Origin of the sequence: Neisseria sp. HMSC078C12 (assembly GCF_001838065.1) — a bacterium.
Lineage (GTDB): Bacteria > Pseudomonadota > Gammaproteobacteria > Burkholderiales > Neisseriaceae > Neisseria.
Window position 1 is genome coordinate 147773 of record NZ_KV835608.1, and the last position, 41862, is coordinate 189634.

A 41862-nucleotide genomic window follows, 5' to 3' on the forward strand; every position below is an offset into this window, starting at 1 on the left:
TACCGCCGTGAAAGGGCGATGTCCTAACCGCTAGACGATGGGCGCGGATAAATCTTGTGGCGCACCCGGAGCGATTCGAACGCCCGACCCTCTGGTTCGTAGCCAGATACTCTATCCAACTGAGCTACGGGTGCATCCTCATCACTTCGCTAGTGCGCTGTGAATCAAGAAGACCGAATAATATAGGCTTTACTAAAACCTGTCTACCCTTTTCACGGATATTTTTTATATTTTTATTTAACTATTTGAAATTAAATAATATAAAATTAACGCAAAATCCCTACTCCTGACAAATCCTGCGCCATTTTGGCGGCAGAGTTATCGGTCATGCCGCCGACAAAATCCAAAATCTTCATATAGGCTTGATACAGACTGTCTTCAGGAAGAATAGGATTGTGCTTTTTCAATAATTCCAACGCCAAAGACTGACGCGTTGCCAACTGTTTTTCTGCAATCAGGGCATAAGCGGCAGGGACAAGCAAATCCAAGATAGAGCCTAAGCATGGGAACGTGGCGATTTCGGTCAAGAGTTTGGTGTGATGGCGGAAAATCCGTGTTTGCGCCAATTCTTTCGCTTTTGCCAAAGTATTTTGCACTTGCGGGCTACACAGAGCCAGCAAATCTTTGCCTTTGAATGTTCCGTCCAACAAGTCGGACTGATGCAGCATAAAGGTTTGCGCAACATCATCAATCGCCTTGCCGATCGCAATGCCGCGCAACATGGCGCAACGCTGACGGCTGGAGCTGGCGTGCCACGCGCTTTCGGCAAAGGTCAGCTCGGATAAGATACTTTCTACTTCCGTATCCGTGAGCAAATCCAATTCGACAGCATCTTCCAAGTCCAGCAAGGCATAGCAAATATCGTCGGCGGCCTCCATCAAATAAGACAAAGGATGGCGCGCCCAGCTGTCTGCTCCTGCGGAAACCAGCCCCAATTCGTCGGCAACTTGACGGATAAACGGCAACTCGGTTTGATAAATATTGAATTTTTTTCTGCCGTTCGGATGTTGCGTTGTCCACGGATACTTCAACAATGCGCCGATGGCTGCCGCAGTCAGGCGCATTCCGCCCGCCTCGGGATACATTTCAAGGCTGGCGACGATACGCAGGCTATGCGCATTGCCTTCATAGGTTTGAATGTCGTTGCGTTCCGCTTCGTTTAATGTGTTCAGATAAATTTGATGTTCAGGCCGTCTGAACCAATCACGCAAAGCATCTTCACCGGTATGGCCAAACGGCGGATTGCCCAAATCATGCGCCAAACAGGCAACCTGCACCACGGCACCAATATCGCTGGGCGTATTGCCCTGCGGCAGAAAACCGCCGTTGTGCAACATCACGCCCACGCGGTTACCCAAGCTCCTGCCCACGCTGGCTACTTCAACGCTGTGCGTCAGGCGGTTGTGCGTCAAGTCATGTTGCGCCAGCGGATGCACTTGCGTTTTTCGGCCAAGGCGGCGGAAGGCTCCGGAAAAAACAACCCGGTCGTAGTCGATGTGAAAATCTGTACGCAAGGCATCGGCACCTTCCTGAGTCGAAGGGGTAACGGTCGGCACGATTTCGCCGTTTTTGGGACGGAAGCGTTGGGTGGACAATAAGTTTTGCCAATTCATTCGGGTATTCATAAGCGTTTCCTAAAATGAAGCAAAGGCCGTCTGAAACATATTCAGACGGCCTTATGTTTATTTACCGCGCATCAATTCAAAGAAATCGTCATTGTTTTTGGAGTCTTTGAGTTTGCCCACCAAAAACTCGGTCGCTTCGATTTCATCCATCGGATGCAGGAATTTACGCAAGAGCCACATACGCTGCAACTGATCGTTCGGCACCAGCAATTCTTCACGGCGCGTACCGGATTTATTGATGCTGATGGCCGGGAACAGGCGTTTTTCTGCCATACGGCGGTCAAGGTGCAATTCCATATTGCCCGTACCTTTGAACTCTTCGTAAATCACGTCGTCCATGCGGCTGCCGGTTTCAACAAGCGCTGTCGCAATAATGGTAAGCGAACCGCCTTCTTCCACATTACGCGCGGCACCGAAGAAGCGTTTCGGACGGTGCAAAGCGTTGGCATCGACACCGCCAGTCAGAATTTTGCCCGAAGTCGGCACGACGGTATTGTAGGCACGCGCCAAACGGGTAATCGAATCCAGCAGGATGACCACGTCTTTTTTGTGTTCGACCATACGTTTGGCTTTTTCAATCACCATCTCGGCCACTTGTACATGGCGTTGCGCAGGCTCGTCAAACGTAGAGGAAACCACTTCGCCGCGTACAGAACGGCTCATTTCGGTCACTTCTTCCGGACGCTCGTCAATCAACAGGACAATCAACTCGACATCGGGATAATTGGCGGTAATGGCGTGGGCAATGTTTTGCAACATCACGGTTTTGCCAGTTTTAGGCGGCGCAACCAACAATGCACGTTGGCCTTTACCAATTGGGGAAACCAAGTCGATGGCGCGGCCGGTCAGATTCTCTTCGGCTTTGATGTCGCGCTCGAGTTTGAATTGTTCGGTTGGGAATAAAGGCGTGAGGTTTTCAAAAAGGATTTTGTGTTTGCAGACTTCGGGCGGATCGCCGTTGATGGTATCAAGGCGGACAAGCGCGAAATAGCGCTCGTTGTCTTTCGGCACGCGCACGCTGCCTTCGATGGTGTCGCCGGTGTGCAGATTGAAGCGGCGGATTTGCGTGGGCGAAACATAAATATCGTCAGGGCCGGCAAGATAAGAAGTATCTGCGCTGCGCAGGAAACCGAAGCCGTCGGGCAGAATTTCGAGTGTGCCGGAACAGGTAAAGCTGACATTCTGCTTCATCATCTGGCGGACGATGGCAAAAACGAGGTCTTGTTTGCGGAAACGGTTGGCGTTTTCAATGCCATGTTCTTCTGCCATTTCCAAAAGTTTGGAAATGTGGAGGGTTTGGAGTTCTGAAACGTGCATAGTATTGATATATTTTGGATGGTATCAGAGAGATGGCACACAGGCCGTCTGAAAGTATGAAATCGTGCCGCAGGATACGGTAGATTTTTGAGAAAGTTGAATTTTAGGCAGTTGGAGGCAGGGTGTCAAATTTTTAAATCGAACGTTGAGCCGAGACCATAATCTTACCCTGCAATAAGATTAGGGCCGGCAACAGCTTGGCAATCGCAACCCTATCGCCCAAAATCCGAGTATTTACCCAACTTCAGACGGCCCTCTGCCCGTACCGCATCAGCGTCATGCCGCCGACCGCCGCCGCGCAGCCCGCAACCAGCGAAATATGCAGCGGTTCGCCCAAGACCCACGCCGAAGACAGCACACCGAAAATCGGCACAAGCGTAATATACGCCGCCGCGCTGCCTGCACCCAAAGTCTTTACGCCTTCGAAATACCACGCATAGGCCAATACCGTCGCACCAATGACCAGCCACGCCAAGGCTGTCCAACCGCGCCCATCCATTGCCGCTATCGCCTCAAACGGCATTCCGTCCGTCCACAACGCCACCACCGACAACATCAACGCACCAATAAACGACGTTGCCGTCGTTACCGTCAGCGCATCTATCCCGCGCAAAACCGCGCGACCGATTAAGGTATAAGCCGCCCAACAGACCACGCAGCCGAAAATCAGCCACTCCCCCGCCTTGATGCCGCCCGACAATACCGTCAACGGCTGCCCTTGCGTTACCACCATAATGGCACCGCCGACCGCCAGCAGCATACCCGCCAAAATCTTCGCATTTAAACGCTCGCCGAAAAACCAAGTTGCCAACAGCAGCGTCAACACAGGGTTCACCGCCACGACCACCGCCGCCTTGCCTGCCGGCATAGTCTGCAAACCCAGCATAAAAAACACCGCATAGCCGCACACGCCGACGGAAGCAGCCGCCGTCAAACCCAGCCATTGCCGCGCCGTCAAAGCCGCCAAAGTCGTGAACCTGCTGCGCGCAAACAACCAGCCCAACAACAAAACCGAAGCCAAGACAAACCGAACCGCCCCGCCCGTCAGCGGCGGCAGCGACTGCCCCAACATCCGCCCCATTGGCCAGGACGCGCCCCACAACACCGCCATTCCCAGCAGTTTCAAATGTACAGAATAACGTTCCATCTCATCCCTTTTATCGACAAAGGCCGTCTGAAAACCCGATTTCACGTTTTCAGACGGCCTTCAATATAGCGACTGCAAACAGATTACTTAGGCTGCCAAGAATCTTTCAGCGTTACCGTGCGGTTGAACACCGGCGTGTCTTTGCTGTGGTCTTTGCGGTCGGTGACGAAATAGCCGATACGCTCGAACTGCCAACGGCTTTCCGCCGGTAAATCTTTTGCGACAGGTTCGGCGTAGGCGGTGATTTCCTTGATGGATTCAGGGTTGAGGAAATCGGTAAACGGCAGATAGTTGCCGTCTTCGCCGCGCACGGCATCGGGACGCTCGACGGTAAAGAGGCGGTCGTACAGGCGAACTTTGATTTCTGCTGCGTGTTCGGCGGAAACCCAGTGAATCACGCCTTTGACTTTTCGGCCTTCGGGATTTTTACCCAAGGTATCGTGGTCGATGCTGCATTTGAGTTCGACCACATTGCCTGCCTCGTCTTTTACCACTTCATCGCACTTGATGACATAACCGTGGCGCAAGCGCACTTCACCGCCGGGAATCAGGCGTTTGAAGCCTTTGGGCGGATTTTCGGCAAAGTCGTCGGCTTCGATGTAGATGGTTTGTGAAACAGGTACTTCGCGATCGCCCATTTCTTCGTGGTTCGGATGGTACGCGGCACGGCGGCTTTGGGTTTTGCCGGCTTCAAAGTTGGTCAGGGTTACTTTGAGCGGGTTCAAGACCGCCATCAGGCGCGGCGCGGAGTTTTCCAGCTCTTCACGAATCGCGCCTTCCAACACGCTCATGTCGACGATGTTTTCAGATTTGGAAATACCGGCGCGTTTAGCAAACAGGCGCAGGCCTTCGGGTGTGTAGCCGCGCCGCCGCATGCCGGAAATGGTGGGCATGCGTGGGTCGTCCCAGCCGGAAACATGGCCGTCTGAAACCAGTTGGTTCAGCTTGCGTTTGGAGGTGATGGAATACAAAAGCTCCAAACGGGAAAACTCGTATTGGCGCGGACGTGTGGCGTGCGGCGCAGGAATGTTGTCCAACACCCAGTCGTACAACGGGCGGTGGGCTTCAAATTCGAGCGTACACAAGGAATGCGTGATGCCTTCGATGGCATCGGAAATGCAGTGCGTGTAGTCGTACATCGGGTAGATGCACCATTTGTCGCCGGTATTGTGGTGATGGGCGCGGCGGATACGGTAGATGACGGGGTCGCGCATATTGATGTTGCCTGATGCCATGTCGATTTTCAGGCGCAGGGTTTTGCTACCGTCTGGAAATTCGCCGTTTTTCATGCGCGTGAACAGGTCGAGGTTTTCTTCGACGCTGCGGTCGCGATAAGGGCTGTTTTTGCCCGCTTCAGTCAGCGTGCCGCGGTATTCGCGCATTTCTTCGGGCGTCAAATCATCGACATAGGCTTTACCGTCTTTGATTAAGCCGACGGCGTAGTCGTAAAGCTGGTCGAAATAATTGGAAGCGAAACGCGGCTCGCCCGCCCAATGGAAACCGAGCCACTCGACGTCTTCTTTGATGGCGTTGACGTATTCGTCGTTTTCTTTTTCGGGGTTGGTATCGTCGAAACGCAGGTTGCACAAGCCGTCGTAAATATACGCCAAACCGAAGTTCAGGCAGATGGATTTGGCGTGGCCGATATGCAGATAGCCGTTCGGCTCGGGCGGAAAACGGGTTTGGATGGCTGTATGCTTACCGCTTTTGAGGTCTTCTTCGATGATGGTGCGGATAAAGTGGTTGTCCGCGAATTGGTCTTTATTCAACATAATATTTCTTTGATGGGAAAATGATTTTCTGTTTTCAGACGGCCTGGGCATTCAATCAGGCCGTCTGAAAGGAATGGAATGATGGCTTAATTGTACCCGACTTGGCTACTTTGATACAGGGTCGGCAACCTGCCACGCTACGCCGCGCTCATTTAGGGTTTTCTGCATGGCGGCGGATGGTGTGCGGTCGGTAAACAGCTTATCGAATGCGCCGATATCGCCCAGTCTGACCAAGGCATTGCTGTTGAACTTGCTGTGGTCGACGCCGAGATAGCGCACGCGGGCATTGTTCACCATTGCCTGCATGACGCTGACTTCCTTGTAGTCGTCATCCAAAAGCGAGCCATCGTTTTCTATGCCGTGGGTACTCATGATGGCATAGTCGACTTTGAATTGGTTGATGAAATCGACAGTCGCCACGCCCGTAATACCGCCGTCCAAGGGGCGGACCACGCCGGAAGCGATGATGACCGTGTAGTCGGTACGCGCCGCGGTGATGGAGGCGGCGTAGATATTGTTGGTGATAATCCGCAGGTTTTTACGCTGTCTGACCAACTCGGCGGCGACGGCTTCCATGGTTGTGCCGATGCTGATAAAGAGCGAGGCATTGTCGGGAATGGTGGAAGCAATCAGCCGGGCAATGGCGTTTTTTTCCTGCTGCTGATGGTTGCGCCGCTCCTGCCCTGCCGTTACGACTGAAACGTCGCCCAAAGACGCGCCACCGTGATAGCGTTTGAGCTGTCCGGTTTCGCTCAATTCCTGCACATCGCGGCGTATGGTTTGCGGCGTCACATCCAAATTCGCCGCCAGCTCTTCCACCGTCATGAAGTTATGTTCGCGGATAAGGGTGAGGATATGTTCGTGTCTTTGGATTTTGGGTTTCATGGCGTTTTGCTTTGCAGGGATAAACCAATGGCCGTCTGAATATTTCAGACGGCCTTTTTATTGTCAAACCGATTACATTTCGAGTTTCTGTTCCAAGCGTTCGATGCACGCGCTCAAGTGGCGGCGCATGACTTTGGTCACACGGTTGCGCTTGCCGGCCACCAATAAATCGAGGATTTCGCGGTGTTCATGGTGCGAATTGGAATTGATGGTGCGCTTTTCTTTGCGAAGCGGATCGGAAACGGCCACAATCAGTGAAGAACGTGCGCACAAGGTATTCATGATTTCAAACAGGACATCGTTGTCCAGCAACCGCGCCAATTCGACATGGAAGGCATTAGACAGTCGGTTCCAACCCACGCGGTCGCCGCTTTCGGAGGCTGCGGCCTCTTGCTCAATCATGGCGTAAAGCGGTTGCAGGCGCGTTTCCAAATCAGGCATATCGATGAGGACGCTCAAAATCATGCTTTCCATTTCGATACGCGTGTTGAACACGTCTTTCATTTCTTTCAAGTCCGGCACATGGACAAATGCGCCGCGGTTGGGCTGCAAATCGACGATTTTGTCGTGCGCCAAAAGCGATAATGCGCCACGCACGGTATTGCGCGAGCAAACCATTTGCCGGCACAGCTCGGACTCGGTCAGTTTTTTACCCGGCAGCAGCAGATGGTCGGTAATGCCGTCCAAAATCAATGCGTACACGCGGAAGAGTTCGGAATCGTGACGTTCTTCCAAAATAAGCGATGAAGTTGCAGGCGCAACGTTGGTATTATTTTCGTAATCCATAATGTTTCCCCAGTATTTGTGTTGAGGCGCAATGGCTTGCAGACCTGCATATTTCAGGGTTGGTTAAAATATAATTAAAAATTGTTGACAATGTTAAACGAAACTTGCACAATGAGGTCAACAAGCCAAGTTATAAAGGCTGATAGAGTGAGAGAAAAAGGAATAAAAAGCAAGCAGATATATTCATGTTAATGCGTGAATATATCTGCTTTTTTTGTGGGTAGCCGGTTCACGCTCCGGCTTTTTCCTTGAAAACCGCCCTATTCTGCTTCGACAATTTCGAAGCTGTGGCTCATTTTTGCCGCTTTGCCCAGCATAATCGATGCGGAGCAATATTTTTCGGCAGACATCTGTACGGCGCGTTCAATCGCGCTTTCTTGCAAATCCCGACCATACACTTTGAAGTGGATATGGATTTCGGTAAACACGCGCGGCGCGGTGTCGGCACGTTTGGCAGTCACTTCGGCACGGCAGTCGGTGATTTTTTGGCGTTGTTTCTCGGCAATCATCACCACATCGATGCTGGAACAGCCTGCTACACCCAACAACAGCATTTCCATCGGGCTGGGGCCGCGTTTGACTTCGCCTTCAGCCGCCGCGCCTTCCATTACGACGCTGTGTCCGTTTGCCGTCGTGCCGACGAAGCACATTCCGTCTATCCATTTTGAAGTCACTTGCATGGTGTGTTTTTCATCCGTAAAAGCATTAATCTGATATTGTAAACAATTCCCAGTAATAAACCTAGTCAGGCCGTCTGAAAAATACAATCCATTACAATCGGGCCGAACGCGTTATTCGTCCCGATACGCCCAATGGTTGACCGGCCCGTGCCCTGCCCCGATGCCCAAAGGATGGGAAATGGCGGCGGCAATATAGTTTTTTGCCGTTTGAACCGCCTCGGACACGCTAAACCCTTTTGCCAGCTCGGCAGTAATGCAGGCAGAAAACGTGCAGCCTGTGCCATGCGTATGCGGCGTTGGGAAACGTTTGCTGTTCAGCTCGATGGTTTCGTTCGGCGTAAACAGCCAGTCGGTGCAATATTCGCTTTGGCTGTCGGCAAGATGGCCGCCTTTAATCACCACATTTTTCACGCCCCAATCCTGAAGAATTTTGGCGGCGCGTTCCGCATCTTGGCGGTTTTCAATATTGATGCCCGTCAAGGCCTGCGCTTCGGGCAGATTGGGGGTCAAGACATCCATATGCGGCAGCAACAGGCGTTTCATGGCTTCGACGGCTGAGTTTTCCAACAACGGCGCGCCGCCTTTGGCAATCATGACCGGATCCAACACGCGTTTGCCGAAGTCGCATTCGGCGGTTTGTTCCGCCACGCATTCGATGATTTCCGCCGTACCCAGCATGCCGATTTTATAAGCGCGGATTTGAAAATCCTCCTGAATCGCGGCAATCTGCTCGGCAATCATGTCGGTCGGTATCGGATGCACCGCCGATACGCCCAAAGTATTTTGTGCGGTAACCGCTGTCAGTACGCTGGTGCCGAACACGCCGCGCATTTGAAATGTCTTCAAATCCGCCTGTATGCCTGCGCCACCGCCGGAATCGGAGCCGGCAATCGTCAGCGTTTGAATAAAAAGTTCGTCCATCGTGTCCTCCTGTTTTTCAGACGGCCTTTTGTTTATCGTTGTTGAAAGCCGTTTTGGTTTTATCCGCAAACAAAGGCGCGCCGTTTATCTTTCCGAAAGCCTTATTTGTTGTTTTACCCAAAACAAACGCATGTTCTCGGGCGGAATATCTTAACAAACAAAAGGCCGTCTGAAAACTATTTTCATTTTCAGACGGCCTGTTCAATGTTAAACCTATTCAGGCTTAATCTTCGTATGCGTCAATCGGCAAGCAGGAGCAAACCAGATTGCGGTCGCCATAGACCTCATCCAAACGTTTCACACTCGGCCAAAATTTGTTTTCACGCACGAACGGCAACGGGAAGACGGCTTCTTCGCGAGAATATGGATGCGCCCATTCACCGGTTACGTCGGCGGCGGTGTGCGGAGCATTCACCAGCGGGTTGTCGTCTTTCGGCCATTCACCGCGCTCGACTTTCAGCACTTCCTGTTTGATTTGTTTCAGGGCGGCGATGAAGCGGTCGAGTTCGGCTTTGCTTTCGCTCTCGGTCGGCTCGATCATCAGCGTGCCGGCAACGGGGAAGGAAACCGTCGGGGCGTGGAAACCGTAATCCATCAGGCGTTTGGCGATGTCGGTTTCGGTGATGCCGCTTTCGGCTTTGAGCGGACGCAAATCAACGATACATTCGTGCGCAACGCGGCCGTTTTTGCCTGTATACAGAATCGGATAGTCTTCGCTCAGACGTTTGGCGACATAGTTGGCGTTGAGCAATGCCCAGCGCGTTGCCTGTTCCATGCCTTGTTTGCCCATCATGGTCAGGTACATCCAAGTAATCGGCAGGATGGACGCAGAACCGAAGGCCGCAGCAGCAACGGCGGTTTGGTCGGCACTGGCGCTGTGGGTGTCGGTCAAAGCGTGTCCCGGTGCAAACGGAGCGAGGTGGGCTTTCAAACCGATAGGGCCGACGCCCGGGCCGCCGCCGCCGTGAGGGATGCAGAAGGTTTTGTGCAGGTTCATGTGCAACACGTCCGCACCAACTTCGGCAGGCTGCATGATGCCGATTTGGGCGTTGAGGTTGGCGCCGTCCATGTAAACCTGTCCGCCGTTTTCATGGATGATGCGGCAGATGTCGCGGATGCCTTCTTCGTACACGCCGTGGGTGGATGGGTAGGTAATCATGATGGCGGACAAAGCGTCGCGGTGTTGCTCGGCTTTGGCTTTCAAATCGTCGATGTTGACGTTGCCGTGTTCGTCGGTATCGACAACGACGACTTTCAAACCCAGCATGGCGGCGGTGGCGGGGTTGGTGCCGTGGGCGGATTTGGGAATCAGGCAGATGTTGCGGTGTCCCTCGCCGTTGGCTTCTTGATAGCGGCGGATGGACAGCATGCCGCTGTATTCACCCTGCGCGCCGGAGTTGGGCTGGAAGGAAATCGCGTCAAAGCCGGTGATGGCTTTCAGGCTGTTTTCCATGTCGGTCAAGAGTTCGCGGTAGCCTGCGGCCTGGTCTTTGGGGGCGTAAGGGTGGATGTCGGTGAACTCTGCCCAAGTAATCGGCAACATTTCCGCAGTCGCATTGAGCTTCATGGTGCAGCTACCGAGCGAAATCATACTGCGGTTCATCGCCAAATCGCGGTCTTCGAGTTTTTTCAGGTAGCGCAGCATTTCGTGTTCGGTGTGGTAACGGTTGAACACGGGATGTTGCAGAATATCGTCTTGACGCAGCAACTCGGCGTTCAGACGGCCTTTGACGTCATCGGCAAATGTAGCCGTATCTTTGCCGGTAAACGCGCGGTACAAATCAGTTAAATCTTCGCGTGTCGAAGTTTCATGGAAGGCTGCCGCAACTTGAGTATCGTTGACGCGGCGCAGGTTGTAACCCGACTCCAAAGCAGCAGCGAACACTTGGTCTGCTTTCTCTTTGCTGCCGAAATCAACGGTAACGGTATCGAAGAAGACTTTGTGAACCACTTTGAGGCCGTCTAAAACCAGCGCATCGGCAAAGGCAGAAGCCAACGCATGAATACGGTTGGCAATGCGTTTCACGCCTTCGGGGCCGTGGTAAACGGCGTACATGCCGGCCAAGTTCGCCAGCAATGCCTGCGCGGTACAAATATTGGATGTCGCTTTTTCGCGGCGGATGTGTTGTTCGCGGGTGGACAACGCCATGCGCAAGGCAGGTTTGCCCGATGCGTCTTTGGATACGCCGATGATGCGGCCCGGGGCGGAACGCTTGAACTCGTCTTTAAACGCGAAATAGGCGGCGTGCGGACCGCCGAAACCCATCGGTACGCCGAAGCGTTGCGTGTTGCCCAAAGCAATATCCGAGCCCAATTCGGCAGGCGATTTCAGCAAAATCAAGCTCATGATGTCGGCGGCAACGGCCACGATTGTGCCTTTGGCTTTCAGATGGCCGATAACGTCCTGCAAGTCTTGCACGTCACCGTCTTTACCGACGTATTGGAACAGCGCGCCAAAGTATTCGCCTTCATCCGCTTGGGCAAAATCGCCGACCACCAGCTCGAAGCCGAAATATTTGGCGCGGGTTTTCATTACGTCCAAAGTCTGCGGATACACGCGCGCATCCACAAAGAAACGCTCAGATTTCACCTTGCCCACGCGGTGCGCCATCGCCATCGCTTCGGCGGCAGCGGTTGCCTCGTCCAGCAAAGACGCGCCTGCCACAGGGAAACCGGTCAAATCAATGCACACCTGCTGGAAGTTCAACAACGCTTCCAAACGCCCCTGCGCGATTTCCGCCTGATACGGCGTGTAGGCGGTGTACCAGCCCGGATTTTCCAACACGTTGCGCAAAATCACGTTCGGCACACGAGTCGGGTAATAACCCAAACCGATATAGGATTTGTTGATCACGTTTTTCGACGCAATGCCTTTCAATTTCGCCAATGCGTCCGCCTCGGTCAAAGCCTCGGGCAAATCGAGTTCGGACGGCATACGGATGCTTTGCGGCACGGTGTTGCCAACAAAATCGTCCATACTCTTCTCACCGAGCGCTTCCAAAAGCGCAGCCTCGTCGCCGAAACTCAAATGGCGCGCGGCAAATTCGTTCGGGTTGAACAATTCAGATAGTTTCATTTCTACTCCTTTTTTGTTATCGGTATCAAAACCGCTTTTTCTTTCAGATGTTGTTTCAGACGGCCTCCGCCCACTTCGGACGACATGCCAATATTTCCCTATAAACCGGACAGCTTTCCACATGCGCGCCGGGCAGGTAGCCGGTACTCATCAGAAATTCGCCGACGATTTCGCCGCCGACAAATTTGAAATGTTTTTTAAACAGCTTCACCCATTCAGCCTTGTCGAGCGGATGGTGTGCATCCAGCCAGTTTTTGAATGAGCCGTATTCTTGCTGTATTTGTTTGATTTGTCGCGCGTTATAAATGGCTGCGTTGATTTTCAGGCGGTTGCGGACGATGCCTGCGTCGGCAAGCAGCCGCTCAATATCGGCTTCGTCAAATGCGGCGACCGTATCAATGTCGAAACCTTTAAATGCCGTCTGAAATGCCTGCTGCTTCTTCAGCATCAGCGTCCAGCTCAAACCCGCCTGATTGATTTCCAACACCAGCCGCTCAAACAATTCATTGTCGTCCTCAATCGGAAAACCGTATTGCGTGTCGTGATAATGTTTGTTGGGGTTGTCCGTATCGTCGGGAAGCATGTCGACAAATTCGCAGTAATTCATGTTTACTGAGGAAAAATTGAAACAAAGGCCGTCTGAAAGCATTTTTCAGACGACCTAAGACCTGCAATATCAAACAGGCGCAAAACCTGTTTGGATGTTTGCAAAAATCAAGCTACTTCGCCTGCGTATTGTTCGGCAGTCAGCAGACCGTCGTAATCGGCAGGGTTGGCAGGTTTGATTTTGAAGAACCAGCCTGCGCCGTAAGGGTCGCTGTTGGCAGTTTCCGGCGCGCTGGGCAAATCTTCGTTGACGGCAACGACTTCGCCTGCAATCGGCGCGTACACGTCGGACGCAGCTTTCACAGACTCAACCACACCGGCTTGCTCTTCGGCAGCCAGATTTGCACCGACTTCGGGCAGCTCGACGAACACGATGTCGCCCAACAGCTCTTGCGCGTGATGGGTAATGCCGACAGTGATGGTACCGTCTTCTTCAAGGCGCAGCCATTCGTGGCTGGCAACGTATTTCAGTTCGGCTGGGATGTTGCTCATGGTTTGATTCTCCTTTAAGAACGGTTTAATTTAGCTAGTAGTGAATCTTGCGATACTCTCCTACTAAGTGTAAGTGTATAAGCAAACCTTACAAACAAAAAACTTTATGAATCCAAGTATCTGAATCTGAATATTGGTATGGGCCATGAATAGAAGCCGAGCAGCCATGTAAATCAACAATTCTTTCCAAATGCTTGAATTGCACTTTCCAATCTACATAAACTCTCCATTCTTCAAAATCAATATCTTTCACAATACCCAACGCTCTAACTTCCATTTTTTGTTCAGGTACACTATGAATTTTCTTTACTGCTATCTTATCTCCAGTAGAAATCTCCTTGAATTTTTCAATCTGCCTTTCTATTGAATTTGGTCCTTTACTTTCTTCCCCCGTTGGAACCTTCTTATTCCAACAATACCAATAACCCCGTTCTATAAAGCTCTCTAAGGCATCATCCACACCACCAAACATAGCACCTACAATCCAATAATTCATCACAACAAACTTTCTTTTTTATTTGAATACCATTTCTAACTTCTTAATTTAGGTAAATCAATACCCATTTTTTATTTCAGACGGCCTTAACTTTGACAAAGGCCGTCTGAAACCGCATCAGTCAAACTGTTTCTGTCCGTTGCGCACAAACGGCAGCTTCAATACGCGCACGTCCACTTCCTTGCCGCGTATCAGCACTTTGGCGGTATCGCCGTCAAAATCTTTCGGCACGCGGGCGATGGCGATGGATTGTTTCAGGCTGGGCGAGAATACGCCGCTGGTGGTTTCGCCTTTGCCTTTGTCGGTCAACACTTCCATATGCGCGCGCAGGATGCCGCCTTTGTCGAGCAGCAAACCGACTTGTTTGACGGCAACACCTTTTTCTTTCAATGCCAGCAAGGCTGCTTTGCCGACGAAGTCGCGGTTTTCGTCTTTCAAGTCAACGGTCCAACCCATGCCTGCTTCGAGCGGGCTGGTATTGTCGTCCATATCGTTGCCGTAGAGGTTCATACCGGCTTCCATGCGCAGGGTGTCGCGCGCGCCGAGGCCGCAGGGCTGTACGCCGGCTTGTTGCAGGGCTTTGAAGAATGCGACGGCTTCGGTGCCGGGCAGGATGACTTCGACGCCGTCTTCGCCGGTGTAGCCGGTGCGGGCGACAAACCAATCGTTGCCCAAATCTGCGCCTTGGAACGGTTTGAGATTATGGACGACATCCGCCCATTCAGGTTTGACGGTCAGGAGTTTTTCGATGGCTTTAGGGCCTTGTACGGCAAGCATGCCGAGGTCGTAGCGCGGATTGAAGGCAACGCCGAATTCTTGTCCAACTTTGTGGAATTGCGCCGTGTCTTTTTCGCGGGTCGCGCCGTTGGACACGATGCGGTATTGGGTTTCGGCTTCGTTGGTGCGGTAAACGATCAAGTCGTCGATCACGCCGCCGTTGTCGTTGAGCAGCGCGGAATAAAGGGCTTTGCCGACGAAGGCGAGTTTGGCAACGTCGTTGGCAATCAGTTTGCGGAAAAAGGCTTTGGCATTTGCGCCTGCTACGTCGGTAACGAGCATGTGTGATACGTCGAACATACCGGCGTCGGTGCGCACGGCTTCGTGTTCGGCGATTTGCGAACCATAATGGATGGGCAGCTCCCAGCCGGCAAAATCGACCAGCTTCGCGCCTGCATCTTGATGGGCTTGATAAAACGGGGTGGTTTTCAGGGCAGTCATTCTCAAGTTTCTCCGGATTTATTGTTCAGATGCCGCCCGCGCACCTATGCGCGGATGACCCTATCTGTCCTTGAACCTGAGATTTTCGGCCGTATCCGCTGGATGGCAAACCAGTCTGCTCACTGCTTTGCGCGGTTGTCTGAATGGTGGTTCAGACGGCCTTCTCCCCTTCGGTGGACGTTATTCAAACGCCGCTCTCCAGATTGTTTGTTTCAATGTGCAGTCCCTGATACCTGAGCGATTTAAGGGTGTCTGCGCCTTCGGTGGTTACATTGTAGTTGGGTGTAACACTCTCCTGCACATTTCCCGATTATGTCTTGAATCGGCGGTTTGGGCAAGTAGCCGATGAATATTTATGATGTGAATATTCGTCTTTTTATCAAAACGGCCGACCGCAAACCTTTGCGAAATTGCCGGATATGCGGCAAACGTTTTTGCAAAAGTCTCAGGCCGTCTGAAGCCCTTACCCGTTTTTCCTATATAATTCTGTTTTTTCGATTTATCCGCGCCCACCATGAACCGCCTCAAACGCATCAAAACCATCCTCTGCACGCTCTACCGCTACCGCCTCGCCGAGCTGATTGCCTCGCTGGTCCGTCCGGGTTGGGCGCGGACTTTCCTCAATATGTTGCCGCAGTCGTCCAAGTTCAAACACGAGACGCCTGCCGTGCGCCTGCGTTTGGCGTTGGAAAGCCTGGGGCCGATTTTCATCAAATTCGGGCAGGTTCTGTCCACGCGCCCCGATTTGATTCCGCATGATTACGCGGTCGAACTGGCCAGGTTGCAAGACAAAGTGCCGCCGTTTGACGCTCAGCTTTCACGCTCGCAAATCGAAAAATCTTTGGGCCAATCCATCGACACTTTATACGCGGAATTTGAAACCGAGCCTGTCGCCAGCGCGTCCATCGCCCAGGTACACAAAGCCCGCCTGCATTCGGGCGAACAGGTCGCAGTGAAAGTTTTGCGCCCTAACCTTTTGCCCGTTATCGAACAGGATTTGTCGCTGATGCGCTTTGGCGCAGGCTGGGTGGAGCGTTTGTTTTCAGACGGCAAGCGTTTGAAGCCGCGCGAAGTGGTGGCGGAATTCGACAAATACCTGCACGACGAATTGGACTTGATGCGCGAAGCTGCCAATGCTAGCCAGCTCGGTCGCAATTTCCAAAACAGCGATATGCTGATTGTGCCGAAGGTATTTTACGACTACTGCACCAGCGACGTACTGACCATCGAATGGATGGACGGCACGCCGGTATCCGATATTGCCAAACTCAAAGCCGACGGCATCGATTTGCACAAACTGGCCGATTACGGCGTGGAAATCTTCTTCACGCAAGTTTTCCGCGACGGTTTTTTCCACGCGGATATGCACCCCGGCAATATTCTGGTCGCCGCCGACAACCGCTACATTGCCCTCGATTTCGGCATCGTCGGCACACTGACCGACTACGACAAGCGCTATCTCGCCATCAACTTCCTTGCCTTTTTCAACCGCGATTACCACCGCGTCGCCACCGCCCACATCGAATCGGGTTGGGTGCCTGCCGACACGCGCGCGGAAGAGTTGGAAGCGGCTGTCCGCGCCGTATGCGAGCCTGTGTTCAACAAACCGATTTCGCAAATTTCCTTCGGCTTGGTGCTGATGCGCCTATTTGAAGTCAGCCGCCGCTTCAATGTCGAAATCCAGCCGCAACTTGTGTTGCTGCAAAAAACGCTGCTCAACATCGAAGGCTTGGGCCGCCAGCTTGATCCCGATTTGGACTTGTGGAAAACCGCCAAACCGTTTTTGGTGCGCTGGATGAACGAACAGGTCGGCCCCAAAGCCCTCTGGCGCAACCTCAAAAACGAAGCCCCCGACTGGGCGCAAATCATCCCTTCCCTGCCGCGCAAAATCAATGCGTTGGTTGATGAAAACCGCCAGCAGGAAATGCGCGATGCCTATGTGCATCTGGTCAAAGTGCAGCAACGCCAAAGCCTGTGGCTGGGTATGATTGCGGTTGTTTTGTTGCTGATTTTGCTGTTTAAATAAACCGTGATACAGATTTAAACGACATAATAAAGGCCGTCTGAAATTTAGTTTTCAGACGGCCTTTTATATGCCTATCTATTCTTTTTTCTCATGCGGAACATGTCCGCTTTCGGCTTCGATATGCCGTCTGAAGCGCAAACCTGCGGCGTGGTAAAACGGATGCGGCGAGAATTGGCGCGAGACTTGCGAAGCGAAGATGCACGTCAGCAGCATCCAAAACAGCAAATTCTGTCCGCCCGTCATTTCCATTACCACTACGGCGGCGGTCAACGGCGATTGGGTCGCGGCGGCAAGGAATGCAGCCATGCAGAGCAAAACCGCGACATTGGATGCGTCGCCCAGTTGCGCGAAAGAGGCTATGTGTTCGCCTATCATCGCGCCGATGGTTAACGACGGCGTGAAGATGCCGCCGGGAATGCCTGCCCAGTAGCTGAACACGGTTGCCGCCCATTTTGCGGCTGCCAAGCCGATTGGTGCTTCATACGCGCCTTTGAGTGCGGCAGCGGCTTCGTGATAGCCCGTGCCATAGGTTTTGCCTTGATAAAACGTACCGAGCAGCGCCAGCAAAATGCCCATTACAAAGGCGACCACCAACAAATGACGGCGGATGAAACTGCGCCAGCGCACCGGTGCGAATGCCGCCGCGCCGCGATACAAAAAGCTGCCGAACAATCCGCCTGCCACGCCGCAGACAATGCCCGACACTGCGGCCCACATCAGCATGTTTGGCAGCTCGTGTCCTTGAAACCCTGAAAAATACGGGTTGTTGCCCTGTATCGCCACTTGAATGAAACCGGCCGCCAACACGCCCATCAGGATTTGGCGTTCCCAACGCAAAATCACGCCGCGCCCCAATTCTTCGATGGCAAACACCACGCCGGCCAAAGGCGCGTTAAACGCCGCCGCCAAACCGCCGGCCGCACCTGCGGCAATCAAATCGTTTTCCTGCATGCCCCTAAATGCCAGCCCGTGCTTTTTACACCACGCGCCCCAAGCGTTCATGACCGCCGCGCCAACTTGTACAGACGGCCCTTCCCTACCGATCGACGCCCCCAAAATCATGCCCAAAAACGTCAGCGGAATCTTAAAAAAGGTTTCGCCCAGACGAATCAGACGGGTTTTCTGCGCGCCATACGGCAAAGACAACGAAGCGATGACCTGCGGAATACCGCTGCCGGAAGTGTACGGCGCAAATTTTCGCGTAAACCACGCCAAAAGCGGCAAGCCCAGCGGCAAGGCCACCCACGCAAACCACGGATATTTGCCCGCCAGCAAAGCATTCCATTCCAAAGCCAAATCCGCCAAACGCGCAAACAGCAAAGCCGTCAGGGCAACCAGCGCCGAGCCTGCCAGCAAAAACAGAAAGGCCATGCTTTTTTTCGACAGGCGTTTGGTTTGGCGGATTTTGTGGGCGAGGCGCGCCGCCCAAGTCTGTGGAAATTTCATAATAGGCACGCAGTCAATGTATTCAGACGGCCTTGATGCTTTTCTCAAAGGCCGTCTGAACACAAGGATAAAGGTTTTTAAGAACGGTAATCCGCGTTAATCGACACATACTCGTGCGACAAATCGCAGGTATAGACAACCGCCTCCGTATCGCCGCGTTGCAAATCGATGCGGACGGTGATTTCCGGACGGTTCATCACGGCTTGTCCGGCCTCTTCGGTATAGCTTTCCGCACGGCCGCCGTTTTCGGCCACCAACACGTCATCCAGCCACATTTTCAAAGCATCGACATCCAAGTCTTCAATACCGGCATAGCCGACGGCTGCCAACAGACGGCCCAAGTTCGGGTCGGAGGCAAAGAACGCGGTTTTTACCAAAGGCGAATGGGCGACGGCATAAGCCACCTTGCGCGCTTCTTCGCGGGTTTTTGCGTTTTGCACTTCAATCGTGATGAACTTGGTCGCGCCCTCGCCATCACGGACAATCGCCTGCGCCAATTCCAATGCCAGCGAACCGAGCAAGGCTTTAAGCTGGGCATAGCGCGGATCGGCAGTATTGTCGATTTCGCTCTGACCGCAACGGCCTGTCGCTATAATCACGAAGCTGTCGTTGGTGCTGGTATCGCCGTCCACGGTAATCGTATTGAAACTTTCGTCTGCGATTTCTTGCGTCATCAGCTGCAAAATCGGCTGGGACACTTTGGCATCGGTGGCGATAAACGACAACATGGTCGCCATGTTCGGATGAATCATGCCCGAACCTTTGGCGATGCCGGTGGCTCGGACTGTGTGTTTTTCGCCGACCAAGCCTTGGCGCGAAGCGGCTTTCGGTACAGCGTCCGTCGTCATGATGGCACGCGCCGCGTCCGACCAGAATGCAGGGCGCACTTGCGGCAAAGCAGCCACGATTTTATCCACAGGCAGCGGCTCCAAAATCACGCCGGTCGAAAACGGCATCACCTGATTGGATTGGCAGCCGACCTGTTCCGCCACGGCCGCGCACACTTTAATCGCGTCCAGACGGCCTTGTGCGCCGGTACCCGCATTGGCATTGCCCGTATTAACGACCAAGGCACACACACCGTCTTGGTCAAACAGGTGCGACTTGGCGATATGCACCGGCGCGGCGCAGAAACGGTTTTGCGTAAACACCGCACCCACCGTATGTCCGCCGCCCAACACCATCAGCGTCAAATCGTCGCGGTTTTGTTGCTTGATGCCGGCACGACCCGTAAACAGACGGATGCCGTCGATTTCCAACAATTCGTCTGCACGTTTTTCAGTCAAATTTACAGCCATATCATTTTCTCCTGTTTTACACTGTTTTCAGACGGCCTGAACGCTATACGCCCAATAAGGGAATCAAGATAGGCACCAATACCGCCGTCAATACGCCGTTGAGCGTCAAGCCCAAGCCGGCATAGGCGGCCATACGGCGGCCGTATTCCAAAGACGCCGCAATCCCCATCGCATGGGAAGCCGTCCCTAAAGACATCCCCACTGAAGAAGGCATGTACAACGCCCCTTTCAACACTTTATATCCGGCCATCTGTCCAAAAAGTCCGGCGATAATCACCGTTGCCGCCGTAATCGCCGGAATACCGCCGACCGATGCCGTGATTTCAATCGCAATCGGGTTGGTTACCGACTTGGAAGCCAACGATAAAACCACATCGTGCGACGCGCCCAGCCATTTGGCGAAATACACGCCCGTAACAATGCCCGTCACGCTGCCCGCCAATTGCGACAACACCACCGGCAACCACTGGCTGCGGATACGGTCCCAATTTCGATAAAGCGGCACGGCCAACAATACGACCGCCGGTTTCAACCAAAAATCGATAAACTGCGCCGCATCGTGATACAGCTCGTAATCGATGGCAAATACCTTCAAATACCCCATCAACACCAGCGTGCTGATCAATACCGGATTGCACAAAACGTTTCCCGTGCGCACCCGAATCTGCACCGCCAAAGCATAAACGGCCAAAGTCAGAAACAGCATAAGCACGGGCATACGCAACAAATTGTCGATATCGCCCATCACATCAGCCTCCTGACCCATTCATGCACTTTGCCCGTGACCAACAACACGCACACCGTACTGGCGATGGTGGCCGTTAAAATCGAAAACCAGTCGTTTGCAATCACATCCAAATAGCTGATGACGGCCACGCAAGGCGGCACCAAAAACAAAGTCAGGTTCGCCATCAAAATGTCCGCCAGCTCTTCTACCCAAGACAATTTGACCCAGCCGGCCTGAAGTGCGGCAAACAGCAAACCCATACCGACAATGCTGCCCGGCAGCTTCAACCCCAAAATCCAAACGGCCGCCTCGCCCAAAGTCAGGCAACCCAATACCACCAATAAGGCACGAATAATATTCATTAAGCCGGTTTCTCCCTATCTTTTTCAGACGGCCTCAAAAAATTTATTAATCATTGAATCATATCGTGTCACAGGCCGTCTGAAAAGGGAAGAAACGCCTTCTTTCAAGTTTAATGAAAGATAAGCATGATTGCTCCGGCGGATTGGCTTCGGAGCATTGAAACCCTTGCCCTGCTTTTGTCTTTAACGGCCGCCGCAAACCGGACATTCGGGATTGCGCCTTACCCCGTATTGCCGCCATTGTCCGCTCAACGCGTTGTAGGTAGAAAGTTTGCCGTGCGACGGCGTACCGATACCGATCAGCACTTTGAGCGCTTCGGCGGCTTGGGTCGTTCCGATAACGCCGACCAAGGGCGAAAAAACGCCGAACAATGCACAAGCGCCGTCGTCGGCTTGTTCGCCGTCAAACAGGCAGGCATAACAAGGCGTATCGGGAAGGTCGGGGCGGTACACGGCGATTTGTCCGTCAAAGCGGACGGCCGCGGCGGAAACCAAAGGCGTGCGCGCGGCAACGGCGGCGCGGTTGACCGCCTGGCGCGTGGGATAGTTGTCGGAACAATCAAGGATGATGTCGGCGTCGTTTGCCAATTCGACCAGCTTGGCCTCATCGAGAAATTCGGCAATGGCGGCAATGTGTGTTTGGCTGTTGATCTGTTTCAGACGGCCTTGCATCACCAAAGCTTTGTTTTTGCCGATGTCGGCTTCGGTAAACGCGATTTGGCGTTGAAGGTTGGTCTCGTCGACGGTATCGGCATCGGCAATCGTCAGGCGGCCGATACCGGCGGCGGCAAGATACGGCAAGGCCGCCGCACCCAGCCCGCCGCAACCGACAACGAGCGCATGGGCGGCCAAAAGTTTTTCTTGGCCTTCGATACCGATTTCATCCAGCAGGATATGGCGGCTGAACCGCAAAAGTTGTTGATCATTCATCATAACAATAAGGCCGTCTGAAACCGAATATTCAGACGGCCTGAGTGATTTAGAAATTAATATTTTCGTAGGCGTTGTCAAACAGGAAAGGACGGCCTTCGCTGCTGGTTTCGGATTCGAGGCGGATGCCGCTGAGCATCATATTGCGGTCAACGTCTTTCATCATGTCGTAAACGCTCAAGAGCGCCAGATTGAGGCCGGTCAGGGCTTCGGTGGCAATGCTGCCGTTGCTGTGCGCTTGGACGGTCAATGTGGCTTTCAGGCAGGCCAGCTCGACGTTAATATCGAAATCAACCTGCACGCCGATGATGCGGCCGGGCAGGTGCAGCGGAATCAGGTTGCCGCTTTGTTTGATGTTTTGAATGGCGGCAACGCGGGCGATGGTCAGAATGCTTGCCTTTTCAGTTGCATTCTCTATCAACACCCGTACCGCCTGCTGGCTCATGTTGATGGTGCCGACGGCGACGGCGGTGTGTTGCTCAGGAAAATCGGGCTGATTGGGGAATTCGATCATGGGGTTCTCGCCTCTGTTTTGATGGGCAATATTTTACGGCATTTTACAGACACCGACCACGCGGCGGATACGGACGGCTGTTTTCCGGTTTGAAATGTATCGGACAGCAGCATTGGCAGTTTACAAAAATTTGCTATACAATGGATTCGGGACAAACCCAAATTAACATTTAAATAAGAGAAAAATCATGCAACTGCATATCTTAAACAATCCCAAAGATGCCGCTTTGGCAGCGGATGCGGAATTTTTAAAACAGTCTCTGTTCAATCTGCTGCATGAGGAAGCATCGCCTTTGGTGGTCGAAACCGTTAAGTTGTTATCGACTTCAGACGACAGCGCCGCCTTGATTGAGAAGGTGTTGCCGCAACTGGACGAACAGCAAACCCACGATTTAACCCTGGCCTGCGGCCTGTTCGCACAAATTCTGAACATCGCCGAAGACGTGCACCACGAACGCCGCCGCCAAATCCACGAAGAGGCAGGACACAACAGCGCCGAAGGCAGCCTGACGGAAACCGTGCGCAAGCTCAAAGCCGGAAAAGTCAACGGCAAAGCGGTGCAACAACAACTGGACAACACGGTCGTTACCGCCGTTTTGACCGCGCACCCGACCGAGGTACAACGCCAAACCGTCTTGAGCTTCAACCGCCGCATCCGCGCGCTACTGCCGCAACGCGAACGCTGCACTAATCCTGATGCACTGGCTCAATTGCGCCGCGAAATCGACACAGTCCTTTTGGGCTTGTGGCAGACCAGCGAAACGCGCCGCCACAAACTTAGCGTCAACGACGAAATCAACAACGGCGTATCCATCTTCCCAATGAGCTTCTTTGAAGCCCTGCCTAAACTCTACCGCACAATGGAACGCGATTTTCAGACGGCCTATCCCGGTGTCCGCGTTCCGAATATTCTCAAAATCGGCGGCTGGATCGGCGGCGACCGCGACGGCAACCCGTTCGTTTCTGCCGAAACCTTGCGTTTTGCCTTCCGCCGGCATGCCGACGCCGTATTCCGTTTCTATCGCGGCGAACTCGACAAACTCTACCGCGAATTGCCGCTCTCCATCCGCCGCGTCAAAGTCAATGACGATGTGATGGCACTTTCCGCCCAGTCTCCCGATGAAGAAATCGCCCGCGCCGAAGAACCCTACCGCCGCGCCATCGCCTACATCATGGCACGCGCTATGGGCAAGGCACGTTCACTCGGTTTGGGCATGGGCTGCAAATTCGGCTTCCTCGAGCCTTATGCCACGGTTGAAGAGTTCCTCAACGACCTGAAAAAACTGCAACGCTCGCTCCACGAAAACGGCAGCCAACTGCTGGCAGAAGGCCGTCTGTCCGACATTATCCGCAGCGTGTCCGTGTTCGGCTTCCACATGATGCCGCTCGACCTGCGCCAACACGCAGGCAAACACGCCGATGTGGTTGCCGAGCTTTTCCAACACGCAGGTTTGGAAGACTACAACAGCCTGAACGAAGAGCAAAAACAAGCCGCCCTGTTGCGCGAATTGAGCCATCAACGCCCGCTGTACAGCCCGTTCATCACATACAGCGACCATACCCGCCACGAACTGGCGATTTTCAACGAAGCGCGCAAAATCAAAGACGAATTTGGCGAAGACGCTGTTACACAAAGCATTATTTCCAACTGCGAACAACCCAGCGACTTGCTCGCCTTGGCATTGCTGCTGAAAGAAAGTGGCCTGTTGACGGTTGAAAACGGCAAACCGCGCAGCCGCATCAACATCGTGCCTCTGTTTGAAACCATCGAAGCGCTCGAAAACGCCTGCCCGGTCATGGAAACCATGTTCCGCCTCGACTGGTATGACGCCCTGCTCGAAAGCCGCGGCAACATCCAAGAAATCATGCTCGGCTACTCCGACTCCAACAAAGACGGCGGCTACGTTACCAGCTCATGGTGTCTGTATCAGGCCGAGTTGGGCTTGGTCGAACTCTTCAAAAAATACAATGTCCGCATGCGCCTGTTCCACGGCCGCGGCGGCAGCGTAGGCCGCGGCGGCGGCCCGTCTTACCAAGCCATTTTGGCGCAACCCGCGGGCAGTGTTGCCGGACAAATCCGCATTACCGAGCAAGGCGAAGTCATTACTGCCAAATACGCCGACCCGGGCAATGCCCAACGCAACTTGGAAACCTTGGTCGCCGCGACTTTGGAAGCCAGCATCCTGCCGGACAAAAAAGACCCTGATGCCAAGCTGATGCAGGATTTGTCGGACGTATCGTTCAAATACTACCGCGAACTGATTACCCACCCCGACTTCATCGACTACTTCCTGCAAACCAGCCCGATTCAGGAAATCGCCACCCTCAACCTCGGCAGCCGTCCCGCCAGCCGCAAAACCCTGGCGCGGATTCAGGACTTGCGCGCGATTCCGTGGGTATTCTCCTGGATGCAAAACCGCCTCATGCTGCCGGCTTGGTACGGTTTCGGCAGCGCAGTGGAAACCTTGTGCGAAGGCAATCCCGACACACTGGCCGCCCTGCGCGAACACGCCCAAAACAACCCGTTCTTCCAAGCCATGCTCTCCAATATGGAACAAGTCATGGCGAAAACCGACATCACTTTGGCGGAAAACTATGCCGGCTTGAGCGAATCGCCCGATAAAGCAAAAGTCATCTTCGGCATGATCAAGGAAGAATACCAACGCAGCCGCAAAGCACTGCTCGACCTGCTGCAAACCGAAGAGCTCCTGCGCGACAACCGCAGCCTCGCCCGTTCGCTTGCCTTGAGGATTCCATACCTGAACGCCCTCAACGGCCTGCAAGTCGCCATGCTCAAACGCCTACGCAAAGAGCCCGACAATCCGCATGCCCTGCTGATGGTTCACTTGACCATCAACGGCGTGGCGCAAGGTTTGCGTAATACCGGTTAAGGCAGTACGGAAAAAAAGGCCGTCTGAAACAGTTTTCAGACGGCCTTTCAACCAACTGCGAACCATAGCAAAGGCTTTATCCATAAGCCTCATAATGTTTCTCAACCTGCTTGCCACTCTTACCCTATTCATTTAACTTGCCCGTATTTCGGACTATTTTGGGCAATAGCAGTAACCCGCTACAAAATCAATGTGTTCAATGAAGCATGGCAACCGCTTCAGCACGATGATAGTCAACTACTGACATACCTTAATGCGGCACTGCCCCATATCGCAGCACAATAAGCTTTCAGACCACCCAGAGGCCGTCTGAAAAATAAAAACACCTCACACCAAGGCAACCATCATTATGTTTGACATTGTATTTATCTTGTTATTCGGCAGACTTCAGCCCCACAAAACAGCCGATTTATCCGACACGCCTGTCACTTTTGGGAGTTCGGCGGCAGGCTCGACTTTAATTTATTTATGCATACGCATAGGGACAATCATCCTTTATGGGTCGATTTCCGAAGCCATTGACAGTCTCCCCCTCATTCTGTTTCAAGCAATCTGTATGTTCGGCTGTCTGGTTTTGTATTTCAAAATGTTGCGTACCGCATCCGACCCGAAATACCGTCAGATGATTTATTGGGTACTGGGCATTCTTTTGGGTTTAATCTTAAGCCTCCTGTCCGTAAAATTGTTTTATTTAATGGCTTTATTCATTTACTCATTCTTCGGAAGAACAATAGGCTGAATGCCTGCCCCTCTTTTTCAGACGGCCTTTTATTATAAGAACACACCAGCATTGCGGCTGTTTTGAGTACCTCCACAATATGCTATAATCCGCCGTTAAACTTTTATCTTTTCAGGAAAAACCATGAGCTTGAAATGCGGCATCGTTGGTTTGCCCAACGTCGGCAAATCCACCCTCTTTAACGCGCTGACCCAATCGGGTATCGAAGCGGCAAACTATCCTTTCTGTACCATCGAACCCAACGTCGGCATCGTTGAAGTCCCCGATCCGCGTATGGCCGAATTGGCAAAAATCGTCAATCCGCAAAAAATGCAGCCTGCCATCGTCGAATTTGTCGACATTGCCGGTTTGGTTGCAGGCGCGAGCAAAGGCGAAGGCTTGGGCAACCAGTTCCTCGCCAACATCCGCGAGACTGACGCGATTGTTAACGTCGTACGTTGCTTTGACGACGACAATATCGTTCACGTTGCAGGCAAAGTCGATCCGATTGCCGACATCGAAACCATCGGCACCGAGTTGGCACTGGCTGACTTGGCCAGCGTCGAAAAAGCCATCGTCCGCGAAGAAAAACGCGCCCGCTCAGGCGACAAAGACGCGCAAAAACTGGTCGAACTGTGCAAAAAACTGCTGCCGCATTTGGACGAAGGCAAACCCGTCCGCTCCTTCGGTTTGGACGCAGAAGAACTCGCCATGCTCAAACCGCTGTTCCTGCTGACCGCCAAACCTGCCATGTACGTCGGCAACGTTTCCGAAGACGGTTTTGAAAACAATCCGCACCTCGACCGCCTGAAAGAATTGGCTGAAAAAGAAAACGCGCCTGTCGTTGCCGTTTGCGCTGCGATGGAGAGCGAAATCGCCGAATTGGAAGACGATGAAAAAGCCGAATTCCTCGCCGAAATGGGCTTGGAAGAACCGGGCCTGAACCGCCTGATTCGTGCCGGCTACGACCTCTTGGGCCTGCAAACCTATTTTACCGCCGGTGTTAAAGAAGTCCGCGCTTGGACCATCCATAAAGGCGACACTGCGCCGCAAGCCGCCGGCGTGATTCACACCGACTTTGAACGCGGCTTCATCCGCGCCCAAGTTATCGCCTACGAAGACTTCATCGCTTTAGGCGGCGAAGCCAAAGCCAAAGAAGCAGGCAAAATGCGTGTGGAAGGCAAAGAATACGTCGTACAAGACGGCGATGTGATGCACTTCCTGTTTAACGTATAAACCCGGTAAAACGCTTTTTCAGACGGCCTTTTCTAAGATTAAGGCCGTCTGAATTTATTTTCAGACGGCCTCACGTCTTGAAATATCAACAAAACAAGACATTATCTTCATAATAAATACGGGCATGGCCCGTAATTTTTCTCTCTTTAAATCTCTCATCTCTTGCCAACACCTTACCTAAAAATAGCGCAAGGTTACATCATCAATAACAATATCATTGATATGACAATAAATAATTAAACAATACCACATCGTATTGATTCATTATAAAAACAACATATTAAATATTATGTTGAAACTATCAACTTTATTCCTACTCTAATCCATTATTATTCAAACGCATATCATCAGCAATCATTCTAAGAAGGCAAACAAACTGCCCTGTTCCGACAAACGATGGCCGACCTCCGAAATGCTGCCATTCTCGGCAGGAATCACTTTTCAGACGACGCCATTAATATAAACTAATTAAAATCAAAATATTATGAGCAAAGTTTTATCTTACCGCCCAGATATTGATACATTGCGTGCCGTTGCTGTTCTATCCGTTGTCGCTTTCCATATTGAAAAAAACTGGCTGCCTGGCGGCTTTCTTGGTGTTGATATCTTTTTTGTCATTTCCGGCTTTCTGATCACGATGATTATCCATCGTGAAATGAGCAGTGGAATTTTCTCGTTCAAAAAGTTTTACATCCGCCGTATCAAGCGGATACTGCCCGCATTTTTTACCGTATTGGCGGCAACGCTGATATGCGGCTTTCTTTTATTCACCAAAGATGATTTTTCCCTTTTATGGAGGACAGCCCTGTCCACCTTGGGGTTCATCTCCAATATCTTTTTTGCAAAGGGTCAGGGCTATTTCGACCCCATACAAGAAGAAAAACCTTTGCTTCACATTTGGTCTTTATCGGTCGAAGAACAATATTATTTCGTCTTCCCGATATTGCTGTTATTGGTTGTCCGCAAAAGCTGGCGCACTCAGTTTGCCTTCCTCATCACGCTATGCGTATTCAGCATTTTGGCTTCTTTTATACCGACTTCGCTGGATAAATATTACCTGCCCCATCTGCGCGCCTGCGAAATGCTGATCGGCTCGTTGACGGCTGTGTGGATGCAATATCGGCAACAACAAGGGCTGGATACCGGCAAACCATATGCGGCGGCAGGCGCATTGCTTTCCGTCTGCGTACTGTTTGCCTGCCTGTTTGCCTATACGGAAAAAACCGCCTATTTCCCGGGGCCTGCCGCCATCATTCCTTGTTTGGCCGCCGCCGCATTCATTTATTTCAATCAATTTGAACACCGGCTGAAACAATTTTTCCAATGGAAGATTACCGTCGGCATCGGCTTGATTTCCTATTCGCTGTATCTGTGGCATTGGCCTGTATTGGCTTTCATGAGATACATCGGTTCAAACAATCTGCCTTCGTATTCGACTGCGGCCGCGATTGTCTTAATGTTTGCACTCTCCCTGCTTTCTTATTATTTTGTCGAGAAACCGTTTAAAAAGTGGAAAGGCTCTTTTGCCCAATCTGTGGCATGGGTTTATGCCGCCCCCATGCTTGTTTTGGCCATAACGCCTTTTCTTGCCATGAGGCTCCCGTTTATGGAGCAGTACGACCATATGGGATTGGCGCGTTCCTACACTTCTTGCCACAACAATACCGACAAACAATGTGTTTGGGGCGATACCGACAAACAGCCGGAATTACTGATTCTAGGCGATTCGCATGCCGACCAATATAAAACGTTTTTTGATACCGTCGGCAAAAAAGAAAAATGGTCGGCAACGATGGTCACGGCGGACAGCTGTGCCTATGTAGAAGATTATGCCGCCCCCGTATTCAAACAAAACGCCTCATGCCGTGCCATTTATGAGTATGCCAAAGAGCATCTGCCCCAATACTCAAAAGTGCTTTTGGCCATGCGCTGGGGCAGCCAAATGCCTGAAAACAGCCACTCCCTTGCTTACGATGCCGATTTTTTCAAAAAATTCGACCTCATGTTGCAAAAACTTTCTTCGGAAAAACAAGCGGTTTACCTAATGCTGGACAACCCTAATCTATCCTACAACGGTTTGCGCGCCTATATCCTGTCTTACCGCATACCGGGATTTAATCAAAATCTTGTTATTGATGAACAAAACACTTTTAAAGGAAACGAACGCATCAAAGAATTGGCGGAAAAATATGCCAATGTGCACATTATCGATGCCACCGCCTATATTCCGCAGAATTTTAAAATCAACGGATTGCCGGTTTATTCCGATAGAGACCACATCAACCCTTACGGCGGCAGAGAACTGGCTAAGCGTTTTTCTGAAAAACACTCGCTTCTTCAGTAAGCCATAGCCATTCATCCGATGAAATTTGCTACAATTAGCAGTTTGTAAAACTGCTAATTTTTTTGGAAGACATCAATGAGCGTCATCAAAGACCTACAATCGCGTGGCTTAATCGCGCAAACTACCGACATCGAAGCCTTAGACGCTTTGTTAAACGAACAAAAAATTTCCCTCTATTGCGGTTTTGACCCGACGGCCGACAGCCTGCACATCGGCCACTTGCTGCCTGTATTGGCATTGCGCCGTTTCCAACAAGCCGGCCATACGCCGATTGCTTTGGTGGGCGGCGCGACCGGTATGATCGGCGACCCAAGCTTTAAAGCCGCCGAACGCAGCTTGAATTCTGCTGAAACCGTTGCCGGCTGGGTAGAAAGCATCCGCAACCAACTGACCCCTTTCTTAAGCTTTGAAGGCGATAACGCCGCCATTATGGCGAACAACGCCGACTGGTTCGGCAGCATGAACTGCCTCGACTTCCTGCGCGACATCGGCAAGCATTTCTCCGTCAACGCCATGTTGAACAAAGAGTCCGTCAAACAGCGTATCGAGCGCGACGATGTGGGCATTTCCTTTACCGAATTCGCCTACTCCCTGCTGCAAGGCTACGACTTTGCCGAATTGAACAAACGCCACGGCGCGGTTTTGGAAATCGGCGGCTCCGACCAATGGGGCAACATCACTGCCGGTATCGACCTGACCCGCCGTCTGCACCAAAAACAAGTATTCGGCCTGACCCTGCCTTTGGTCACCAAATCAGACGGCACCAAATTCGGCAAAACCGAAGGCGGCGCGGTATGGTTGAACGCGAAAAAAACTTCTCCGTATCAGTTCTACCAATTCTGGCTGAAAGTGGCCGATGCCGATGTGTATAAATTCCTGAAATACTTTACCTTCCTGTCTATCGAAGAAATCGATGCCATCGAAGCGAAAGACAAAGCCAGCGGCACCAAGCCAGAAGCGCAACGCATTCTTGCGGAGGAAATGACCCGTCTGATTCACGGCGAAGAAGCCCTTGCCGCCGCCCAACGCATTTCTGAAAGCCTGTTTGCCGAAGACCAAAGCCATCTCACCGAAAGCGACTTCGAGCAGCTGGCACTCGACGGCCTGCCGACTTTTGAAGTTTCCGAGAGCCTCAACGTGGTGGAAACTTTGGTGAAAACCGGTTTGGCGTCTTCCAACAAAGAAGCGCGCGGTTTTGTCAACAGCAAAGCGGTTTTGCTCAACGGCAAACCTGCCGAAACCAACAATCCGAACCATGCCGCTGAAAAACCTGACGATGCCTATATGCTGACCGACGAACACAAACGTTTCGGCAAATACACCATCGTCCGCCGCGGCAAACGCAACCACGCTTTGTTGGTTTGGAAATAATCTTGAAACATTAAACGCATCGTTTAAAACAATCATGCCGTCTGAAATCAGCCCACGCTTTTTTTTCAGACGGCATTTTATATTGATGATATTCAGTTTTCCCAAAAAGAAAGGACAGGTTTTACACCTGCCCTTCTATTAAATAATCCAATTCTTTAAGCAACTTTTATCGCTTACTTACTGCAAACGCTCATTTTCTTGACGGACGGCATTCACTACGTCCGCGCCAAACAAAGCGTTGACATCGGTTTCATCAAACACATATTTGCTATGGCAGAAATCGCAATCGATTTGAATGCTGCCTTGTTCCGCCACCACGCCGCCAACTTCCTGACCGCCAAGCATCAACAGCATATCGCTGACTTTGCCGCGGGAGCAGGTGCAGGCAAATTCAATGGCTTCCGGCTCAAAAACGCGGGGCGGGGTTTCATGGTAAAGGCGGTAAAGGGCGTGATGAGCGTCCAAACCGGTCAATTCTTGCGGAGTAAGCGTTTGCGCAAGCGTGGTCACATGTTCCCACGCAGCATCATCCAATTCTTCCTCCGGCAGACGTTGCAGCAATAATGCACCTGCGGCGTGGTCGTCGGCGGCAAGCGTAATATAGGTATCGAGCTGCTCGGAACGTTTCATATAGTTGACCAGCATTTGCGCAATGCTGTCGCCTTCCAGCGGGACAACACCTTGCCAAGGGTCGGCATCTTTAGGCTGATGGGTCAAAACGAACACGCTGTTTTCGCCCAACAGCGCAGTCAGGCTTTCGTCATCACGGATTTCAGCGTTTTCGTCCCAACGGGCGGTAGCGCGGACAGTATTTTCAGAAGTCGCTTCCACCACCAACATTTTCAGACGGCCCTGACCTTGAACCTGAACAATCAGCGTGCCTTCGTTTTTAAGGTTGGCAGACAATAAAGAGCCGGCGGCCAGCAACTCGCCCAAAGCGCGGCGGATGGCGACAGGATAATGTTTTTGGTTGACGATGTGTTGCCAAACCTTTTCAAGGCGGATGTGCATACCGCGGATAGGCATATCGTCAAAGATAAAGCGTGTACGGATATCGCTGTGATTTTGTGTCATGTCAGTCTCTGAAAATAAATCAATGAATGCCGCTTATATGGTTGCAGCGGCGGATAAATCAAGCGAAACCGCGCCCGATGTTTTTCTAGTTCGTTTGGAAACAAGGGTTTAACGCAAAATAACAGCAGTTTTTTTGCCAAAAAGACAGTTTTTTAATACAATCAAGCAGATAACAAGAGAATGATACGGGATAACATCTCAGAAACCGGCAATGTGCCTGCAATCGGCAGGGAATGCCTTCTGAAACGGAAGTTTTTATAATGAATTTTTTACTCCGGCTCGCAGCAGTTTGGACTTCGGTCGCCATGCTCGCGAGCGTCAATTTTTCTTATGCCGATGATTTGGAAAACCTGATTACCACCCGTCAGCATGTTTTAAACCAATTCAACGACAACGCCAACGTTTACGGCAATACGCGTCAGGCAACCCCTGTCCACCCCGTCAATACATACTCCGCCCCAAGCAACAATACGCGCGCCCCTTCAGGCAATGCAGACGAATTGATCGGCAGCGCCATGGGCTTGCTCGGCGTGGCCTACCGCTACGGCGGCACATCGGCTTCTACCGGCTTTGACTGCAGCGGCTTCATGCAACACATCTTTAAACGCGCCATGGGCGTGAACCTGCCGCGCACCTCTGCCGAACAGGCGCAAATGGGCGTTGCCGTAAGCCGTTCGGAATTGCAACCGGGCGACATGGTCTTTTTCCGCACCATGGGTCGCGGCCGTATTTCCCACGTCGGCCTTTACATCGGCAACAACAATTTCATTCACGCGCCGAGAACGGGCAAACGTATCGAAATTACCAGCCTCGGCCACAAATATTGGAACGCGAAATACGCCTTCGGCCGCCGCGTGAAGAAAAACGATCCATCCCGTTTCTTGAATTGAGGTACATGATGGCGATGCCGCAAATGCCCAAATGGTATGACGACGACGGTCAAATTGTTTCCTGCACCGAAAAAGTCAAAGTCATGACCGAAAACTTGAACGAACTGTACCAAATAGCGCAGGACGCATTTGAAGATGCGCTGCTGATGGGTTGTTCCGAAAAACAGTTGCGCGAATACTTCCGCGACTTAATGGCCGGACTGGAAAACCCTTATCAAAAAAACGGTTAGTTATTCGATCCATATAAAAAAGGCCGTCTGAAAGTTTTTCAGACGGCCTTTTTTATCGGACAGATCCCCTACCCTATTGCTAACATTCCACCACGCGCACGGATACTGGGACGGCTTTTTTCTGCAAGGTAATGGCCAGGCCTGCGAGTGAGGTTTCTTTGTAGGTTGCCTTCATATCGCGGCCGGTTTGCAGCATGGTTTGAATCACTTCATCAAGTGAGACTTTTTTGTCTGTACCATCTTCCAAAAGCGCGAGGGTGGCGAGCTTGAGGGCTTTTTCGGCGGCGATGCCGTTGCGCTCGATACAGGGGATTTGCACCAAGCCGCCGACAGGGTCGCAAGTCAGGCCCAAGTGGTGTTCCATGGCCATTTCGGCGGCGTTTTCCACTTGTTTCGGGGTACCGCCGATAACTTCGGCGTATGCGCCCGCCGCCATGGAACATGCCACGCCGACTTCGCCTTGGCAACCGACGTCTGCGCCGGAAATCGACGCGTTGGTTTTATACAAAATACCGATGGCACCGGCAGTCAGCAGGAAATCTTCAACACGCGATTGGTTGGCGTGTGGATTAAATTTTCGGAAATAGTGCAAGACGGCAGGAATAATGCCTGCCGCGCCATTGGTAGGTGCGGTGACGACGCGGCCGCCGGCGGCGTTTTCTTCATTGACCGCCATGGCGTACACCATCGGCCAAAGTTGGGTATTGACGATTTCGCTCTCGCGCAAGACTTTGAGTTTGGCTGCCAATTGCGGCGCGCGGCGGCGGACGTTCAAGCCGCCCGGCAGCTGCCCTTCCGCACCCAGGCCGCGCTTGATGCAGTTTTCCATCACATCGGCCACGGCAGCCATACGGCGGCGGACTTCCGCCTCATCGCAACCTGCCAACGCCGCTTCATTGGCCAACACAACTTCGGAAATATTCAACTGGTTCAGACGGCATTGTGCCAACAACTCGTCGCAGTTTTTGTAAGGATATGGCACGTCTGAATTTTCCTGCGCTTCTTGTGCAAACCCTTCATCTGTTACGATAAAACCGCCGCCGACCGAATAATAAATCTGCTCTTTCAGCTTCAGGCCGTCTGAATTGTAGGCGATAAAGTTCAAACCGTTCGGATGTTTGGGCAACACTTTATCGCCGCGGATATCCAAATCTTTTTCGGGATTGAAGGTCATTTCACGACCGTTGAGTTTTAAAACGTGCTGCGTGCGGATGCGTTCCAAGCGTTTGGGGATGTCTGCAAGCGGGATATCGTGCGGCAGGCTGCCTTCCAAACCGAGCAATAATGCATCGAATGTGCCGTGTCCGATACCGGTCAAAGCAAGCGAGCCGTACACTTCAATGACAATGCGCGCCACTTGTGTATCCAAGTTTTCGGCCTGCAGCAAATCGGCAAAAGCGGCCGCGGCCTTCATCGGGCCGACGGTGTGCGAGCTGGACGGGCCGATGCCGATTTTAAAAATATCAAAGATACTGATCATAAGGTTTTCCTATCATTGTGTGTGCGGGCTGGCTGTTTTTCAGACGGCCTTAAGGCCTAAAGAGGAATCTTTCGCGCCGCTTGCCAATGCAAGTACCAAATGTCCGACAACCATCAAAGGATCGCCTGCTTCCGGCGAGGTGTATTTCAGCGTCAGCGGTTTTTTACGCAAGGGTTCGTAATGGCTGACTTCACACTGTGAGGCCTCTAAACTTGCAGAACCGGCACGGTATTTGTACGCCAACAGCCGTAAATTGTTCAAGTCCATCTTCATGCCGTTGTCCAGCAATTCGCGCAACTGATTTTCCCAGGCAAGATCGGTACTTCCGTCTTTAATGGCAATCAGGATGGACTTTTCGAGGATTTTTTTGATGTGCTGATTCAAGGAGCGGATTGGGAAATGCCCCAGCCACAACAAATCGGTCTCTGCAAATTGGGCGGAAAACTGCTCTATAAACCAAGAGTGTAAGCCTCGATAATCCGGCGAATGAAACAGGGTTGATTTAACCTTATTGCCATCTTTATCCAGCATGTAATGGCTGCCGATAATCATGCTGCAAGATTCAGCAGCCCATCTGGGAACAATGACTTTGGGGGTAAAAAGCGTTTCGAGGCGTTGCTCGGTAAATTGCGTGGTGAAATCGGGGTTGTATTGCAACGATGTCGGCAAATAGCCGCGCCAAAGGTACATACCGATCCTGTTTTCGCCGATGACATCCAAAAGTTGTTCCAGCATGATACGGCTAGGACATGAAATAAATTCGTCCGCATCCAGCGGAAAAACGAAATCTATCGCTTCGTCTTTTGCTACAAGCTGCTTCATCAGCTGGTTGACCAATTGCTCATGATTAAACTTGAGCGCTTGATATTGATAGATAAATATTGGCAAACCTTCTTCTTTCAATTGAATCAGGATTTCCCTTGTTCCATCGCTGCTGCCGTGATCGATGATGTGCATTTCATCCATCAGCTCGAGATTATGACGGACAAACGATTCGATCACGTCGTTTTCGTTGCGCACCATGCTGATGCTGATTAGTTTTTTTCCCATAAATTATGCAATGTATTGATAGGTTTTAATCATTTTTCAGACGGCCTTGATCCAGCCGGCAATGCGTTTTTCAATCGCTTCGGCACTCAAACCCAAGTCGTCCAACAGTTTTTTTGGGTCGCCGTGTTCGGTAACTTTGTCTTCTACACCCAACAGCAACACCGGTTTGCAGATACCGTGTTTCGCCAACACTTCCAACACCGCGCTGCCTGCGCCGCCTTGTTCGGCGTTTTCTTCGGCGGTAACGATGTAATCGTGGCTTCGGGCGAGACGGACGATCAGTTCTTCGTCTATCGGTTTGACAAAGCGCATATCGGCAACGGTCGCGTTCAGCTTGTCGGCGGCGGCCAATGATGGGGCAACCATGCTGCCAAAGGCGATAACGGCAATTTTCTCGCCTTCGCGACGGATGATGCCTTTGCCGATTTCAACGGTTTCCAGGCCGTCTGAAACGGTTGCCCCCGTGCCTGTACCGCGCGGATAACGGACGGCGGACGGCGAATTTGCCTGATAGCAGGTTGAGAGCAGCAGGCGGCATTCGTTTTCATCGCTGGGTGCGGCAATAATCATGTTCGGCACGCAACGCAAAAAGCTCAAGTCGTACAAACCGGCATGGGTCGGGCCGTCTGCACCGACAATACCTGCGCGGTCGATGGCGAACAAAACAGGCAGGTTTTGCAGGGCAACGTCGTGCACCAACTGGTCGTAAGCGCGTTGCAGGAAAGTGGAGTAAATCGCCACGACAGGCTTGATGCCTTCGCACGCCAAACCGCCGGCAAAGGTAACGGCGTGTTGCTCGGCGATACCGACATCGAAATAGCGGTCGGGGAATTGCTGTTCAAACTCAACCAAGCCGCTGCCCTCGCGCATGGCAGGCGTGATGGCAACCAAACGCTCGTCCGCCGCCGCTTGGTCGCACAGCCATTGGCCGAACACTTGCGTATAAGTCGGTTTGGCTGCGGCAGGTTTCACTTCCGGCGCAGGCACTTCGCTCGGCAACTTGGCGACGGCGTGGTATTTGACAGGGTCGTTTTCGGCGAATTTGTAGCCGTTGCCTTTTTTGGTGATGACGTGCAGCAACTGAGGGCCTTTGCGGCCGCGCAAGTCTTTTAATACGTCCACCAGATTTTCAACGTTGTGGCCGTCAACCGGGCCGGTGTAACGGAAACCGAAGTTTTCAAACAAAGACAGCGACTGCTTGGCGTGTTCCGCTTCGCCTGCCAAGGTTTTGATTTTATTTTCGACTTTTTGGGCAAGCTCCATCGCGCCGGGCAATTTGTCCAATACTTTGCTCGATTGGGCCTTGATGGTGCTCAACAGGCCGTGCATATCGCGCACGACGTTGCTGGCGAGGTATTTCGGCAGTGCGCCGACATTGGGGGAAATCGACATTTCGTTGTCGTTGAGGATGACCAGCAAATCGACATCCGTATCGCCTGCGCAGTTCAGGGCTTCAAACGCCTGACCCGCCGTCATGGCGCCGTCGCCGATGATGGCGACGCTACGGCGGTTGTTGCCCAACTGTTTGTCCGCAACGGCCATGCCCAAGGCCGCGCCGATGGATGTGGAAGAATGGCCTACGCCGAACGCGTCGTATTCCGACTCGCTGCGTTTCGGAAAACCGGCCAAACCGCCGTATTGGCGCATGGTGTGCATTTGATTTTTGCGGCCGGTGAGGATTTTGTGCGGATAGCTTTGATGGCCGACATCCCAGACCAAATGGTCTTCGGGTGTGTCGTACACATAATGCAGCGCCACCGTCAGCTCGACTGCACCCAAGTTGCTGGCGAAATGGCCGCCCGTCTTACCGACGGAATCCAACAGAAATTCGCGCAATTCGGCGGCGACTTGCGGCAGCTGTTTTTTCTCCAGACGGCGCAAGTCCTGAGGCGTATCGATCATATCGAGCAAAGGGCTTGGGTTCATGATTTTTGGCGGTGATTTTTTGTGTAACGGACGATTATATCAAGAGATTGCACAACTTGTTACAAATGCTTTCAGACGGCCCGAACCTTTATCCTTTATAATACTGCCAACTGAAAACACAAGGCCGTCTGAAATGACCCAAAACGCAAACAACCTCTGCTGGCTCGATATGGAAATGACCGGCCTCAACCCGGAACACGACCGCATTATCGAAGTCGCCATGATCATTACCGACTCCGATTTGAACGTACTGGCGCAATCGGACGTTTACGTCATCCATCAAAGCGACGAATTGCTCGACAGCATGGACGAGTGGAACACCGCCACCCACGGCCGCACCGGCCTGACCCAACGCGTGCGCGAATCCAAACTGACCGAAGCCGAAGTCGAGCAAAACCTGCTGGACTTCATGTCCGCATGGATACCCGAGAAATCCACGCCCATGTGCGGCAACTCCATCCATCAAGACCGCCGCTTCATGGTCAAATACATGCCGCGTTTGGAAGCCTATTTCCACTACCGCAACTTAGACGTATCCACGCTGAAAGAATTGGCCAAACGCTGGAATCCGGCCGTTGCCAAAAGCGTGGTCAAACGCGGTTCGCACAAGGCATTGGACGACATCCTCGAAAGCATCGAAGAAATGCGCCATTATCGCGAGCATTTCCTCAAACTCCCTTCCGAACAATAATCCCAAGGCCGTCTGAAACCGGTTTGACACCGTTCAGACGGCCTGATCGGCTTCCTTCATCTCATGAAAATCACCAAAATCTTTACCTTCGATTCCTCGCACATGCTCGACGGGCATGACGGCAAATGCCAAAATCTGCACGGCCACACCTACAAACTCGAAATCACCGTCTTCGCGCCCGTTATCCAAGGCGGTGCAAAAGACGGCATGGTGATGGACTTTACCGACCTGAAAGCCATCGTCAAACAACACATTACCGACCCGTTCGACCATGCCTTCATCTATCACGGCGACAACGAACGCGAAAGCCAAATCGCCGCGCTTTTGGAAGGCTGGAACATGAAAACCCTGCGCCTGCCCTGCCGTACCACCGCCGAAAACATGAGCGTAGAAATGTACGGCCGTCTTAAAAACGCCGGTGTCAAAGTGTGCAGCGTGAAATTATGGGAAACGCCGACTTCGTGTGCGGAATATGAAAGGGAATAAACCACCACCCTCTATTTTTCAGACGGCCTGTTCCCATAAATACCTCATACACTAAACATCAAAAGGAATCCTCATGAAACTCCTCTCCACCCTCCTCGTCCTCTTCGTCGCTGTCGAACATTTCTACATCGCCTGGCTCGAAATGACGCAAATCCCAAGCGAAAAAGCAGCAGAGCTGTTCAACATGCCTTACGAATTTATGGAACAAAAGCGCGTGCAAACTCTGTTTTCCAACCAAGGCCTGTACAACGGCTTCCTCGCCATCGGCTTGGTATGGGCTCGCTTTGCCGCACCCGACAACGCTGTTTACGGCGCAACCATCCTGTTCCTCGGTTTCGTCCTCATCGCCGCCGCATGGGGCGCGTTTTCATCCGGCAACAAAGGCATTTTGTTCAAACAAGGCTTGCCGGCATTTTTGGCCGCCGCAGCCGTCATTGCCGCTTAAGCACACACCAGCCATTCTTTCCTATTGAACTGACAGAAAGAATGGCTGCCTCAACCGATTTCTCAAAACGCTTCACGACAACAACTCAATCCCGCACACCTAATATTCATGACCATTCACATCACGCCGAACAATCCCCAATACCGCATTGTCGAAATCTTTGAAAGCCTGCAAGGCGAAGGCTGGAACACAGGCATGCCCGCCGTTTTCATCCGCTTGGGCAAATGCAATCTTGCGTGCAGCTGGTGCGATACTGACTACCTCAAATTCGGCATGATGAGCCTATCCGATATTTTGGGCCGTCTGAAAACCTACACGGCGCGCAACATCATTATTACCGGCGGCGAACCCACCATCCAACCGCATTTGGATACCCTGCTCAACGCACTCAAAGCCGAAGGCTATTTTCTGTGTATCGAAACCAACGGCCTCAACCCCGCTCCGCCGCAAATCGACTACGTTGCCACCAGTCCCAAAGCCTGTTACGCCGCCAAATATGAAAAAAGCTGCATCGAAAAAGCAGACGAAGTGCGCATTGTCGCCGACGGCGAAGTCATTGCGTTTTGTCAGGAAATAGAACGCAAAATCCGCGCCCGACATTACTATCTCTCGCCTTGCGAACAAGACGGCGCGATGAATATCTACGACACCATCCGCCAAATCGGCGTGTTAAACAGCCGAGCCGATGCCCCCGTCCATTGGCAACTGAGCGTACAAACGCATAAGTGGGCAGGAATAGAATAATTCGTTTAAAATCAATCAAAAATTAAACCTTTACAAAATATTGAATGTAAATACCATTCGATATTCGACCAAATGCACTACTGGCAAAGCGCTCAGGCCGTCTGAAACCCTATTTCAGACGGCCTTTTTTTGTTACAAACCTCTTGACCGATTACATAAGATTACGTAAAGTGTGCAACAGTTTTCATAAATTGGTAAAACCAATTTACCTGATAACTAACCGCATCTGAGGATGCAAATATCTATTCGAAAAACATTTATTGCTCAACACATCGTATCAAACCGCCATCGCATTGACGGTTATGGTGCTTGTTGCCCCGAGGATATTCCTATGGCTCTCTTTCTCAGCATTTTCCCCATCATCCTGCTGATTTGGCTGATGGTTAAGAAAAACAGTATGCCGTCTTACATTGCGCTACCGATTACCGCCGCGCTGATTTACGTCATCAAACTGTTTTATTTCGGCGACAACGCCATGTTGCTCAACGCAACAGCCGCGTCCGGCCTCGTTTCTACCCTGACCCCGATTACTGTGATTTTCGGTGCCATTATGTTCAACCGCATGATGGAAACCACCGGCTGTATCGACGTCATCCGCAAATGGCTGGCCACCATCAGCCCGAACCCGATTGCCCAATTGATGATCATCGGCTGGTCTTTCGCCTTTATGATCGAAGGCGCGTCCGGTTTCGGTACGCCTGCCGCCATTGCCGCGCCGATTCTGATGAGCTTGGGCTTTAATCCGCTGAAAGTAGCCATCTTCACTTTGGTGATGAACTCCGTACCCGTTTCCTTCGGCGCGGTAGGCACACCGACTTGGTTCGGCTTCGCACCTTTGGGCCTGGATCAAAAAAGCATTATGGAAATCGGTATGCAAACCGGCGTCATGCACTTCTTCGCAGGTTTCATCATCCCCGTCATCGGCTTGAGCTTCATCGTGCCTTGGGCTGAAATCCGCAAAAACTTGGGCTTCATCGGTATCGCCGTCTTCTCCTGTACCCTTCCTTATGTCGCATTGGCAATGGTCAATGAAGAATTCCCATCTCTGGTTGCCGGCGCAATCGGCCTGTTGGTATCCGTATTTGCGGCAAACCGCGGCTGGGGCTTAAGCAAAGATTACGCCAAAGACCCGAACGCAGAAAAAGTACCTTTCGCACAAGTTGCCAAAGCACTGGCCCCTTTGGGTATGCTGATCGGCATGCTGGTGGTCACCCGTATCAAACAGCTGGGCATCAAAGGCCTGCTGACCAGCAAAGAAGAATGGTTCAGCTTCCAACTGCCGTTTGATTTGTCCAAAATCACCGTCAGCGACTCCCTGACCATCACCTTCGGCAACATCTTCGGCCAAGGCGTAAACGCTTCCTACCAAACCCTCTACGTTCCGGCATGGATTCCGTTTGTCTTCACCGTTTGGATCTGCATCCTGCTTTATAAAACCAAATTCAAAGACGCCTGGGCTTTCTACGCTGCAACGTTCAACCAAACCAAAAAACCTTTGCTTGCCCTGATGGGTGCGCTGATTATGGTTCAACTGATGATGGTTGGCGGCGATGACTCCATGGTGAAAATCATCGGTAAAGAATTTGCCGCGATGGCAGGCGAACACTGGGTGTACTTCTCCCCATACTTGGGCGCAATCGGTGCATTCTTCTCCGGTTCCAACACTGTATCCAACCTGACCTTTGGTCCGATTCAACAACAAATCGCGCTTGATACCGGCCTGTCCGTTACCCTCATCCTCGCCCTGCAATCCGTCGGCGGTGCAATGGGCAACATGGTCTGCATCAACAACATCATCGCCGTGTGCAGCGTGTTGAACGTGAACAACGCCGAAGGTGCGATCATCAAGAAAACTGTCATCCCGATGAGCATCTATGGCGTCATCGCCGTGACTATCGCTTCAATTTTCTTCTTGTAAACCGCTTCATATCAAAGGCCGTCTGAATATTCAGACGGCCTTTTT

36 protein-coding genes, 2 tRNA genes and 1 riboswitch (1 of these 39 running past the window's edge) are annotated in these 41862 nt (G+C 52.1%); of the genes, 13 read left to right on the plus strand and 25 right to left on the minus strand.

What is annotated here, in order from left to right; genetic code table 11:
• The 15 genes from HMPREF2596_RS05755 to gcvT form a co-directional block, all read right to left on the minus strand.
• Nucleotides 1-45: transfer RNA gene (locus HMPREF2596_RS05755), tRNA-Glu, on the minus strand; it reaches 30 nt to the left of the window's first position.
• 12 nt (nt 46-57) lie between these two features.
• Nucleotides 58-134: transfer RNA gene (locus tag HMPREF2596_RS05760), tRNA-Arg, on the minus strand.
• 132 nt (nt 135-266) lie between these two features.
• Nucleotides 267-1625: a deoxyguanosinetriphosphate triphosphohydrolase gene (locus HMPREF2596_RS05765; RefSeq protein ID WP_049348127.1), complete on the minus strand. Its 1359-nt coding sequence runs from the start codon at nt 1623-1625 to the stop codon at nt 267-269.
• A gap of 57 nt (nt 1626-1682) precedes the next feature.
• Nucleotides 1683-2942 (minus strand): transcription termination factor Rho, encoded by a 1260-nt coding sequence (gene rho, locus HMPREF2596_RS05770; RefSeq protein WP_003748836.1) that lies wholly within the window; start codon nt 2940-2942, stop codon nt 1683-1685.
• A gap of 244 nt (nt 2943-3186) precedes the next feature.
• The gene (locus tag HMPREF2596_RS05775) at nt 3187-4089 is read right to left on the minus strand and encodes a DMT family transporter (RefSeq protein ID WP_070850188.1); all 903 of its coding nucleotides are present in this window, start codon (nt 4087-4089) and stop codon (nt 3187-3189) included.
• An 83-nt stretch (nt 4090-4172) separates the two neighbouring features.
• Nucleotides 4173-5861, minus strand: a complete 1689-nt coding sequence (locus HMPREF2596_RS05780; protein WP_070850190.1) for a glutamine--tRNA ligase/YqeY domain fusion protein — start codon at nt 5859-5861, stop codon at nt 4173-4175.
• A 105-nt stretch (nt 5862-5966) separates the two neighbouring features.
• Nucleotides 5967-6746 carry a DeoR/GlpR family DNA-binding transcription regulator gene (locus HMPREF2596_RS05785; RefSeq protein WP_070836822.1) on the minus strand — a complete coding sequence of 260 codons (780 nt, stop codon included), beginning with the start codon at nt 6744-6746 and terminating at the stop codon, nt 5967-5969.
• Nucleotides 6747-6818: 72 nt separating this feature from the next.
• The gene (locus HMPREF2596_RS05790) at nt 6819-7532 is read right to left on the minus strand and encodes a GntR family transcriptional regulator (RefSeq protein WP_049348122.1); all 714 of its coding nucleotides are present in this window, start codon (nt 7530-7532) and stop codon (nt 6819-6821) included.
• A gap of 260 nt (nt 7533-7792) precedes the next feature.
• Nucleotides 7793-8212 carry an OsmC family protein gene (locus HMPREF2596_RS05795; RefSeq protein ID WP_049348121.1) on the minus strand — a complete coding sequence of 140 codons (420 nt, stop codon included), beginning with the start codon at nt 8210-8212 and terminating at the stop codon, nt 7793-7795.
• A gap of 111 nt (nt 8213-8323) precedes the next feature.
• Nucleotides 8324-9133, minus strand: a complete 810-nt coding sequence (gene thiD, locus HMPREF2596_RS05800; RefSeq protein WP_070850192.1) for a bifunctional hydroxymethylpyrimidine kinase/phosphomethylpyrimidine kinase — start codon at nt 9131-9133, stop codon at nt 8324-8326.
• Nucleotides 9134-9356: 223 nt separating this feature from the next.
• Nucleotides 9357-12209 (minus strand): aminomethyl-transferring glycine dehydrogenase, encoded by a 2853-nt coding sequence (gene gcvP, locus HMPREF2596_RS05805; protein WP_070850194.1) that lies wholly within the window; start codon nt 12207-12209, stop codon nt 9357-9359.
• Nucleotides 12210-12264: 55 nt separating this feature from the next.
• Nucleotides 12265-12816, minus strand: coding sequence for a DNA-3-methyladenine glycosylase I (locus HMPREF2596_RS05810; RefSeq protein WP_070850196.1), 552 nt, complete (start codon nt 12814-12816; stop codon nt 12265-12267).
• Nucleotides 12817-12923: 107 nt separating this feature from the next.
• On the minus strand, nt 12924-13307 hold the full coding sequence (gene gcvH / locus HMPREF2596_RS05815; RefSeq protein ID WP_003748856.1) for a glycine cleavage system protein GcvH: 384 nt from the start codon (nt 13305-13307) through the stop codon (nt 12924-12926).
• Nucleotides 13308-13395: 88 nt separating this feature from the next.
• The gene (locus HMPREF2596_RS05820) at nt 13396-13803 is read right to left on the minus strand and encodes a hypothetical protein (RefSeq protein ID WP_070850198.1); all 408 of its coding nucleotides are present in this window, start codon (nt 13801-13803) and stop codon (nt 13396-13398) included.
• Between the two features lie 117 nt (nt 13804-13920).
• A complete protein-coding gene (gene gcvT / locus HMPREF2596_RS05825) occupies nt 13921-15021 on the minus strand; it encodes a glycine cleavage system aminomethyltransferase GcvT (RefSeq protein ID WP_070850200.1) in 1101 nt (366 codons plus the stop codon).
• A 210-nt stretch (nt 15022-15231) separates the two neighbouring features.
• Nucleotides 15232-15329: riboswitch (glycine riboswitch) on the minus strand.
• Between the two features lie 206 nt (nt 15330-15535).
• Here gcvT and ubiB point away from each other — a divergent pair.
• Nucleotides 15536-17047 (plus strand): ubiquinone biosynthesis regulatory protein kinase UbiB, encoded by a 1512-nt coding sequence (ubiB, locus tag HMPREF2596_RS05830; protein ID WP_070850202.1) that lies wholly within the window; start codon nt 15536-15538, stop codon nt 17045-17047.
• A gap of 75 nt (nt 17048-17122) precedes the next feature.
• Here ubiB and HMPREF2596_RS05835 read toward each other — a convergent pair whose 3' ends face one another.
• The 6 genes from HMPREF2596_RS05835 to HMPREF2596_RS05860 form a co-directional block, all read right to left on the minus strand.
• A complete protein-coding gene (locus tag HMPREF2596_RS05835; RefSeq protein ID WP_070850204.1) occupies nt 17123-18493 on the minus strand; it encodes a chloride channel protein in 1371 nt (456 codons plus the stop codon).
• A gap of 77 nt (nt 18494-18570) precedes the next feature.
• Nucleotides 18571-19791, minus strand: coding sequence for a bifunctional glutamate N-acetyltransferase/amino-acid acetyltransferase ArgJ (argJ, locus tag HMPREF2596_RS05840; RefSeq protein ID WP_070850206.1), 1221 nt, complete (start codon nt 19789-19791; stop codon nt 18571-18573).
• A 43-nt stretch (nt 19792-19834) separates the two neighbouring features.
• The gene (locus HMPREF2596_RS05845; protein WP_114139666.1) at nt 19835-20527 is read right to left on the minus strand and encodes an LrgB family protein; all 693 of its coding nucleotides are present in this window, start codon (nt 20525-20527) and stop codon (nt 19835-19837) included.
• An 8-nt stretch (nt 20528-20535) separates the two neighbouring features.
• Complete coding sequence (locus HMPREF2596_RS05850; RefSeq protein ID WP_049322516.1) at nt 20536-20880, minus strand: CidA/LrgA family protein; 345 nt, start codon at nt 20878-20880, stop codon at nt 20536-20538.
• Nucleotides 20881-21063: 183 nt separating this feature from the next.
• Nucleotides 21064-21810 carry a HesA/MoeB/ThiF family protein gene (locus HMPREF2596_RS05855; protein WP_210401066.1) on the minus strand — a complete coding sequence of 249 codons (747 nt, stop codon included), beginning with the start codon at nt 21808-21810 and terminating at the stop codon, nt 21064-21066.
• Nucleotides 21811-21859: 49 nt separating this feature from the next.
• On the minus strand, nt 21860-22324 hold the full coding sequence (locus HMPREF2596_RS05860; RefSeq protein ID WP_070646624.1) for a cyclic pyranopterin monophosphate synthase MoaC: 465 nt from the start codon (nt 22322-22324) through the stop codon (nt 21860-21862).
• Nucleotides 22325-22511: 187 nt separating this feature from the next.
• Here HMPREF2596_RS05860 and ppc point away from each other — a divergent pair, with 187 nt between their 5' ends.
• From ppc to tyrS, 5 genes are all read left to right on the plus strand, one after another.
• Complete coding sequence (ppc, locus tag HMPREF2596_RS05865) at nt 22512-25214, plus strand: phosphoenolpyruvate carboxylase (RefSeq protein WP_070850212.1); 2703 nt, start codon at nt 22512-22514, stop codon at nt 25212-25214.
• 349 nt (nt 25215-25563) lie between these two features.
• Nucleotides 25564-25953, plus strand: a complete 390-nt coding sequence (locus HMPREF2596_RS11470; RefSeq protein ID WP_070850215.1) for a hypothetical protein — start codon at nt 25564-25566, stop codon at nt 25951-25953.
• Between the two features lie 123 nt (nt 25954-26076).
• Nucleotides 26077-27168, plus strand: a complete 1092-nt coding sequence (ychF, locus tag HMPREF2596_RS05875) for a redox-regulated ATPase YchF (protein WP_070850217.1) — start codon at nt 26077-26079, stop codon at nt 27166-27168.
• 484 nt (nt 27169-27652) lie between these two features.
• On the plus strand, nt 27653-29512 hold the full coding sequence (locus tag HMPREF2596_RS05880) for an acyltransferase family protein (RefSeq protein WP_070850219.1): 1860 nt from the start codon (nt 27653-27655) through the stop codon (nt 29510-29512).
• Between the two features lie 75 nt (nt 29513-29587).
• Nucleotides 29588-30883 carry a tyrosine--tRNA ligase gene (gene tyrS / locus HMPREF2596_RS05885; protein ID WP_070850220.1) on the plus strand — a complete coding sequence of 432 codons (1296 nt, stop codon included), beginning with the start codon at nt 29588-29590 and terminating at the stop codon, nt 30881-30883.
• A 177-nt stretch (nt 30884-31060) separates the two neighbouring features.
• On the opposite strand, the gene hslO is transcribed toward tyrS, so the two are convergent.
• On the minus strand, nt 31061-31957 hold the full coding sequence (hslO, locus tag HMPREF2596_RS05890; RefSeq protein ID WP_070850222.1) for an Hsp33 family molecular chaperone HslO: 897 nt from the start codon (nt 31955-31957) through the stop codon (nt 31061-31063).
• A gap of 260 nt (nt 31958-32217) precedes the next feature.
• On the opposite strand from hslO, the gene HMPREF2596_RS05895 reads away from it, so the two are divergent.
• Nucleotides 32218-32847 (plus strand): C40 family peptidase, encoded by a 630-nt coding sequence (locus tag HMPREF2596_RS05895; RefSeq protein ID WP_070850223.1) that lies wholly within the window; start codon nt 32218-32220, stop codon nt 32845-32847.
• 8 nt (nt 32848-32855) lie between these two features.
• Nucleotides 32856-33077, plus strand: a complete 222-nt coding sequence (locus HMPREF2596_RS05900; RefSeq protein ID WP_004519529.1) for a hypothetical protein — start codon at nt 32856-32858, stop codon at nt 33075-33077.
• Between the two features lie 79 nt (nt 33078-33156).
• Here the strand turns inward: HMPREF2596_RS05900 and HMPREF2596_RS05905 are convergent, their stop codons facing one another.
• From HMPREF2596_RS05905 to dxs, 3 genes are read right to left on the minus strand one after another with little or no spacing between them, the layout of a single operon-like run.
• Nucleotides 33157-34557: an L-serine ammonia-lyase gene (locus HMPREF2596_RS05905; RefSeq protein ID WP_070850225.1), complete on the minus strand. Its 1401-nt coding sequence runs from the start codon at nt 34555-34557 to the stop codon at nt 33157-33159.
• Nucleotides 34558-34596: 39 nt separating this feature from the next.
• Nucleotides 34597-35607 (minus strand): glycosyltransferase family 2 protein, encoded by a 1011-nt coding sequence (locus HMPREF2596_RS05910; protein WP_070850227.1) that lies wholly within the window; start codon nt 35605-35607, stop codon nt 34597-34599.
• 36 nt (nt 35608-35643) lie between these two features.
• Entirely contained in the window at nt 35644-37533 is a 1890-nt protein-coding gene (gene dxs / locus HMPREF2596_RS05915; protein WP_070850229.1) for a 1-deoxy-D-xylulose-5-phosphate synthase, read from the minus strand.
• Between the two features lie 133 nt (nt 37534-37666).
• Between dxs and orn the strand changes: the two genes are divergently transcribed.
• The 5 genes from orn (at nt 37667) to HMPREF2596_RS05940 (ending at nt 41817) form a co-directional block, all read left to right on the plus strand.
• Complete coding sequence (gene orn / locus HMPREF2596_RS05920) at nt 37667-38224, plus strand: oligoribonuclease (protein ID WP_049322503.1); 558 nt, start codon at nt 37667-37669, stop codon at nt 38222-38224.
• 63 nt (nt 38225-38287) lie between these two features.
• Nucleotides 38288-38710 (plus strand): 6-carboxytetrahydropterin synthase QueD, encoded by a 423-nt coding sequence (gene queD, locus HMPREF2596_RS05925; protein ID WP_070850231.1) that lies wholly within the window; start codon nt 38288-38290, stop codon nt 38708-38710.
• 73 nt (nt 38711-38783) lie between these two features.
• Entirely contained in the window at nt 38784-39155 is a 372-nt protein-coding gene (locus tag HMPREF2596_RS05930) for a DUF1304 domain-containing protein (protein WP_003748902.1), read from the plus strand.
• Between the two features lie 108 nt (nt 39156-39263).
• A complete protein-coding gene (locus HMPREF2596_RS05935; RefSeq protein WP_070850233.1) occupies nt 39264-39899 on the plus strand; it encodes a 7-carboxy-7-deazaguanine synthase QueE in 636 nt (211 codons plus the stop codon).
• A 331-nt stretch (nt 39900-40230) separates the two neighbouring features.
• On the plus strand, nt 40231-41817 hold the full coding sequence (locus HMPREF2596_RS05940; RefSeq protein WP_070850235.1) for an L-lactate permease: 1587 nt from the start codon (nt 40231-40233) through the stop codon (nt 41815-41817).
• The last annotated feature ends 45 nt before the right edge of the window (nt 41818-41862 follow it).

Excerpts from the sequence above, each read along its gene's own strand:
- HMPREF2596_RS05765 (WP_049348127.1), bottom strand. The coding sequence starts at position 1,625 with ATGAATACCCGAATGAATTGGCAAAACTTATTGTCCACCCAACGCTTC.
- rho (WP_003748836.1), bottom strand. The coding sequence starts at position 2,942 with ATGCACGTTTCAGAACTCCAAACCCTCCACATTTCCAAACTTTTGGAA.
- HMPREF2596_RS05775 (WP_070850188.1), bottom strand. The coding sequence starts at position 4,089 with ATGGAACGTTATTCTGTACATTTGAAACTGCTGGGAATGGCGGTGTTG.
- HMPREF2596_RS05780 (WP_070850190.1), bottom strand. The coding sequence starts at position 5,861 with ATGTTGAATAAAGACCAATTCGCGGACAACCACTTTATCCGCACCATC.
- HMPREF2596_RS05785 (WP_070836822.1), bottom strand. The coding sequence starts at position 6,746 with ATGAAACCCAAAATCCAAAGACACGAACATATCCTCACCCTTATCCGC.
- HMPREF2596_RS05790 (WP_049348122.1), bottom strand. The coding sequence starts at position 7,532 with ATGGATTACGAAAATAATACCAACGTTGCGCCTGCAACTTCATCGCTT.
- HMPREF2596_RS05795 (WP_049348121.1), bottom strand. The coding sequence starts at position 8,212 with ATGCAAGTGACTTCAAAATGGATAGACGGAATGTGCTTCGTCGGCACG.
- thiD (WP_070850192.1), bottom strand. The coding sequence starts at position 9,133 with ATGGACGAACTTTTTATTCAAACGCTGACGATTGCCGGCTCCGATTCC.
- gcvP (WP_070850194.1), bottom strand. The coding sequence starts at position 12,209 with ATGAAACTATCTGAATTGTTCAACCCGAACGAATTTGCCGCGCGCCAT.
- HMPREF2596_RS05810 (WP_070850196.1), bottom strand. The coding sequence starts at position 12,816 with ATGAATTACTGCGAATTTGTCGACATGCTTCCCGACGATACGGACAAC.
- gcvH (WP_003748856.1), bottom strand. The coding sequence starts at position 13,307 with ATGAGCAACATCCCAGCCGAACTGAAATACGTTGCCAGCCACGAATGG.
- HMPREF2596_RS05820 (WP_070850198.1), bottom strand. The coding sequence starts at position 13,803 with ATGAATTATTGGATTGTAGGTGCTATGTTTGGTGGTGTGGATGATGCC.
- gcvT (WP_070850200.1), bottom strand. The coding sequence starts at position 15,021 with ATGACTGCCCTGAAAACCACCCCGTTTTATCAAGCCCATCAAGATGCA.
- ubiB (WP_070850202.1), top strand. The coding sequence starts at position 15,536 with ATGAACCGCCTCAAACGCATCAAAACCATCCTCTGCACGCTCTACCGC.
- HMPREF2596_RS05835 (WP_070850204.1), bottom strand. The coding sequence starts at position 18,493 with ATGAAATTTCCACAGACTTGGGCGGCGCGCCTCGCCCACAAAATCCGC.
- argJ (WP_070850206.1), bottom strand. The coding sequence starts at position 19,791 with ATGGCTGTAAATTTGACTGAAAAACGTGCAGACGAATTGTTGGAAATC.
- HMPREF2596_RS05850 (WP_049322516.1), bottom strand. The coding sequence starts at position 20,880 with ATGAATATTATTCGTGCCTTATTGGTGGTATTGGGTTGCCTGACTTTG.
- HMPREF2596_RS05855 (WP_210401066.1), bottom strand. The coding sequence starts at position 21,810 with ATGAATGATCAACAACTTTTGCGGTTCAGCCGCCATATCCTGCTGGAT.
- HMPREF2596_RS05860 (WP_070646624.1), bottom strand. The coding sequence starts at position 22,324 with ATGATCGAATTCCCCAATCAGCCCGATTTTCCTGAGCAACACACCGCC.
- ppc (WP_070850212.1), top strand. The coding sequence starts at position 22,512 with ATGCAACTGCATATCTTAAACAATCCCAAAGATGCCGCTTTGGCAGCG.
- HMPREF2596_RS11470 (WP_070850215.1), top strand. The coding sequence starts at position 25,564 with ATGTTTGACATTGTATTTATCTTGTTATTCGGCAGACTTCAGCCCCAC.
- ychF (WP_070850217.1), top strand. The coding sequence starts at position 26,077 with ATGAGCTTGAAATGCGGCATCGTTGGTTTGCCCAACGTCGGCAAATCC.
- HMPREF2596_RS05880 (WP_070850219.1), top strand. The coding sequence starts at position 27,653 with ATGAGCAAAGTTTTATCTTACCGCCCAGATATTGATACATTGCGTGCC.
- tyrS (WP_070850220.1), top strand. The coding sequence starts at position 29,588 with ATGAGCGTCATCAAAGACCTACAATCGCGTGGCTTAATCGCGCAAACT.
- hslO (WP_070850222.1), bottom strand. The coding sequence starts at position 31,957 with ATGACACAAAATCACAGCGATATCCGTACACGCTTTATCTTTGACGAT.
- HMPREF2596_RS05895 (WP_070850223.1), top strand. The coding sequence starts at position 32,218 with ATGAATTTTTTACTCCGGCTCGCAGCAGTTTGGACTTCGGTCGCCATG.
- HMPREF2596_RS05900 (WP_004519529.1), top strand. The coding sequence starts at position 32,856 with ATGGCGATGCCGCAAATGCCCAAATGGTATGACGACGACGGTCAAATT.
- HMPREF2596_RS05905 (WP_070850225.1), bottom strand. The coding sequence starts at position 34,557 with ATGATCAGTATCTTTGATATTTTTAAAATCGGCATCGGCCCGTCCAGC.
- HMPREF2596_RS05910 (WP_070850227.1), bottom strand. The coding sequence starts at position 35,607 with ATGGGAAAAAAACTAATCAGCATCAGCATGGTGCGCAACGAAAACGAC.
- dxs (WP_070850229.1), bottom strand. The coding sequence starts at position 37,533 with ATGAACCCAAGCCCTTTGCTCGATATGATCGATACGCCTCAGGACTTG.
- orn (WP_049322503.1), top strand. The coding sequence starts at position 37,667 with ATGACCCAAAACGCAAACAACCTCTGCTGGCTCGATATGGAAATGACC.
- queD (WP_070850231.1), top strand. The coding sequence starts at position 38,288 with ATGAAAATCACCAAAATCTTTACCTTCGATTCCTCGCACATGCTCGAC.
- HMPREF2596_RS05930 (WP_003748902.1), top strand. The coding sequence starts at position 38,784 with ATGAAACTCCTCTCCACCCTCCTCGTCCTCTTCGTCGCTGTCGAACAT.
- HMPREF2596_RS05935 (WP_070850233.1), top strand. The coding sequence starts at position 39,264 with ATGACCATTCACATCACGCCGAACAATCCCCAATACCGCATTGTCGAA.
- HMPREF2596_RS05940 (WP_070850235.1), top strand. The coding sequence starts at position 40,231 with ATGGCTCTCTTTCTCAGCATTTTCCCCATCATCCTGCTGATTTGGCTG.